43 protein-coding genes, 1 pseudogene and 1 other annotated feature (1 of these 45 only partly in view) are annotated in these 53491 nt (G+C 25.6%); of the genes and pseudogenes, 13 read left to right on the top strand and 31 right to left on the bottom strand.

The annotated features are described in order from the left end of the window. Positions 1 to 285: 285 nt before the first annotated feature. The 17 genes from AC07E4_RS09285 to AC07E4_RS09205 all read right to left on the bottom strand — a co-directional run bounded on the left by AC07E4_RS09285 (position 286) and on the right by AC07E4_RS09205 (position 21616). Positions 286 to 438, bottom strand: a complete 153-nt coding sequence (locus AC07E4_RS09285) for a zinc-ribbon domain-containing protein (protein WP_478216211.1) — start codon at positions 436 to 438, stop codon at positions 286 to 288. 151 nt (positions 439 to 589) lie between these two features. Continuing rightward, the gene (locus AC07E4_RS09280; protein ID WP_040327329.1) at positions 590 to 991 is read right to left on the bottom strand and encodes a DUF2871 domain-containing protein; all 402 of its coding nucleotides are present in this window, start codon (positions 989 to 991) and stop codon (positions 590 to 592) included. Between the two features lie 77 nt (positions 992 to 1068). After that, entirely contained in the window at positions 1069 to 1362 is a 294-nt protein-coding gene (locus AC07E4_RS09275) for a nitrous oxide-stimulated promoter family protein (RefSeq protein ID WP_187372129.1), read from the bottom strand. Beyond that, a complete protein-coding gene (locus tag AC07E4_RS09270) occupies positions 1355 to 1771 on the bottom strand; it encodes a YbaN family protein (RefSeq protein WP_040327327.1) in 417 nt (138 codons plus the stop codon). The genes AC07E4_RS09275 and AC07E4_RS09270 overlap by 8 nt, the downstream gene beginning before the upstream one ends. Before the next feature lie 37 nt (positions 1772 to 1808). Further along, positions 1809 to 3524 carry an ABC transporter ATP-binding protein gene (locus tag AC07E4_RS09265; RefSeq protein WP_478216210.1) on the bottom strand — a complete coding sequence of 572 codons (1716 nt, stop codon included), beginning with the start codon at positions 3522 to 3524 and terminating at the stop codon, positions 1809 to 1811. Then, positions 3524 to 5254 (bottom strand): ABC transporter ATP-binding protein/permease, encoded by a 1731-nt coding sequence (locus AC07E4_RS09260; protein WP_478216209.1) that lies wholly within the window; start codon positions 5252 to 5254, stop codon positions 3524 to 3526. The genes AC07E4_RS09265 and AC07E4_RS09260 overlap by 1 nt, the downstream gene beginning before the upstream one ends. 149 nt (positions 5255 to 5403) lie before the next feature. After that, positions 5404 to 6762, bottom strand: coding sequence for an MATE family efflux transporter (locus AC07E4_RS09255; RefSeq protein ID WP_040327324.1), 1359 nt, complete (start codon positions 6760 to 6762; stop codon positions 5404 to 5406). A gap of 377 nt (positions 6763 to 7139) precedes the next feature. Beyond that, a complete protein-coding gene (locus AC07E4_RS09250; RefSeq protein ID WP_478216208.1) occupies positions 7140 to 9113 on the bottom strand; it encodes a tetratricopeptide repeat-containing diguanylate cyclase in 1974 nt (657 codons plus the stop codon). Between the two features lie 46 nt (positions 9114 to 9159). Continuing rightward, positions 9160 to 11262, bottom strand: a complete 2103-nt coding sequence (locus AC07E4_RS09245; protein ID WP_040327321.1) for a GGDEF domain-containing protein — start codon at positions 11260 to 11262, stop codon at positions 9160 to 9162. A 156-nt stretch (positions 11263 to 11418) separates the two neighbouring features. Next, positions 11419 to 13086, bottom strand: a complete 1668-nt coding sequence (locus AC07E4_RS09240; protein WP_040327320.1) for an EAL domain-containing protein — start codon at positions 13084 to 13086, stop codon at positions 11419 to 11421. 323 nt (positions 13087 to 13409) lie between these two features. Further along, the gene (locus AC07E4_RS09235) at positions 13410 to 14054 is read right to left on the bottom strand and encodes a tetratricopeptide repeat protein (RefSeq protein ID WP_478216207.1); all 645 of its coding nucleotides are present in this window, start codon (positions 14052 to 14054) and stop codon (positions 13410 to 13412) included. Positions 14055 to 14390: 336 nt separating this feature from the next. Then, positions 14391 to 16400: a ferrous iron transport protein B gene (gene feoB, locus AC07E4_RS09230; protein WP_040327318.1), complete on the bottom strand. Its 2010-nt coding sequence runs from the start codon at positions 16398 to 16400 to the stop codon at positions 14391 to 14393. A gap of 59 nt (positions 16401 to 16459) precedes the next feature. Next, positions 16460 to 16681 (bottom strand): FeoA family protein, encoded by a 222-nt coding sequence (locus AC07E4_RS09225; protein ID WP_040327317.1) that lies wholly within the window; start codon positions 16679 to 16681, stop codon positions 16460 to 16462. 11 nt (positions 16682 to 16692) lie between these two features. After that, positions 16693 to 16914 (bottom strand): FeoA family protein, encoded by a 222-nt coding sequence (locus AC07E4_RS09220; protein ID WP_478216206.1) that lies wholly within the window; start codon positions 16912 to 16914, stop codon positions 16693 to 16695. A gap of 27 nt (positions 16915 to 16941) precedes the next feature. Next, entirely contained in the window at positions 16942 to 17202 is a 261-nt protein-coding gene (locus AC07E4_RS09215) for a FeoC-like transcriptional regulator (RefSeq protein WP_040327315.1), read from the bottom strand. Between the two features lie 428 nt (positions 17203 to 17630). After that, positions 17631 to 19550 (bottom strand): threonine--tRNA ligase, encoded by a 1920-nt coding sequence (thrS, locus tag AC07E4_RS09210; protein ID WP_040327314.1) that lies wholly within the window; start codon positions 19548 to 19550, stop codon positions 17631 to 17633. A 410-nt stretch (positions 19551 to 19960) separates the two neighbouring features. Next, positions 19961 to 20184: a binding site (T-box leader), on the bottom strand. 658 nt (positions 20185 to 20842) lie between these two features. Beyond that, the gene (locus AC07E4_RS09205; RefSeq protein ID WP_478216205.1) at positions 20843 to 21616 is read right to left on the bottom strand and encodes a YaaA family protein; all 774 of its coding nucleotides are present in this window, start codon (positions 21614 to 21616) and stop codon (positions 20843 to 20845) included. A gap of 196 nt (positions 21617 to 21812) precedes the next feature. On the opposite strand from AC07E4_RS09205, the gene AC07E4_RS09200 reads away from it, so the two are divergent. Further along, positions 21813 to 22277, top strand: coding sequence for a peroxiredoxin (locus AC07E4_RS09200; protein WP_430828778.1), 465 nt, complete (start codon positions 21813 to 21815; stop codon positions 22275 to 22277). A 75-nt stretch (positions 22278 to 22352) separates the two neighbouring features. On the opposite strand, the gene AC07E4_RS09195 is transcribed toward AC07E4_RS09200, so the two are convergent. The 3 genes from AC07E4_RS09195 to purB all read right to left on the bottom strand — a co-directional run bounded on the left by AC07E4_RS09195 (position 22353) and on the right by purB (position 27721). Next, the gene (locus AC07E4_RS09195; RefSeq protein ID WP_478216204.1) at positions 22353 to 23858 is read right to left on the bottom strand and encodes a S41 family peptidase; all 1506 of its coding nucleotides are present in this window, start codon (positions 23856 to 23858) and stop codon (positions 22353 to 22355) included. Positions 23859 to 23931: 73 nt separating this feature from the next. Beyond that, complete coding sequence (locus AC07E4_RS09190) at positions 23932 to 25305, bottom strand: S41 family peptidase (protein ID WP_478216203.1); 1374 nt, start codon at positions 25303 to 25305, stop codon at positions 23932 to 23934. Positions 25306 to 26290: 985 nt separating this feature from the next. After that, positions 26291 to 27721 (bottom strand): adenylosuccinate lyase, encoded by a 1431-nt coding sequence (gene purB / locus AC07E4_RS09185; RefSeq protein WP_478216202.1) that lies wholly within the window; start codon positions 27719 to 27721, stop codon positions 26291 to 26293. Positions 27722 to 28556: 835 nt separating this feature from the next. On the opposite strand from purB, the gene AC07E4_RS09180 reads away from it, so the two are divergent. Then, a complete protein-coding gene (locus AC07E4_RS09180) occupies positions 28557 to 28802 on the top strand; it encodes a DUF378 domain-containing protein (protein WP_040327310.1) in 246 nt (81 codons plus the stop codon). A gap of 41 nt (positions 28803 to 28843) precedes the next feature. On the opposite strand, the gene AC07E4_RS09175 is transcribed toward AC07E4_RS09180, so the two are convergent. The 3 genes from AC07E4_RS09175 to AC07E4_RS09165 form a co-directional block, all read right to left on the bottom strand. Continuing rightward, entirely contained in the window at positions 28844 to 30208 is a 1365-nt protein-coding gene (locus AC07E4_RS09175) for an MATE family efflux transporter (protein WP_040327309.1), read from the bottom strand. 270 nt (positions 30209 to 30478) lie between these two features. Continuing rightward, a complete protein-coding gene (locus tag AC07E4_RS09170; protein WP_040327308.1) occupies positions 30479 to 31396 on the bottom strand; it encodes a pseudouridine-5'-phosphate glycosidase in 918 nt (305 codons plus the stop codon). 4 nt (positions 31397 to 31400) lie between these two features. Continuing rightward, positions 31401 to 32489: a PfkB family carbohydrate kinase gene (locus AC07E4_RS09165; RefSeq protein ID WP_040327307.1), complete on the bottom strand. Its 1089-nt coding sequence runs from the start codon at positions 32487 to 32489 to the stop codon at positions 31401 to 31403. A 1418-nt stretch (positions 32490 to 33907) separates the two neighbouring features. On the opposite strand from AC07E4_RS09165, the gene rsxC reads away from it, so the two are divergent. The 10 genes and pseudogenes from rsxC (at position 33908) to pdaA (ending at position 43736) form a co-directional block, all read left to right on the top strand. Then, complete coding sequence (gene rsxC / locus AC07E4_RS09160; RefSeq protein WP_040327306.1) at positions 33908 to 35224, top strand: electron transport complex subunit RsxC; 1317 nt, start codon at positions 33908 to 33910, stop codon at positions 35222 to 35224. A gap of 15 nt (positions 35225 to 35239) precedes the next feature. After that, on the top strand, positions 35240 to 36181 hold the full coding sequence (locus tag AC07E4_RS09155) for an RnfABCDGE type electron transport complex subunit D (RefSeq protein WP_430828775.1): 942 nt from the start codon (positions 35240 to 35242) through the stop codon (positions 36179 to 36181). After that, positions 36182 to 36742, top strand: coding sequence for an RnfABCDGE type electron transport complex subunit G (locus tag AC07E4_RS09150; RefSeq protein ID WP_051540118.1), 561 nt, complete (start codon positions 36182 to 36184; stop codon positions 36740 to 36742). A 2-nt stretch (positions 36743 to 36744) separates the two neighbouring features. Continuing rightward, complete coding sequence (gene rsxE / locus AC07E4_RS09145; RefSeq protein ID WP_040327304.1) at positions 36745 to 37362, top strand: electron transport complex subunit RsxE; 618 nt, start codon at positions 36745 to 36747, stop codon at positions 37360 to 37362. A gap of 20 nt (positions 37363 to 37382) precedes the next feature. Beyond that, entirely contained in the window at positions 37383 to 37958 is a 576-nt protein-coding gene (gene rsxA / locus AC07E4_RS09140; protein WP_040327303.1) for an electron transport complex subunit RsxA, read from the top strand. An 18-nt stretch (positions 37959 to 37976) separates the two neighbouring features. Then, positions 37977 to 38756, top strand: a pseudogene (locus AC07E4_RS09135) (RnfABCDGE type electron transport complex subunit B); the annotation flags it as partial. An 885-nt stretch (positions 38757 to 39641) separates the two neighbouring features. After that, on the top strand, positions 39642 to 40061 hold the full coding sequence (locus tag AC07E4_RS09130) for a SoxR reducing system RseC family protein (protein WP_430828774.1): 420 nt from the start codon (positions 39642 to 39644) through the stop codon (positions 40059 to 40061). Positions 40062 to 40266: 205 nt separating this feature from the next. Further along, positions 40267 to 40932 carry a deoxyribose-phosphate aldolase gene (gene deoC, locus AC07E4_RS09125; RefSeq protein WP_478216201.1) on the top strand — a complete coding sequence of 222 codons (666 nt, stop codon included), beginning with the start codon at positions 40267 to 40269 and terminating at the stop codon, positions 40930 to 40932. A 259-nt stretch (positions 40933 to 41191) separates the two neighbouring features. Then, complete coding sequence (locus tag AC07E4_RS09120; protein ID WP_242838401.1) at positions 41192 to 42706, top strand: Na+/H+ antiporter NhaC family protein; 1515 nt, start codon at positions 41192 to 41194, stop codon at positions 42704 to 42706. Between the two features lie 181 nt (positions 42707 to 42887). Next, positions 42888 to 43736 (top strand): delta-lactam-biosynthetic de-N-acetylase, encoded by an 849-nt coding sequence (pdaA, locus tag AC07E4_RS09115; RefSeq protein WP_478216200.1) that lies wholly within the window; start codon positions 42888 to 42890, stop codon positions 43734 to 43736. Positions 43737 to 43776: 40 nt separating this feature from the next. On the opposite strand, the gene AC07E4_RS09110 is transcribed toward pdaA, so the two are convergent. The 8 genes from AC07E4_RS09110 to AC07E4_RS09075 all read right to left on the bottom strand — a co-directional run bounded on the left by AC07E4_RS09110 (position 43777) and on the right by AC07E4_RS09075 (position 52435). Next, a complete protein-coding gene (locus tag AC07E4_RS09110; protein WP_040327299.1) occupies positions 43777 to 44037 on the bottom strand; it encodes a DUF1292 domain-containing protein in 261 nt (86 codons plus the stop codon). Positions 44038 to 44119: 82 nt separating this feature from the next. Next, entirely contained in the window at positions 44120 to 45457 is a 1338-nt protein-coding gene (locus tag AC07E4_RS09105; protein WP_478216199.1) for a CCA tRNA nucleotidyltransferase, read from the bottom strand. A gap of 121 nt (positions 45458 to 45578) precedes the next feature. Continuing rightward, complete coding sequence (locus tag AC07E4_RS09100) at positions 45579 to 46475, bottom strand: polysaccharide deacetylase family protein (RefSeq protein ID WP_051540114.1); 897 nt, start codon at positions 46473 to 46475, stop codon at positions 45579 to 45581. A gap of 166 nt (positions 46476 to 46641) precedes the next feature. Beyond that, positions 46642 to 47307, bottom strand: a complete 666-nt coding sequence (locus tag AC07E4_RS09095; RefSeq protein ID WP_040327297.1) for a deoxynucleoside kinase — start codon at positions 47305 to 47307, stop codon at positions 46642 to 46644. A 425-nt stretch (positions 47308 to 47732) separates the two neighbouring features. Next, positions 47733 to 48350, bottom strand: coding sequence for a class I SAM-dependent methyltransferase (locus tag AC07E4_RS09090; protein ID WP_478216198.1), 618 nt, complete (start codon positions 48348 to 48350; stop codon positions 47733 to 47735). 502 nt (positions 48351 to 48852) lie between these two features. Further along, the gene (gene cplR, locus AC07E4_RS09085; RefSeq protein WP_478216197.1) at positions 48853 to 50496 is read right to left on the bottom strand and encodes an ABC-F type ribosomal protection protein CplR; all 1644 of its coding nucleotides are present in this window, start codon (positions 50494 to 50496) and stop codon (positions 48853 to 48855) included. A 291-nt stretch (positions 50497 to 50787) separates the two neighbouring features. After that, a complete protein-coding gene (locus AC07E4_RS09080) occupies positions 50788 to 51669 on the bottom strand; it encodes a glycerophosphodiester phosphodiesterase family protein (RefSeq protein ID WP_478216196.1) in 882 nt (293 codons plus the stop codon). Positions 51670 to 51814: 145 nt separating this feature from the next. After that, the gene (locus AC07E4_RS09075; protein WP_478216195.1) at positions 51815 to 52435 is read right to left on the bottom strand and encodes an HD domain-containing protein; all 621 of its coding nucleotides are present in this window, start codon (positions 52433 to 52435) and stop codon (positions 51815 to 51817) included. 217 nt (positions 52436 to 52652) lie between these two features. On the opposite strand from AC07E4_RS09075, the gene AC07E4_RS09070 reads away from it, so the two are divergent. Next, positions 52653 to 53491, top strand: the beginning of a protein-coding gene (locus AC07E4_RS09070) for a flagellar assembly protein A (protein WP_478216194.1). Its footprint extends 1159 nt past the window's final position; only the first 839 of its 1998 coding nucleotides appear in the window; it begins with the start codon at positions 52653 to 52655; the stop codon falls past the right edge of the window.

The raw sequence follows: 53491 nt of genomic DNA, 5'->3' as shown, positions 1-53491 counted from the left end.
TTGCATACTAATGTTCTATCTGCCATTGTATATTCCTCCTTAAAATTAAAGATTTTACGTTGATTAATATATATTCTCTAATTTTTATTAGGAGAAATCTATCTTTCTTTGTAAACCTTTTTTAAACTATGTATTCATTATATCACATTTAAAATTTAATTCAAGTATTTATATTCAGTTCTAAAAAAATATTTTTAATAATTATTTATTTTAACATTTAAAACTTATTATAATAAAAACAAAAGCTATAAGATTACTCTTATAGCTTTTTATGAAAATATTTAATTATCTTCTGTTTTGTTGTTTTCTTGATCTTCTGCAATCTGCACATCTTACAGGATCGTTATCGAATCCTTTTTCTTTGTAGAATTCTTGTTCTCCTTCTGTGAATACGAATTCTTGTCCGCAATCTTTGCATACTAATGTTCTATCTGCCATTGTATATTCCTCCTTAAAATTAAAGATTTCTGTTGATTAATATATACTCTCTAATTTATATTAGGAGAAATGTATTTATCTTTGTAAATCTTTTTTCATTATGAATTAATTATAACACATATATTACTAAATGCAATACTATTTTTAAATTTTAATTATTAAAATCTAAATTTTTAATAATTACTCCAAACCAAATCATACATATACCTAGCATTGCATGAGTTGTACCAGCCATATGACTTAAGCCTACAAAATCTTTATTCATAACTTGAAGTATTCCTCTTAAAATTAACATAATCACAACTAGAATTAATGATATATTATATGACATAAACCAAATATTAAATTTCTTATACTTACTTATACTAAAATTTTTTTCAAGAATAAGTACTATTATAAAAAATATAAAACCTAAAACCAACAAATGTGGATGTATTGACTTCAATACAGTTTGTCCATTAAAGTCATTAAACTTTGTGAACTCTCTATAAAATACGCCACCTATAAGACCTAATATTAAATATAAAAATGATAAGTTAGCAAATTTCTTCATATTTTCTCCTTACTTTATAATAATTATTATTTAATAATTATTATAAAGTACTATTGTTTTTAATTCAACTACAAATTTTATTTAAATATATGTCTTATAAACTCATAAGGATGATAAAACAATAAACGCGGTCCTGAAAACTTCATAACTTCCTTTATTTTAAGTTTCATTTCAGGTTTATAACAATGTATAGTACACTTACTACAAGACGTTTTCTCATTTCCGAACTTGCAATATTTTAACCTTGTATGTGCGTATTTTAGAAGTTCACTACATTCTTTACATAATTCATTTTTAATTCCATGATTTTTTCTACAATAAAGTTTAATCATAACTTCCACAATATTTTTTTCTTTTTCAATTCTATTCAATATAATCATTACCTTTCACAATACTTTTTTGATTGTTTTTCTTAACTGTTTTAATTTTAAATATAAAATAATAAAGTTTTATTATTATTAATGATATTAAAAATATTCTAACATGAATCGAATCTACTATTATAATAGGAATTAAAATCATTGTATCTGCAAAAAGTAATATGCATATTTTTTCTTTTAACGTCATAGACTTTTCATTTACAAAGCTTTCTAAATGTTTTTTATAAAGTTTTGTATTTTTAAACCAATCATCAAATCTTTTCGATCCTCTAACAAAACAAAATGATGCTAAAAGATAAAAAGGAGTTGTAGGAAGAATAGGCAGTATAACCCCTATTGTTCCTAATGTAAAAGCAATAATTCCCACTACTATATAAATATATTTTTTTATTTTATTCATTTCTCCCCCATAATGTCTATTTAATTTAAAATTCTTGTTACAGTTCACTTAATTTTTTATTTTCTAGTTTAAATATTTTATTGGTTATAGCTTCTGTAGATTTTCTATGTGTAATTAGAACTATAGTTTTATCTTTTATATTGTGATTTATTGCATTTAATACTTCACCTTCATTTAAAGTATCTAAATTGCTAGTTGGTTCATCTAATATGATTATTTCAGCCTTACTTAAAAATGTTCTAGCAAGTCCAATTCTTTGTTTTTCTCCTGACGAAAGATTGCCACCTAACTCTCCTACAATAGTTTCATATCCTTTAGGTAAAGATATTATAAAATCATGTATAGACGCTTTTTTTGCAGCATCCACTACTTCTTCATGATTTGCATTTATTGATGCAATCTTTATATTTTCTTCTATACTTTCATTAAAAAGAAAAGTTTCTTGACTCATTAATACTTGATTTTTTCTTAAAGTATTTGTAGGTAATTCTTTTAGGTTTACATTACCTAAAGTTACATTCCCCTTATTTACATCAAAAAATCTCATAAGTAATTTTGCAAATGTACTTTTTCCTATTCCACTCTCACCAACTATAGATATCTTATCTCTTTTTTTTATATTTATATTTACATCTTTTAATATCTCTTTTCTATTATCATATTTAAATGATACATCTTCATACATAATATTTAATGAATTCAGATCACAATCACCAAAAACTTCTTCAACTTCTGGATTTTCATCTAAAATATTAAATAGTCTTTCAGCAGAAGCCAATGTAAATATTAAATTATTTGATAAATTGCTTAGTGCAACTACCGGCCCAAAAGATGAAGCTATAATAACTATTGCTATTATTAGTATAGATAATGTAATTTCTCCCTTATAAAGCAAATGACTTCCCACAAATAAAAAGACTAATATAGAACTCATAATTGTAAAATCAGTAATTGCTCTAACTATTCCTTCGTGATTCTTTATTGTTTTTTGCTTTTCATTTAAGTTTATAGATTTATTATGTATTTTGTTTAATCTTTCATTTCCATTTTTATAAATTAATATTTCTTTTAATCCTCTCAATGAATCTAACATATATGAATTTGCATCTCCAAAGGCGCTTCTATATTCAACTCCTGATTGTTTAGAAAATTTAGATGTTGTATAAGGTATTATAAAACCTACAATTATAAAAAATATCAAAGCAATCATTCCATAATACATATGTATATTCCATAATATTATTGTTATTATCAAATTTGTTATTATAGCAATTGCTATAGGTGCTATTGTATGTGCATAAAAAACTTCTAGTAATTCTATATCTGATGTTATAATAGACACTAAATTCCCTTTTTCCTTATTTTCTAATTTTGCAGGAGCAAGTTTTCTTAATGCTTTAAACACCTTATCCCTAAGTATAGCTAATATTTTAAAAGCAATATAATGACCTGATAACTGTTCTATATATCTTAAAGGTCCCCTTAAAATTGCACATATTATCATAATTATAATTGAACTTGTAAAAGTTATATTAATCATTTTATAATTTAATACTGGTGTTGCTAGAGATATAGCATCTATTCCATTAGAATCAATGATTGTACCAATGGCAACTGCTCCAAAAGTTGTTATACTTATTGCAGCTAAAAATCCTAAAACCCCCATGGATATTGTTAAAACCATAAAAGGTATTAATGGTTTTAATTCTTTAATTAATCTTTTCATTATTTTGAATCCAGATTGTCTTTCCATTATATTGCCTCCTTTCTCTCTAATTTTTTTTGATTTTCAATCATTTTATAATACTCATTTTTTAAGCTTAATAAAGTATGATGATCTCCTTCTTCAACAACTTTTCCATTTTTCATAACATAAATTTTATCTGCATTTTTAACATTTTGTAATCTATGAGAAATCATAATTATAGTTTTTTCTTTAGACAATTTATTTATTGAATCTAAAATTAGTTCTTCAGACTCAACATCTATATTAGAAGTTGCTTCATCAAAAATCATAACTTCCCTATTAGATAAAATAGCCCTAGCTAAAGCTAATCTTTGTTTTTGACCTCCAGATAATAAATTTCCGTTCTCTCCAGTTTTAGTGTGTAATCCATCTTTTAATGTGTTTATAAATTCTTTCAAATTAGATAACTCTAGTGCTCTATTAATTTCCTCTTTAGTTGCATCATCCTTTGCCATAAGTAAATTATCTAATATTGTTCCATTAAATATGTATGAATTAGTGCTTATAAGTGTGATTTTTTCATATATGTTATCAAAACTTAAATCATCTATATCAATAGAATTAAATAGAATTTTTCCATTATCTACTTTATACGTGTTTAAAATCAATGATGCAATAGTGCTTTTCCCCGAACCACTTTTACCTACTATTGCAGTAAAAGTACCTTTAGCAAACTTCATCGAAACATTATCTATAACTTTTCTCTCCTTATCATAACTAAAACTTATATTCTTAATATTTATATTTAAGTCACATAATTCATTTTGCATATTTAAACTTTCTTTTTCAAGCTCTTTTGCATCTAATAACTTAAATATTTTTTCTGACGCAGCTATACCATTCATTGCCACATGAAAGAAAGAACCTAAAAGTCTTAGTGGTATAAAAAATTCTGAAGATAATAATATTATCACAACTACTTCTCCAATAGTCAGCCTACCATTCAAAAATTCATTTATTGCTACAATAGAACCTATACTAGCTCCTAAGAACGCTATTAAGTCCATAATAGTTATTGAATTAAGTTGCATTTTTAAAACTTTCATTGTTATTTTTCTAAAATTCTCTGCTTCATCATTCATTTTTTTATGTTTAATATCATCAACATTAAAAACTTTTAGAGTAGTTAATCCTTGAAGATTCTCAAGAAAAGTATCACCTAAACTTGAGTATATACCCCAATATTTCTTTAATATTTTTTTTGCAATCTTCATAATTGCTATTATTGAAATTGGAATAAGTGGAACTGATATTATAAAAACTACTGCTGACTTAATTGATATAAATGATATAACAATAAATAAAGTAAGCGGTGCTATAAGTGAGTAAAATAGTTGTGGCAAGTATTTACCAAAATATATTTCTAATTGCTCAACCCCTTCTATAGATGCTTGTACAATTGAAGAAGTTGACATAACCTCATTATAATTTAATCCTAGGTTTAGAAGCTTTCTGTACATCATATCTCTTAGCGTAACTTTTACATTTGAAGATGCCTTGTGTGAAAAATATCCACTACTTAAACTACTTATAAATCTAATAATGAGAAAAAGTGCTATAATAATAAATTTTCTTGTATCTATTACATTTAAATTAGCCAAATCATTTATTATATTACCTATAATAGTGATAATACCTATATTGCATATTATAGATATCCAATTCACTAGAACTGTAAAGTTAATATATTTTTTCGAATCTTTGCATAAGTTTATCAATCGTTTATCTATCATCATTATTTATCACCTCTAATTTAATTAATCATAATTTCAAATTTGGATCCTATAATAAAATAACACAATTGATAATGATTTTCAATATTATTTATGTTGTATTTTTATGATTTAATTAAAAAAAATAAGAAGGAATACAACAAAATGTTGCATTACTTCTTATGTACAAAAGATTTTCCAATCCACTTTTTCTTATTCCATCTATTATATACTAATATAGCTCTAAACCACTCATCTACAGTAAATCCAATCCACATTCCAACAAGTCCAAGACCTAATTTTATACCTAACAAGTATGAAAGACCTACACCAAAAGTCCACATTGAAAATATCCCTATATATACAGGAAATTTAACATCTCCTGCTGCTCTTAAGGAATTTATACCAACTATATTCACTGTCCTACCTGGCTCTAATATTAAATCTATGGCTAATACTATAGCACCTAAACTTATTATTTCAGAGTTTGAAGTAAACATATGTAAAATATTCTTTCCAAATATAAAAAATACAAAACTAATACTAACCGTTACGATAATTGCCTTCTTTAAACATACTAAACAAAGTTTATGTGCTACGTCATTTTCTTCTTCACCAACTAATTGTCCTATTACTATACTTGCACCTTGTCCTAGTGCTGCTGAGAATAGATATGCAAAACTTGCTATATTTGAAATATAGCTTTTTGTTGCCATGGAGTTTATACTTATCAAATTAATAAAGCTTATAACTACTAATTGAGATAAATTATATGATATTTCTTCACCTGCTGCTGGTATACCAATTTTTAATATGTTTTTCAAATCTTCTTTTGGAAATGGTTTAAATAAATCAAGTTTTATTCTTTTTAATACATTTCTATATAAAACTATCCCCAATACAATTAACCCTATAAACTTACTTAATGTTGTTGATATTGCAGCTCCTCTAACACCTAAACTTTCAAATCCAAAATGTCCAAATATAAGTATATAATTTAAAACTACATTAATTATATTCATTAGCAATGTTACAAACATACAAACTTTTGTAAGTCCATGAGGTCTTAAAATTGCTGTAAAAGTCATTGAAATAGCTTGTATAAATATGAAACCACCTACAAATTCTATATATTGTTTTCCATATATAAGTAACTCATCTGATGTATTTAAAAGTTTTAGAAGAGTTGTTCCTAAAAATATCATTATTATACTTAAAATTATTCCTATTAAAAAGTTAAAACCTATAGAAACTCCACTTAATCTAATAATATTATCATTATTTTTACCATTTTCCTTATTGTATCCTATGTACTGTGCTACAAGTATAGATGTTCCTGCAGTAATTAATGAAAACATAAGATTAACCATAAACATTAATTGATTTGCAACTCCTACTGCTGCAACTGCATTATCTGAGTATCGTCCTAACATAAAAATATCTACTCCACCAAGAAGTGATATAAGTATACTTTCTATAAATATAGGCCATGTAATTTGTATTAACTTATTTTTAATTTTCTTATCTATCATATTATCTCCTTTATCTTTTGTTTTTTAGTTCTAACTAAAACTTAAATAATTCCACTTTTAAGCTTTCAACCTTACTTTATCAAAAATTTGACTTTTTAATTATATATTAAAATTAATTTTGCTTCTATATAAAATTAATATGTAGTAATTTTCATAAAAAAGACATTCGTAATTAATTTTTATATTAGATTGGGAATAGTAATGTGTAACAACAAGGTTAAAATCTAGCTTACAGATTTATTTACATATTTAATTGATAGAATTAAGTCCACTATACATATAATCATATCCCTACTTATAAAATACTTTGCCCTTAAAAAAATTCAATTTTATGTAAAATAAAAAAACGTGACTTAACACGCTTTTTAGTTTTCAAATTATTTAATTACACATTCATCAAAATGTACTACTTTATCTCGGCCACTTTCTTTTGCTACATAAAGAGCTTTATCTGCTTTATTAACTACATTTTTTAAACTTTCTTTTTTATATTTTCCCTTAGTATATACTCCAATACTTACAGTTATTATGTTAGTCACTTTAGAATGTCTATGCGCTATCCTTTTTCTTTTTATAGAATTTCTAAGTCTTTTTACTCTTTCTAATGCAACTTCTTTTGGTGTTTCTTTAAGAATAATACAGAACTCTTCTCCACCATATCTTACACATATATCATCTTTTCTAAAAACTTCTCTTATTGCATTAGATACTTCTTTTATAACTTTATCCCCTTTAACATGACCATAGTTGTCATTGTATAACTTAAAGTAATCTATATCTAACATTATAATTGAAAACTCGTAATCATCAATATAGTTATAGACTTTATTTTCATATTCATCTAAATATCTTCTATTATATAACATTGTTAAAAAATCTTTATCTTTTTCTTCTTCTAATCTTCTTATTCTTCTTCTATCATTATTATAAAGTTCTTCTAATATTAATAACAATATTAATGTTATTATCCAGTTCTTTTGCTCTACAGATTCATGCTTGTAATTTTTAGCCATAGCTTCTTGATACTTTTGCTTTTCTACAGCATATATACTGTAATCTTTATGTATAACTTCTTGTTCTTCATAACTTAAATTTATTAGCTCATCCTTGTAAAAATTAGATGTATCTTTATCACCAATTTTACTATATAACTCTGCAAGTTTTTCAGTTATTATTTTTTTCAGTTCCCTATTATTTCTTTCTTTAGCTAGTTTTAAAGCATATTCATATTTTGATATAGAATCCTTATAATCTTTTTTATTGTAAAGTAAATCCCCATAAGCTTTAATCAATGTTATATCTTGATCTAAATACAGCTTTTTACTTTCACACTTCATTAAAAGTTCTGCTTCTTTTAATGAGTTTTCAGCCTTTTCTAGTTCTCCTTTATAAATATATACCTGAGATTCAATAATATTTTTTAAAGCCTCAACATTATTTGCTTCATCCTCACTTAAGTATTTTGTGTAATCACTAATTCTTAATGCGGTTTCTAAAGCTGCATCATAGTGTTTTGTAATAATATGTAATTCCGATAAATTTATAAGTCCATATGTTTTAGCTAATGCATTTTCATAATCATCATCTATGTCTATTTCTAAACTTTCTTTTAATGGCAATTTAGCTTGATCATATCCTCCTAATTTTCTAAATACTAAAGATAAATCTACAATAGCCTTTGCTTTAAAATATTGTTTGTCCAATTTTTCTGACAGTGTTACTATCTCTAAACCATACTCTATAGCTTTGCCATAATTAGAGTTTGCAACATAGAGCATCTCTAATTTTCTAATTATATAAAACCTATATTCATCACTTATATTTTCATGAGATATTCCACGTTCTAAAATTTTTATAACTTTTTCTCTTCCTTCTGGTATATATAGTATAGTTTTTAAAACTTCCCATATATCTTCTTCATTATAGTGAGGATTACTCTCATTTATATATCCAAACCCTTCTTCTATGTAATAAACAGCTTCATTATACTTCTCGTTTCGTATAAAACAATCTGCCAAAAACTTATTACTATAAATTTTAACAAAATAACTTGTAGTATTATTTATATTTGTACATGCCAATTTAAAATTTTTTAGGGCACTATTAAAATCATAACTTATGTAATCAAAATATCCATTTAAAAAATGTTTAGTAGAACTATTGGGATAATTTTTTATTATATTTCTTTTCTCTTCTATAGTTTTTTTATCAATAATCGTCTTATTAAAATAGGACTCAGAAACTTCTTTAATTAAACTATTCATATTTTTATCATCATCAATTTCTAGTGGTATTATAAATAGAAATAGCATAATAATTAAAGTTGTAAAATAAATTAAATTTTTTTTCATACGTTTCTCCAAATTTATTAAGTAGCCTTTTTAAAACATTAATATTCTAATTAAAATATTTAACCTTATTTCTTCCTGAATTTTTAGCGTCATATAATGCTTTATCTGCAAATTTTACTCCTTCAAAGAAACTATTTTCATCTTTATTAAAAAAGTATAAACCTATACTTACAGTAACTTTCAAACTATTCATATCTTTAGCTTCAAAAGTATGTAATTCTATAGTTTCTTGAATTGATTTTGCAATATCTTTAACTTTACAAATATCTTGTTCTAATACTATAATGATAAATTCTTCTCCACCATATCGACCTAATACACAATTATCTTCTAAATGTTTGCTTATTACGTTTGCAGTTTCAGTTAACACATAATCTCCATAACAATGTCCTAATGTATCATTTATTTTTTTAAAATGATCTACATCTATCATCATAACTGAAAAATTTATGTTATCTTTTTTTGTTGCTTTAAAGAACTCCTCACCTATTCTTAAAATTTCTCTTCTATTTAAAACTCCAGTTAGGCTATCATAACTAGCCAAATATTTACTTTCACTAAATAATAATGAATTCTTTATAGCAATTGCCGCATAAGATGAAAATATTTTAAGTATATTTAAATCTGCGATTGTATATTTATTTTCTTTCTTACTTTGAATAGTTAAAACACCAATAACTTCATTTTCTATAATCAACGGACAATATATTGCAGACTTTACTTTATCCCCCACAATATAATATTTAGGAAGCTTTTTAACATATTTTCTATATTCATTTTCAAAATTATTAATAAGTATTTCTTTTTTTGTTTTATAACAATAAACTCCTAGATTATCATCATCATCTAATAATATTTTATTAACTTTTAGTTTACACCCACTTTCAACAAATATTTCAGAAGTTAAAAATTTATCATTGTTTTGACTTAAAGCAATAGCAAAAATATCTAATTCTATTATTTTGCTTAGTTCCTTTGCTATAACTCCAAATATTTTATCTTTATTTAAAATAGATGTAATTTTTCTTCCCATATGTGAAATATTATTCATGTTACTATACAATTTTTTATATGTATTAGCTTCTTTCTTAAATGTTTTATTATAAAATCTATCAAAAATAACAATATTTGTATCGTTCATTATTTCTTTTTCATATTTACATTTATTTTCTAATGATTCAAATGCATTTTTAAAATCGCCCATATTTTTGTATAAATCACTTAAATTTGAATAAATATCTTTTAATAAAACTGTAGATTTTATTTCTTTTGCATATTTTAAAGCATTAAGCAATAGTTTTTCCGACTTACTATAATCGCACAGATTACTTTTGCATTTTCCCCACTCTATTAGTGTTTTAACAATAATAAATTTATTATTGTGATTTAAAGCTATATTATATGTATCTTCAAAACTTTTTTCAGATTCACTATACAATTCAAATTTATGCTGTATTTTACCATTTAAATATAGAAATTCAGCTTGATAAAAAAAACACTTCATTTTTTTTGATAAATTATATCCTTTTTTAAAATATTTATAAGCATCATAAATCTCATCATTCTTTAATTTAATCTCTATCATAACTGTATATAATAACAATTGTTCTTCATTTTGCAATTCATAATTATTATCTTTGTTTAAATTAAACAATCGTTCTATTAATTCTAACGACTCACAAAATTTGCCATAATCTAAATATGCTACTGCAGTATTTATAATTATTGAACTCAATATAGTGTAATCCCTCAATTTTTCTGCTATAGCAATTGCTTTCAATCCAAATTCTATAGCAAAAACAAACATTCCAAGTTTTGTATAATTAGCTATAAGTCCATTAAAAACTTTCACTATACTTTTTTCATTATTAAGTTTCAAAAATATTTCATAGGATTCTCTTTGATATTTTATTGATTTATTATATTCACCGTTATCATGGTAATACCAACTTAAATAAAGTAAGCATTCTCCAATAGAATTCTTATAATCATTTTTTCTAGCTATTAAAAATACTTTTTCCATTACATATTTCATATATTTAGGATTATATCTTAGATTATCTAATGCAAATTTAATGAAGTAATCTATATATTTTTCATCATGTTGAAATTTAATTAAATAGTCATTTACTTCATTTTCTTTTTCCAAATTATTACCACCTATTTTCTAATATAATTTTTTCTTAATATATACTTTGTATTATTTTGCATTTTATTTCAATATTCGACTTTCATAAGAAAATATACTTAATTTACACAAATGTAAATTAAGTATATTAATTCACAATAAAATTTATTATACTATCTATTTTTTTGAAATACTTCCTTCTACTTCATTCAACATATTAATTGAAACTGGTTTAGAATAAAAATAACCTTGAATATAAAACTTATCATGGTTGTACTTTTTTATAATTTCTTTTTGAGTTTTATTTTCAACCCCTTCTGCTATAATTACTTTATTATTATCCATTGCAAAATTGGAAATAAAATCAACAGCATTTTTTCTAAACTTAGATGTTTCAATTTTATCTATGAAATATTTATCTAGTTTTATTATATCAAAATCTAACTTTTCTATTATTTCTAATGTAGAATATTCAACTCCAAAATCATCAATAGCTATCATAAATCCACATTCTTTTAACTTTGACAATACTATTTTAAGTTTTTCTAAGTTTCCTATGCCCACATTTTCAGTTATTTCTAGACATATAGAATTTCGTGGAAGTTTAGAATTGTTAAATATAACTATCATATTATCAACAAATAATTCATTTTCTATTTCATTTAATGATATATTTATAGATATGTAAAATGAGTCATATTTATAATTTATTTCTTCTTTAATTAATTTATACTCAATTATAACTTTCTTTAGTATCCAATAAGATACTTCAGAAAGCATTTTACTTTCTTCTATCTCTTTTAAGAATTCATTGGGATAAATTAAGCCTTTTTTTGTATTTAGCCTTAATAATGCTTCAAATCCAACTAAAGTTTCTAATTTAGGATTTATTATAGGCTGATAATGTAACATATATTGATTTTTTTTCATTCTAATATTTATTTTATTCTTTATTCTAAAAATTTTTATTTTAGGATATATATTTTTTACATATATGAATAGTAAAAGTAATAATGTGAAACTAAACATAAATTTTATTATTTCTGGATATGAATTTGGATTAACATAAATTTTCATAAAATGTTTTCCATAAATTTTTTCTATATGATTTTCCTTTGAATTAATACTTTTCAATAAAATCTCATTAATATTAGCTATAATATCTTCATTTTTATTATTAGCTGCTATATATATAGGTCCATCATTATATTCATATATTTTATTAAATTTTTTGTATTTTTCATCATGACTGCTAGTTAAAATTAAATTTGCTTCATTATTGTTAATTAACTTTTTAGCTTCATAATCATTGCTAACTAATTCTAATTTGAAATTTATATTTAAATTTTCCAAAGATTTAATTAACCATTCAACTTCAAATACGTCTTCTACTACTACAATGTTAACCTCCTCTAAATTTTTTAGATCACTATATTTAACATCATTTTTTGAATATAATCTTTGGCTATTAAAACCTATATAATATTGAGAGTACAAAACATTATTTTTTTCTTTTTCAATATAAGGAATACCCATTAATAAATCTAATTCACCATCTTTTAATTTTTTTAGATTATTAGAAAAATTATCTACTTCAGTATCAAACTCAATATTTAATTCATTTCCTATAAATTGAGTAATTTCATTATAATAACCACTTACTTTTCCTTCTTTATTTTCTGATAAATATGGATTTAAAGCATTTGACCCAATTTTATAAACTTTCTTATCTTCAATTTCTGCATCTTTTCTTTCATATGCTAATAATTCAGTAGAAAGAATGTAAAATGTCAAAAATAATACAATAATAAATTTATCTGTTTTTTTCTTCTTTATATTTTCCATCTTTTTACCTTTCTTGATTTAAATAAACCCATATTCTAAAATAAATATAATATTTAAACTTTATTTATATTATTTTTAAGCATCTATTTAATAACTATATAATTAATTTTATAAACAAATTTAGAATACTTATACTTCTTTCATACAATATAAGTATCGAATATTTTTTATATATTCTTAAATATTTTTTTGTATTTTTTAATTAAATATTATTTTATTTAATATGCATTCATTTATAAAGGAATAGATGTTAATATATTGAAATTAAAAAAGGCTCTTGCTTTTACTATTTTAGTTCTTTTGCAATGCCCTTTTCTATAGAATTAATTTATTAAATTTATAAATCTATTATCACTTCTTACTGGATCAAAATCAACTTCTTCTCTTGCATGATTTTTTATAGATTCATCTAACTTTATAGCTTCACTAAGATATTTTATTGTATTATCTACATCTCCTCTTCTTCCATAACAAGACGCTATTCCGTAATATGACCATACATATTTCTCTACTTCTAAAGCTTTATTATAAAAAACTATTGCTTCATCTAATTTTTCATAAAGTTCATATGTAAGGGCTTTATTAAATAGTGCATAACCATACTCTGGTTGTATTTCTAAAGCTTTATCTATGTCTCTCATACCTTCTTCATAATTACCATTATAAGCCTTTGCTATTCCTCTAATATTATAACCTTTATAACTTTCAGGAAATTCATTTATTAATAAATTTGATTTTTCTATAGCTTCATCATATCTATTTTCAAAAAACAAATCATATCCTACTTTATACAATTCCTCCTCTTTTTCAAATTCAACTTTTGATATATCGTTGTTGTTTTCATCTATACTACTTTCAACTTTTATATTACTTTTATTATTATAATTTTCTTTTGAACGCTCACCACACCCTGTCAACAAAATTACAAAAGACATCATTAAAAATATTTTACTTCTCTTATTTTTCATGTTTTCTACCTTTCATCCACTTTTAAATACAAATAAAATGTGCCAATTCATCTATAGGAGAGGTTTCAACCTTGCACAACTACATTGTGATATATTATTTTCTAATTTTCAATTTATTTCAAATAATAAATTAGAACTTGAAATTTCCAACTTGTTTTCCTATATTAAATTATATCATAATGATATTATAGATAGAATTTAATTTTATTCTTAAACTTTTCTTTAAAAATGTATAACCTCTTTTATTTGTAATTATTTATAATATATATGATTAAACATAAAAAGAGATTAATTTAAAATTTATAAATTAATCTCTTTTTTTATATTTATTTTATCTTAAGCAAAACCAAGTAATGAACCTATTTGGAATACAAATACTGCTCCAAGCCATCCTATAAAGAATGTATATACTGCAGTAAATAGTGTCCATTTCCATGAGTTTGTCTCTCTTCTAATTGCACCTAATGCAACTAAACATGGAGTATATAAAAGTGACATAACCATAAATGACATTGCTGATAATGGAGTAAATATTGATTGAATCGAAGATACTAATGCTGGTCCTTCTTCTACACCTGCATATATTAATCCCATAGTTCCTATGACTGTTTCTTTTGCAAGTATTCCTGTAACTAATGAAACACCTGCTTGCCATGTTCCAAAACCTGCTGGCTTAAATATTGGTGCAACAAATGAACCTATCATTCCAAGTAGTGAGTCTTCGCTATTTGGTTCTACTCCCATTGGTAAATATGATAATGCCCATAACACTACCATTATTGGTAATATAATTTTTCCTGCTTTTTTAATAAATGCACCTGCTTTGTCCCACATTAACATAAATACATTTCTTAAAGATGGAATTTTATAACTTGGAAGTTCCATTACAAAGTAAGATGGTTCTCCCTTAAATAAAGTTTTACTAAATATTTTACCCATAATAAGTGCTACTATTAAACCTAATGCATAAAGCGAAAATAGTATTAATGCTTGATTCTTTTTAAAGAAAGCACTAATGAATAACATATAAATTGGTAATCTTGCTCCACAAGATATAAATGGATTTATAAGAATTGCAATCATTCTATCTTTCTTGTTTTCAAGTGTTCTTGTTGCCATTATTCCTGGAACATTACAACCTATACTTACAAGCATTGATACGAAAGTTTTACCATGTAAACCTAAAGATCTCATTAATTTATCCATAACATATGCCGCTCTTGCCATATATCCACTGTCTTCTAATAAGCCTATTAAGAAATACATAACCATGATTAAGGGTAAGAATGCAATTACTGCTGCAAGCCCACCAAATATAGCTTTTTCAACAAAAGTTTGAATTACCATCGGTGCTCCTACTGTAGCTAAATATCCACTAATAGATTCACCTAATCCATTTATAAATCCATCTACAGCATCCTGTATTCCTGCTCCAACAATAAAAGTTATTTGATATAAAACAAACATAATAGCTGCAAAAATAGGTAATCCTAAAAATTTATTTGTCACAACTTTATCTATTTTATCTGTAAATGTATCTTCATTCTTTTCTTTTCTCTTAACAGTATCTGATACTATTTCTGATATAACAGAGTACCTTTCATTTACTATTGCCATTTCTGGTTCAAATCCAACTTTAGATTCTATTTCTTTATAGCATCCTTCTAATTGTCTTTTTAAATTAATATTTTTATCAACTTCTAATTCTTCTTTCATATGACTATCATTTTCTAAAAGTTTTAAAGCTGCCCATTTTGAAGAAATAGATTTATTCTTAACACTCTTTTCTATAATTCTAGCAAGACTTTCTATTTCTTTATTAATGTCTTCGCCATAATTTATATTTACATTTGCCTTTTCTATATCATCACTTATACTAGCTTCTATAAGTTCTTTTATTCCTTTTTGCTTTAATGCCACTGTTGGAATAACTTTAACGCCTAATTTGCTAGAAAGTTCTTTTATTTTTATCATAATTTCTTTATTTTCAGCTTCATCCATCATATTTAATGCTATAACAACTTTAGCTCCCATTTCTATTAGCTGAAGAGTTAAATATAAATTTCTTTCTATATTAGTAGCATCAATTACGTTTATTACCACGTCTGGTTTATCATTTACAATATAATTCCTAGCTATAACTTCATCTTCTGAATATGCACCTAAACTATAAGTTCCTGGTAAATCTATAATTTTATATTCATTTCCATTATGCTTTAATATTCCTTCTTTTTTTTCTACTGTAACTCCTGGCCAATTTCCTACATGTTGTCTAGCCTTAGTCAAGATATTAAACAAACTTGTTTTTCCGCAGTTTGGATTACCTGCTAATGCAATTGTTCTCATTTTCTTCCCCCTTGAATTTGAAAGTCATTATCATCACTTTCCTATAATTATGTCTTCTTTTAAACAGCTATTAAAACATTTCTAGCTATATTATTATCTAATGCAAATCTGCTTTCCTTAATTGAAATAATTAAACTTCTACCATCATTTTTTACAATTTTAATTTTATTTCCTGATACAATACCAAGTTCTCCTAATCTTTTGTTTAACCCTTCCTTCATAGAAACTGATTTTACCTCAACTATATTTCCTTCATGAGCCAAATTCATTGGTATTAACATAACATCACCTCTTATTCTCCCCTAATTACTTTAGCCTCATTTTTTCTAAGAGTTAACTTATATCCTCTTACTAAAACTTCTAATGGATCGCCCATTGGTGCTTTACCTGTAACTTCAATTTCAACACCTGGAGTAATACCCATATCTAGTAATTTTCTTCTTACTGCACTATCTCTTTCAATATTTTTTACTTTTATCTTATCTCCAATATTTAGTTTATCTAATGTATTCATAATTTTACCTCCCATTTTATACATTGTTTATAATGACTTGTTTAATAACTTTATTCCCTTTTCTGTTATCTCCCAATCAATTTTGTCATTTAGTTTTTTAGTACTACATCCACAAGTACATTTTTCACACATAGTCCTATCACAAGTTATTTTTTTTATGTAACCCATACTTATTAATCTTGATTTTAAATCATCTATAATAGGTTCTGGAATAGATAATCCTTTAGATATTGCTTTAGTCGAAAAATTTCCTTCTTTATGGAGAAATTCTAATACCTTATATAACACATTTGCACCTCTTTTCTCCTCAATAGTTAAATTATATTTTTATTTCCATATTTAAACTACAAAATTATATTATCATATTTATTTTTTAATTGCAAGTGATTATCAATAATATTTATTTATCATTTTCAAAAGACTTCATTTATCAATCCGGAATCATTCTATATATCTTGTTAAACAATAAATTTTCTCCTATCTATAATTTATAGGCTTCCAAGCTCAAATTCAAAGTAATGTCTTTCTCAAATAATACTATTAAGCCTATAGTTTATTCTATTATCATGTTGAGAACCAATTAAAAAGTAAGATTGAATAGTGATAGTGAATAGAATAATTTTTAAAGTTACAAACTTTTATATAATAAAAAAACAGTTTAAATAAAATGTAATTTTAAACATTTATTTAAACTGCTTTATATATTTTTTATAAAATTATAAATTTATAGTTTTATCATCAATTTCAGCTTTTATATCTTTTATAAATTCATCTAGGTTTTTAGAACCTTCATCTCCATTTTTTCTACTTCTAAGAGAAATATTGTTACCTTCTTCCTCTTTTTCACCTATAACAATCATATAAGGTATTCTTTCATTTCTAGCTTCTCTAATCTTATAGCCTATCTTTTCATCTCTATTATCTATAGCTACTCTTATATTATTATCTTTTAAAGCTTTTACTATTTCTTCTGAATACTCATTAAATTTATTTGATATAGGTAATACTTTAACTTGAACTGGAGCTAACCATACTGGGAATTTTCCCGCAAAGTGTTCTATTAAAATTCCTATAAATCTTTCAATACTTCCAAGAACAACTCTGTGAATAACTATAGGTCTATGTTTTTCTCCATCACTACCTATATAGCTAAGTTCAAATCTTTGAGGAAGTTGAAAATCTAATTGAATAGTTCCACATTGCCAAGTTCTTCCTAAACTATCTTCAAGATGAAAATCTATCTTAGGTCCATAAAAAGCACCATCACCTTCATTTATTTTATACTCAATCTTTTCTTCGTTTAATGCTTCACTTAAAGAAGCCTCTGCAAGATTCCATTCTTTATCACTACCCATAGAATTTTCAGGTCTTGTTGAAAGTTCCACATTATATTTAAATCCAAACTGAGAATAAACTTTATCAATAAGTCTTATAACATCTTTAATTTCTGACTTTATTTGTTCAGGCAACATAAATATATGTGCATCATCTTGTGTAAAAGCTCTAACCCTCATAAGTCCATGAAGTGCACCTGAAAGCTCATGTCTATGAACTCTTCCAAGTTCAGCAACTCTCAATGGTAAATCTCTATATGAATGTGATTCAGATTTATAAACAAGCATTCCCCCTGGACAATTCATAGGTTTTAATGCAAATTCTTCATCATCTATTTTAGAAGTATACATATTTTCTTTATAATGATACCAATGTCCTGAAGTTTCCCAAAGTTTTTTATTAAGCATTATAGGTGTTTCTATTTCAACATAATTATTTTCCTTGTGAACTTGTCTCCAAAAATCTATTAAAGTATTTTTTAAAACAACACCATTTGGTAAGAAAAATGGAAATCCTGGGCCTTCATCCATAACTGTAAATATTTTAAGTTCTTTTCCAAGTTTTCTATGATCTCTTTTTTTAGCTTCTTCTAAATTTTTTAAATATTTTTCTAATGATTTTTTATCTTCAAATGCAGTACCATAAATTCTTTGTAGCATTTTATTTTTTTCGCTACCTCTCCAATAGGCTCCTGCCACACTTAAAAGTTTAAATGCTTTTATATATTTTGTTGAAGGTATATGCGGTCCTCTACAAAGATCAATAAAATCTCCTTGTTTATATAAAGATATATTTTGACCTTCTTCTAAATCTTCTATAAGCTCTATTTTATATGGTTCTACTTTGTTTCTCATAAGATTTAATGCTTCTTCCCTTGAAACATCAATTCTTTCAAATTTTAAATCTTCATCTATTATTTTGTTCATTTCTAATTCTATTTTTTCTAAATCTTCTTCTGAAAAAGTTTCATTTGCATCAAAATCATAATAAAATCCATTAGCTATGGAAGGTCCTATGGCTAATTTTGCATCATTATAAAGTCTTTTCACAGCTTGTGCCATAACATGAGTTGTTGAATGTCTTAAAACATCAATTGCTTCTTCATCTTCATAAGTTAAAATTTCAACTTTATCGTCATTTTTTAATAAATAACTTAAATCAACTAATATTTCATTTACTCTTCCCACTATAGCATTCTTTGCAAGCTTATTACTGATTGACTTTGCAAGATCGTATATACTCATATTTTCTTCTATTTCTTTTATTGAATTATCTTTAAGTTTTATATTAATATTTTTCATAAAATTCTCCTCCAATATACTATTTTTTTAAATTACTTTAATTTTAAAATTCACATTTCTTTGTTGATTATGAATTTTCTTTTCACAATATTATTTATTTCATTCCATATATTTTAAAACATTATATTAAAAACTAGGTTTTATTTAACTTTTTAAAATTAAATCATATAGGGTTCAAATTTTAAATAACACATTTATAAGTTGAATTTTTTTCTTTCATCAAGAAACAGGAATTATTTAAATTAGTATTTATTTAAAAATTGATTTAGAAATTTTTATGAATAACGTTTTAAATAATTACTGTTCCTTTATTAACATTATTCTCATTTGATATTTGAATAATTTCATTTTTCAGCTTGGAACCCCATATAAAATTCCAAATTTGAGTATAAAAAAAACATCCATCCCGATCTTGGGACGAATGTTACACTTCGTGGTTCCACCCAAATTGAATTTTAAATTCAATTCTTCTCATCTTAATAACGGCATCTAACCGATGGCATTTCACTAAACAGTTACTAAACCATAGCTCCAGGGTAGTTTTCTTATAGACATATTTAGAAATACTCTCAGCTAATAATATTTCCTCTCTTTAAACTGTACTCTACAATACTCTTCCTATCATAGCATATTTAATCTTAAATTTAATAAATCTTTGTGCACAAAGTTAAGTATAGATAAATCGCAATTACTCATCTATATTTTTAGTTATATTACCATAATAAAATTAATTTGTAAATATGTTACCGCATTTTTTTATAAAAATTTAGCTATTTTCTAAAATTTTTTTACATTTTTATAGTTTTCTAAGCTAAAGTTTTAATTTATACATTTATCATTTAATAATCTTAAATTTGTATTTAATTTCTAGTTTTTTATTTGAAACCAGTTGAAAATTTAAAAGTAATATATTTAAATGTCGCTAGGCAAGAATGAATTCTCGCCTACAAATGTTGGGACTTTTAATATCAAATTCTAATTTCCTTCGTAGCTAAGGTTTTAGTCTTGGCGGTAATGTATCCTTGCTAAATTTTATTAGTTTTATCTTTAAATATACTAATCAACAAGAGGGACAGACATATCATAGGCTAATTATCTTTTTATAATTAATAACCATTTTAAGAGATATATTTATCACGACAAGTAGAGTCAGTCCCTAACAGATTACAAATTGAAAATAATATGTACAAGTAACGTTTTGCAAGAATGAATTCTCGCCTACATAGATTGATACAATTTCGCCTTTTTCCCTCGTAGCTGAGGTTTTAACCTTGGCTATCTTTGATTTGAATTTAAATATTTCTAGTAAAAATTAAATTTTCATCATTACTTAATTCTACGTTTAAAACATATTCATCTTCATTAAATTTTTTTATTTCATTTAGTTTATCTATTTTATTTTGAATAATATATCTAGTCATTTTGCCTCTTGCTTTTTTAGAATACATACTTATAGATTTTAATTTTCCATTTTTATTTTCTTTAAAATCAATATTTATAACTTTAAACTTACTATTTATTTCTTTTAAGTTTAAAGCTTTACTATATTCACTAGATGCTAAATTAATTAAAATTTTATCTCCACTGCTTTTACCTATGTCATCTATTATGTACTCTGTTAGTGATTCTCTCCAATAGCCATATAAATTATCAGCTACATTACTTTTAAGTTTTGTACCCATTTCTAATCTATATTCCTTAATCTTATCTAAAGGTCTAATTATTCCATATAGTCCTGATAATATTCTCAAATTATCTTGTGAAAAATCAATATCTTCCCCTTTTAAATTATCAGCTTCTAATCCCTTATATAGTTCTCCATTAAAAGCTAGTATTCCATACATTTCTTTAACATTCTCATCATAAAACTTTTCATATCTATAATAATTTGTTTTTGCTAAATTTAAAGACATATTCATTAAAGTGGCTAATTCATCTATTGTATAATTTTTAAGTATCTCTATAATTTCCTTTGTTTTCTTATGAAAAATCAACTCAGAATTATCTATTTTTAAATCTATAAAATCCTCCCTAAAAGTTTTAGCTGGAGATATAATTGTTATCATAAAATCACCTTATTTCTAATTAAAATTTCAATTTAATTTTATCACATCTCTTTACAAATAGTAAATATTATTGGATAATAATTATTAAAGATGTGTTTTATTTTTAAGAATAAATATAAATTTTTATCAAATACTTTTATAGGTGAATTTAAAACCCTATATAATATAAATATATAAAGAAATGAGGATTTTTAAAATGGATAATTTAAATTTAACTGAAGGAATTAAAGCTCCTGACTTTTCATTAATAGGATCTGATAAAAAAGAACATAAATTAAGTGATTACTTAGGAAAGAAAGTAATATTATATTTCTATCCAAGAGACAATACACCTGGATGTACTAAAGAAGCTATAGCTTTTAAAGATTCATTTCAAGAGTTTATTGACAAGAACACAATTATTCTTGGTGTAAGTCGTGATTCACTTGCATCTCATGATAAATTTATAACTAAACATGAACTTCCTTTTATTTTACTTTCTGATGAAAATGAAGAAGTGTGTAAATTATATGATGTTCTAAAAGAAAAGAATTTATATGGTAAAAAATCTATAGGTATAGAAAGAAGTACATTTATAATTAACGAAGAAGGAATTATATCTAAAATTTATAGAAAAGTAAAAGTTGCTAATCATATCGAAACTATTAAATGTGATTTATAAAATTTAAGTTTTTAAATTAAAACCGGGGCTTTAACCCCGGTATTCTATTTTAAATTTATATATCGACTTCTTTTCTTATTTTAATTCACTCATTATTTTTGTATACACTGTATCATATTTACTTCTTTCAATTTCATTAAGTCCTGAGTTTAAAAATTCTATATAATCATCAAAATCCTGTTCAATATATAAATCAGGCTCTGTATGGACTTCTTCATTTACAGTACCATCACTATTTATTCCAAATGTATGTGAAATTTGTATGGGTATCTTGCTATTTGGAAGCATTGTTGATATTGGTGTTGTTCCTAGACCATCTCCACCAGTAGTAATTCCTACAATCTTTGCAAACTTAGTGTTTTTAACTATATCTACAAAGTGTTCTGATGCAGAATAAACACTATCATCAACTAATACATAGATATCTCCCTTGAATTTTATTGAATCTTCATGTGGCATAATAATTTCAGGTTGCTTAAATATTCTAAAATCATCTAAGTTATAACTATTTTTTGGAAGCTGAGATTTATCTATTTCTTCCTGTTTTGTCATATCATAATCTATTTTTGAAAAGAAATTTTTCTCCATAAATTCTGTATTTTTATAACAATCATATACGTATTTAGATATAATCTTATCAGTTAAAATTGAAATTAGAAAATTCCCATATCCATTGTTTCCACCACAATTACCTCTAATATCTATAACAATATTATCTATATTTTTACATTTTTGTAGCAGAAAATCTTTTATAATAAGTTCATCAGTCTCCATATATTCAGTAGCAAAACTTCTAATTTTTATATATGCTGTTTTTTCATTGCTTGTAATATTTGTATAAACATTAGCAGCTTTTAAAGAATTAAAATATTCTTCATCATACCACCTTATTACATCTTCATTTGCTAATTCATAGTTAATTTCCCCTTTAAAGCTTTTTCCATTAAATTCAAATTCAATACTGTCTATCTGATTATCTTTCTTTACATTTCTATTGTCAAAAGTATAATATAAATTTCTTTTATAATCTTTTAATAAGTAATATGTTTCTTTATTATTTTGCAAGTAATCACTAACACTTTTACCATTAAATTTTGTAATAATACTTCCTTTGGGTATATCTTTATTTTTTGACTTAATAACAATATATTTTCCCTGAACATATTTCCATTTTATATTTGGAACATATAGTGTTTTTAAATACTCTTCATTCCAATAATTAAGTTTTTCTAATGCATTTTCTTCATTCTTTTCTATTGAATTATTAGAAGCAGAGCCTATATTGCTATGATCATTTTGTAAATATATCATTACATTACTTACATTTTTTATAAATTCAGCATCATTTTTAGATTTTGAAATCTTTTTAATAAATTTTTCTTTTGAATCTAAAAAATTATAATTTAATGTTTTTTCTTTCACTTCAAAATATGGATAATTATCTTCTAAAAAATTTAATAAATATACTGCATCTTCTTTATAAGTTTTATATTGATTACATCTTTTAACTACATAAAATCCACCTACAATTACAAAGATGCAAATAAGTATTGCAAAACTTTTCTTAACTCTCCCCCTCATAAACCTCTCCCCCTCAAGTTTTTGAACAATTAACAATTAAAATTTTATTTACATTTTTAAGTAATCTTATTATTTATTTTAATTCACTCATTAGTTTTCTATATACTGTATCATATTTACTTCTTTCAATTTCATTAAGTTCTGAATTTAAAAATTTTATATAATCATCAAAATCCTGTTCAATATATAAATCAGACTCTGTATGAACTTCTTCATCTATTCTACCATCACTATTTACTCCAAGCGTAGATGCAATTTGAACAGATAATTTACTATTTGGAAGAAATGTTGATATAGGTTCTGGTCCTAAACCATCTCCACCAGTAGTAATTCCTACAATCTTTGCAGACTTAGTTTTTTTAATCATATTAGTAAAATATTCTGATGCAGAATAAACATTATCATCAACTAATACATAGATGTAACCCTTAAATTTTATTGAATCTTCATGTGGCATAATAATACGAGATTGCTTAAATATTCTATACTTTTCCAAATTATAATTATTTTCTGGAAGCTGTGATTTATCTATCTCATTTTCATTAAAAATTGTATAATCTACTTTTGAAAAATAATTTTCACATTCTTTTAGCAGAAAATTCTTTAAACTCAATTTATCATTTTCCATATATTCAGTAGAAAAACTTTTAATTTTTACATATGCTGTTTTCCCATTATTTACAATATCTGTATCAATATTAATTCCACTTGAATTTACTCCAAAATTATTAGAAAATCCTCCAGAATACCATTTTAGTAAATCATCATTTATCAATTCATAATTAATTCTTCTGTTAAACTTTTTCCTATTGTATTCAAATTCAATATTATCTCTAAAATTATCTAATTTAAAACTACCATCTTCTGAAGTATAATATAAATTTCTTTTATAATCCTTTAATAAATAATATTTATCTTTATTATTTTTTAAGTAATCACTAACGCTTTTACCGTTAAATTTTGTAATAATACTACCTTTGGGTATATCTTTATTTTTTGACTTAATAATAACATATTTTCCTTTAATATATTTCCATTTAGCATCAGGAATATATATGTTTTTTAACAGTTTTTCATTCCAATATCTAGTCTTTTCTAATGCATCTTTATCATTACTTTCTTTTAGAATATCTGAATTACAACCTATGCGGCTATGAGCATTTTGTAAAAACATCATTGTACTACTTACATTTTTTATAAATTCAGCATCATTTCTAGATTTTGAAATCTTTTTAATAAATTTTTCTTTTGAATCTAAAAAATTATAATTTAATGTTTTTTCTTTCACTTCAAAATATGGATAATTATCTTCTAAAAAATTTAATAAATATACTGCATCTTCTTTATAAGTTTTATATTGATTGTATCTTTTAACTCCATAGAATCCACCTACAATTACAAAGATGCAAATAAGTATTGCAAAACTTTTCTTAACTTTTACCCTCATTAAATACCTCCTAAGTTGTTTAAGTACTTTGTACTTAAATAACATCTACAATAATTTATTTGTATACTAAATAAAATTACCATAGTACTTTATCATAAAAAATATCATACCCTGTAATACATATAACAATGATTATATTTGATTTGAATTTATACTTAAGCATTTCAACACATTTATATGTTTTCCCTTTCTTTATCCTGACTTAATTTTTAAAATTTATATTAACTTTATAAGAATAAATAATTCTAAAGATCAACTTGGAACCCTATATTTGATTTTACTTATATAAAGTTGAAATGTTACTTTTAAATAATAACGTAGTTTTGCAAGGTTAAAACCTCGCCTACATAGATTAATACAATTTCTCTTTTTTCTTTCGTATATGAGGTTTTAACTTTGAAGGCCTTTAATTCGAATATAAGTTTTAAAAATAATTTATATATATAACGTTTTGCAAGAATGAATTCTCGCCTACAAAGGTTGGGACTTTTAATTTAATTTCTATTTCCTTCGTAGCTGAGATTTTAACCTTGGCGGTCTTTGATACGTATATAAATTTACAGTTAATATATTTAAATGACATTTTGCAAGGTTAAAACCTCGCCTACATAGATTAATACAATTTCTCTTTTTTTCTTTCGTATATGAGGTTTTAACTTTGAAGGCCTTTAATTCGAATATAAGTTTTAAAAATAATATATATAAATGACGTTTTACAAGAATGAATTCTCGTCTACAAAGGTTGGGACTTTTAATTTAATTTCTATTTCCTTCGTAGCTGAGACTTTAGTCTTTGCGGTCTTTGATACGGATATAAATTTACAGTTAATATATTTAAATGACATTTTGCAAGGTTAAAGCCTCGCCTACAGTTATGTGGATTTCTTTTTTTCTTTGTAGTTGAGATTTTAATCTTGGTAGTATTTAATTTGGATGCAAAAAAAGAACTCCTAAGAATTAATTCTTAGGAGTATTTTTTATAATTTTAAACATTAATTTCAGATTTTTCACCTAAAAGTTCTTTGTTGTTTTCTAATATAGGATTAACATATTCATTCATAAAGTCTTCTACTTGTCCTGGTGCTCTTCCTATAAAGTTTTTAGGATCTATTATTGATAATATTTCTTCTTTTGATAGAGGGAATACATTGTCATTTATGATTCTTTCAATTAAATCATTACTTTCCCCTTCTTCTTTAACTCTTCTAGCTGCATCCATAGAGTGTATTCTTATTCTTTCATGTAATTCTTGTCTATCTCCACCTCTTTTTACAGCTTCCATTAATATGTTTTCAGTAGCCATAAATGGTAATTCACTATTTACATGTGATGCTATAACCTTTGGATATACAACCATATTTTCACTTACATTTAAATATAAATTTAACACTCCATCTAATGCTAAAAATGCTTCTGATACAGCAATTCTCTTATTAGCAGAGTCATCTAAAGTTCTTTCAAACCATTGTGTTCCTGCTGTTATTGCAGGATTTAAAGAATTAACTATTATATATCTTGCAAGCGCTCCAATTCTTTCACTTCTCATAGGATTTCTCTTGTAAGCCATAGCTGAAGATCCTATTTGATTTTTTTCAAAAGGTTCTTCCATTTCTTTCATATTTTGAAGTATTCTTAAGTCATTACTAAACTTATATGCACTTTGTGCAATTTCTGATAATGTATTTAATATTATAGAATCTACTTTTCTTGAATATGTTTGACCTGTCACAGGGAAAGATTTTTTAAAGCCCATTTTTTCACAAACCATTTTATCAAGTTCTTTAACTTTTGATTCATCATTGTTAAATAACGCCATAAAACTTGCTTGTGTTCCTGTTGTACCTTTAACACCTCTAAATTTCATACTATCTATTACGAAATCTAAATTTTCAAGATCCATAACAAGCTCATTCATCCAAAGTGTAGCTCTTTTTCCTACTGTTGTAAGTTGAGCTGGTTGTAAATGCGTAAATCCTAATGTAGGCATATCTTTATAGTTTAAAGCAAATCTTCCTAAATTATTTATAACATTTATAACTTTTTTTCTTATTAATAATAAAGCTTCTCTCATTACTATAAGGTCTGTATTATCACCTACATAACAACTTGTTGCACCTAAATGAATTATACCCTTTGCACTTGGTGCAGCAAGTCCATAAGCATATACATGACTCATTACATCATGTCTTATTTCTTTTTCTTTCTTTTCTGCTGCTTCAAAATCTATATTATCTATATTTGCTCTAAGTTCTTCAACTTGCTCTTTTGTTATATTTATTCCTAATTCATTTTCAGCTTCAGCAAGTGCAACCCAAAGTTTTCTCCAAGTTCTAAATTTCATATCATCTGAAAATATGTAAGACATCTCTTTTGATGAATATCTCTTATTAAATGGTGAGTTATATAAATTTCTCATATCTTCCTCCGTAAATTAACTAGTTTTTATTGTTTATATTTCATATTATAACATATGTTTATCAAAAAAGTAATACCAATTTTCGTGTTTTTAGTTTTTTATTGAATTTTTAAATCACTTATTTTATATTGTTCTAAATTCTATATTTTATTTATAATATAGGGTTCCAATCTGGAATTTTAAATAATAGCTTTCTCAAATGATATTATTAAGCTTACAGTTTATTTCTATTTTTATATTTGGAACCAAGCAAAAGTTAAGAGTTAAAAGTGAAAAGTTATGGTAGATATTACTCATTTCATTCCTAATATTTAAAATAAAAATACATAAAAACTATGTTTTTATATTGTTTTCAACTAATTTGCTCTGCAAATTTAATAAAAAATCATTCTTTAAAATTGGAAGTCTAATTTTTACATTCATTTTCAATTTTCAAATTTCCATTTTCAATTAAATTAATTAGAATTCTCAACTGAAACATGAATAACTTAAAGTTTAAACTTAAATTCCTATATAGGGTTCCAATTTCAAATTCAAAACAACAAATTATCAATTGAAAAACTTTTTTTATTTCATCAAGAAACAGAAATTATTTAAATTAGTATTTCTTTAAAAATTGATTTAGAAAATCTTATTAATTTATGTTTTATTTATACTTCAAATAAAATTAATATAATATTTATCCATAAAAGTTAATTTTGAAAAGTAAATTCCCCATTATAATATTCTTACTAATCATAGTTTTAATATTTAATTTTATAAAGTTCTAATAATATCTAATATATCATATATTTTCTATAAGATATATAAAAAAAATATATGGGGGGTAAAACATATGTATCATCTAAATTTATTGGACAAAATCTCTTTGATTCTTGTTATAATAGGTGGAATTAACTGGGGACTACTAGGAATACTTAATTTTAACTTAATAACTACTATTTTTTCAGTTTTCCCTGAAACAACAGGAATGATTTTATCTAGATTTGTTTACATTATAGTTGGACTAGCTGCTGCTAATTTAATAAAGCTTATAGTTACTTGTATAGGTGGAAAAAATTCTTTTTCTAAAGAACTATAAAATAAAAAATAAGTCTAATGATAAATTAGACTTATTTTTTATCACTTCATATTATCTACTAAATTGCTTATCCATAACTTTGATTTAAATCTTTTATAACCAAAAACTACTTTAACAAACTCTTGAATATATACTAACGCCACTACTATATATATAGGAAGCTTTAATACCATAGAACCAATTATTGCTAACGGAACTCCAATTATCCATATACCACTCATTTCAATAATAAATGAACGTTTTATATCTCCACCACTTCTTAAAATTCCAACTATTATAACACTTGTAAGCATTCTAAATGGAGTTATAAATGCAAATATTTTAAGTATAACTTTAGCATCATGTATTATATTTGGTGACACTTTATACATAGAAACTATAATATTTGAACTTATAAAAAGTAATGCTCCAGTTATACATCCTATAATGAATGTTATTTTTATAAATTTCATACCATATATTTGTGCTTTTTCTTCATTTCCGCGACCTATTTCATTTCCAAGCATTACAGAACAAGCATTAGCTAAACCAAAACCAGCTACTATAAATATATTTTGTACAGTGTTGGCTATTTGATACGTTGCAACTGCATCTGTGCTTATGTATGCATATATTACAGCATATATAGTCATTCCAATTGACCATAATATTTCATTTACAACTACTGGTGAAATTGTTTTTATGACAGTTTTGAAAAATTCTTTACTAAAAGATAAAAATTCTGATACTTTTCCAGCTATTGCATTTTTCCTTTTATAAGTGATTATTATTACAAGTGCCATTTCTACAATTCTAGCAATTAATGTAGCTATTGCTGCACCTTCTATTCCTAACTTTGGAAAACCTCCAATTCCAAATATTAAAAAAGCATTCAATACCGTATTACAAGCAAGTGCTATAGCACTTGTTATCATTGGCAGCTTAGCTTCACCAATCCCTCTACAAGAAAATGAAAAAGCATAACTTATTGCAGTAATAATATAACTAAAACCTACTATTCTAAGATAATTTCCACCAAGTTCTATAACTTTTAGATCATTAGTAAAAAATTTCATTACAAAATTCGGAGTAAAGGACGCAAATATATTAAATATAAGACCTGAAGCACAACCTAAAACTAAACATATACCCAAAACTTTTCTTACGTTTTCCTTATCTTTTTTACCCCAAAATTGAGCTGTAAATATAGAACATCCACTATTTACACCAAATATAACTAATGAAAATATAAAATAGAATTGATTAGCAAGTCCTACTGCGGCAATCTCATTTGCGCCCAATCTTCCTATCATAATAGTGTCTACCATATTTAAAGATGATGATATTAAGTTTTGTATCATTACAGGTATTGCAATTGTAATCATTTTTTTATAAAACTTTGTGTCATATTTTAAATTATTCTCCATTTAAGTCCCCCTTTAAATAAACAATTTTCAAATTTTTAATTTTTTTTAGTTTTTTAATTCACTATATTGAATATTATCATATATTTTTTTTCACTACTATATAATAGTTTACACAAAACTGAACATCTTTTTATGTAACTATAAAAACTTAGTATTTTCAATACTTATACATATTTCTTTTAAAAGTAAATTTTCTATTAACATAAAAATAAAGCCAACTCATACTATGATGAAATTGACTTTATTTTTATGTTAATTTAATTATATTTGTTATTGAAGTTTGCTTAATTCAACTGCAAGTCTTGCTCCAACTTTTGCATTGTTATAAACTAATTCTATATTAGCATCTAAGCTCTTTCCTTTAGTTATATCTTTTACTTTTGATAATAAGAATGGAGTTGACTCTTTTCCTCTTATACCTTTTTCATCAGCTTCTTTAACTGCATTTTCTATAGCAGTTGTTATTTCATCATAATCCATTGCAAATTCACTTGGAATTGGATTTGCAACTACTGCTCCACCTTTTAAGTCTAAATCCCATTTAGCTTTTAATGCACTAGCAAGTTCTTCTTCAGACTCAACTTTATAATCAACTTTGAATCCAGATTTTATTGTATAGAATGCTGGTAATTCTGCTGTTTTAAATCCAACTACTGGCACACCATGAGTTTCTAAGTACTCTAATGTTAAACCAATATCTAATATAGATTTACATCCTGCACATACTACTGCTACATTTGTTTTTGCAAGTTCTTCAAGATCTGCTGATATATCAAATGTTTCCTCAGCACCTCTATGTACTCCACCAATTCCACCTGTAGCAAATACTTTTATTCCTGCTAAATTTGCTAATATCATAGTTGATGCAACAGTTGTAGCTCCATCAAGTTTTTTGCTTACTATAAATGGTATGTCTCTTCTGCTTGTTTTTATAACATTTTCAGCCTTACCTAAGTATTCTATTTCTTCATTTGTTAATCCAACTTTTAATTTTCCACCAAGTATTGCTATTGTTGCTGGAATTGCTCCATTATCTCTTATTATTTTTTCCACATTTAAAGCTGTTTCAACATTTCTTGGGTATGGCATTCCGTGTGATATAATTGTAGATTCTAATGCTACTACTGGTTTACCTTCCTCTAATGCTTTTTTTACTTCTTCATTTATTTCTAAATACTTTTCTAACATAAAATTACATCTCCTTTAGTATACTATTTACATTTTCTAAATTAATATTTGGATTTATAGTGTTTTCATGACTTATTGCCATTTTTGAACATCCCATAGCAAAATTTATTGTATCTTCTATGGAATAATCTTTTATATAACTATATACAAGACCTGAAACGAATGCGTCTCCTGCTCCATTAGCATTTACAACTTTAGTTTCAGGTGGTTTAACAAATTTTTCAAAACCATCTGCATCATTATAATATATGCCTTCTTCTCCTAAAGATAAAAATACTCTCTTAACTCCTTTTTCTAAAAAGAAATTACTAACTTTTTTAAAATCATCATTTGAGTTAATTTCTATCCCTGATAACATTTCAGCTTCATATCTATTAGGTTTAATAGTATGAAACTTTCCTATTATATCTTTTACTTTTTTACTTTTTTCAGTAGAAACAGTATCTAAAAAGAACTCTGTTTCCTTAAAATTGTTTACAATATAGTCCATAACATCTTTAGGTATATTAGTATCAATCACTGCTACTCTTGAATTTTCTATTATGTTCCTCTTTTGTTTAATAAAATCAATAGACATATTAGAAAGTATATCCATTTCAGATATAGCAAGATGCATATCGTTAGATGAATCTAGTATAGACATATATACTGAAGAGTTATATCCTTTTAACTTTAAACTGTTTTCAAGGTCTATCCCTATATCTCTACATTCATTTAAAATTTTCATTCCATATATATCATCACCGATAGCTGTAATAAGTTTAGTGTTAACACCTAATCTCACTAAATTTTCTGCTATGTTTCTTCCAACTCCACCTAAGGACATTTTTATATTCCCTATATTAGAGTCTTTATATCTTAATTCATTTTGTGATATTCCAACTATATCTACATTTGCGCCACCAATAACTACTGCAAAATCTTCATCACTTACAATATAACCTTTTCCTTTTATATATCCTTTTTTTATCAAGTTTGTTATATGTACTGCTACAGAAGATCTTGTAATTTTTAGAATATCGCTTAATTCATTTTGTGATATAAGTGGATTACTCTTTATTAAATTTAAAATTTCTTCTTCTCTCTTTGTCATATCTTCACCTATATATTTGCTTATTATCTAAACATTTGTTTACGTTGATTTAATAATAACACCTTTCTTTAATAATTTCAACTACTTATTTTATTTTTTATGTATAATTTTAATATATTTACTTTTACTTACATATACTTAGAATATGAACTGGATAATCTATAGGGTTCCAAGTTTAAATTTAAAGTAATGTATTTCTCAAATGATAGTACTAATCTTACAGTTTATTCTATTATCATGTTTGGAACCAATTAACAGTTAGCAATTAACAATGATGGTTGATATTAATCACTTAGCTTTTAATATCTAAAAATAGAAATATAAAAAACTAGTTTTTATATTATTTTCAACTAATTTGTTATGCAAATTTAATAAAAAATCATTCTTTTAAATTGAGAATCAGTTAACGATGATGGTAAATATCTCTGGGGATTGAAATCCCAGCTACAATGTTTTATTTGCACTTCAAATAATATTTATCCATAAAAGTTCATTTTGGAGAATAAATTTCCCACTATAATATTCTTACTAACCATGGTTTTAATATTATCTATAACTATTACTTTGAATATTTTATAAAATTTATTTTTTATACTGGTATTTAAATAATTTCATTTTTCAACTTAAAATTCTATAGAATAAATTTAATTTTGTTAATATTTTTCTTTACTTTTTATTTAATATTTTTATATTGTTTAATACCTTTAAATATATGTTAATACCTATATTTACTTTAATATAATTTTAATTTTTCCTAAAATTCATGAAATATTTATCGTTTTTATAATCCTACAAATAAATTACTTATATATTTTGTTACTATAGAATTTAAATTCAAATGAATTTTAATAAATAGTCCTTGTTAAATTATTTTTATATTAATATAAAAATTTATCCCTACATATATATATGTAATTATATCTATAATTTTAATTTTTATATTTTACCTAATGACATTAATTTAATTGTATATTGATTATTTTAAATAATTAATATTATTGTATTTTTATAAGTGAACTTGTATTTTTTATAAAAAATAAAATTTTAGCATTTTAAACATATTTTTTTGTTTTTTTAAAAATTTTTATTAGATTTTTTTCTATTTTTTGTTTAAGTTTACTTTAGCTTTTGTTTTCTAGTAAATTTAAATATTATTTATATGTTTTTTACTTTTTTTGTATTTTTAATACCTTGTCATTTTATAATTAATAGCTAAAGAGTTTTCCTTTTACATTTTTCGTCACAAGTTAATATTATTGATAATTAAAAAAATTACCATTATTTTAACTTTTTATACAATATATTAAATTCAAGGTTTTACAAATTAGTTTATTTGCCTTATAATTTTACTTATACATACACTGAAAAATTTTTTAGGTGTTAAATTTGTTATTTTATAATATTAAAGGAGGGTTATTATGGGACTTTTTAGTTTCAAAGGTGGTATTCACCCACCACATGGGAAACATTTAAGCAAAGATACTGCAATTGAAAGCTTACTTCCCAAAAAAGATCTTATTTTTCCTATGAGTCAACATATAGGTGCACCTTGTGAACCTACTGTAAAAAAGGGAGACAGAGTACTTGTAGGTCAAAAAATCGGACAAGCAACAGGATTTGTTTCAGCTCCAATCCACTGTAGTGTATCTGGTACTGTTAAAGACATTAAACCAGTTCTAACTTCTAGTGGAAAAAAAGTAATGTCTGTTATAGTTGAAAACGACAACTTATATGAAAAAGTAGAAGTTACTCCTCATAAGGACTACAAATCACTTTCTAAAGATCAATTATTAGAAATAATAAAAGAAGGTGGTATCGTAGGTCTTGGTGGTGCATGCTTCCCTACTCATGTAAAACTTGCGCCAAAAACTGAAATAGACACAATTATAATAAACGGAGCAGAATGTGAACCTTATTTAACTTGTGACTATCGATTAATGGTTGAGAAACATTCTGAAATAATTGAAGGTTTAGAAATTCTAAAGCATATGTTTCCAAAAGCTAATATTTATATTGGTATTGAGGATAACAAAAGTGATGCAATATCAATTTTCAATTCTGCTTTAGAAGACACTAAAGGTATTGAAGTTAAATCTTTAAAAACTAAATACCCACAAGGTGCTGAAAAACAACTTATATATGCTACAACTAAAAGAATGGTTCCTACTGGAAAACTTCCAGCAGATGTAGGTTGTATAGTTCAAAACCTTGCAACAGTTTATGCTATACGTAATCTTGTTATAGATGGCATGCCATTAACTGAAAGAATTGTAACCGTTACAGGTGAAGCTATTACTACACCAAAAAATTTACTTGTTAAATTTGGTACTTCATTAACAGAATTAATAGATGCTTGTGGTGGTTTCAAACAAGATCCTGTTAAAGTGCTATCTGGTGGTCCAATGATGGGTATGTCTCTTATTTCTTTAGATATTCCTTCTATTAAAGGAACATCTGGAATACTTGCATTGACTAAAGATATGGCTGACTTATCAGAAGAATCTAGTTGTATAAGATGTGGAAGATGTGTAGAGGCTTGCCCTATGTTCCTTACACCTTATAAATTAAACAGCTATGTTTTAAGAGGAGAGTTTGAAGAATTTGAAAAATTAAATGGATTATCTTGTATAGAATGTGGTGCATGTTCTTACATTTGTCCAGCTAAAAGACACTTAACTCAAAGTTGTCGTGAAGGCAAACGTGTAGTAATGAACAATAGAAAGAAAAGTAAATAATTGAGGTGAATAAATATGTCTGAAAAGTTATTTACAGTATCATCATCTCCTCACATTAAGTCTAAAGAATCTGTTAACACTATAATGAGAGATGTTGTTATTGCTTTAATGCCTGCATTAATCGCAGGAGTTATATATTTAGGTATTGGTGCTCTTACAGTTACTGTTACCTGTGTAGTTTCATGTGTACTTTTTGAATATTTATTTCAAAGATTCACAAAAAGACCTATTAAGATTAAAGATTTAAGTGCTGTTGTTACAGGTATACTTTTAGCTTTCAATCTTCCGCCTACAGCTCCACTTTGGATGTGTGTTGTAGGAAGTGCAGTTGCTATAATTGTTGTTAAAGCCTTTTTTGGTGGAATTGGACAAAATATAGTAAACCCTGCATTACTTGCAAGAGCATTTTTACTATCTGCTTATCCTGGTCATATGACTAATTGGACTTTAGATGGTAAATCAACTGCTACACCACTTGCTATAGCAAAATATGGTGGTGCTTCAATGCCATCACTTACTGATGTATTCCTTGGAAACGTTGGTGGATGTATTGGTGAAATATCAGCACTTGCCTTACTTATAGGATTTGCTTATTTATTATATAGAAGAGTTATAACTTATCATATTCCTGTAGCATATATAGGAACTACATTAATCCTTACATTAATATTAGGATTTGTAGGAAGAGATGGTTTCTCTGTACAACAAGCTTTTGTTGAATTATTTTCAGGTGGTTTAATGTTAGGTGCAATCTTCATGGCTACTGATTATACTACTTCTCCTATGACTAAAACAGGACAAGTAATCTTTGGAGTGTGTTGTGGTATCTTAACAGCTGTAATACGTATATTTGGTGGATATGCTGAAGGTGTATCTTATTCAATATTAATTATGAACTTATTTGTACCTATAATAGATAAATATGTTAAGCCACGTGCGTTTGGGGAGGTAAAATAAGTGAAAGAGAATTTAAAATTAGGAATAATACTTCTTATAATAGCAGCTACTGCTGGGCTTATATTATCTGTTGCCCATTCAGTTACTATGAAACCTATTTTAGCTAAAGAAAAAGAAGAAAAGGAATCTGCTATGAAATTAGTTCTTCATGAGGCAGAATCATTTGAAACTGTTAAAATAGATGAATCTGAAGAAGTTCTTGGTGCCGAAGCTGGAATGAAAGATGGTAAAAACATCGGCTACTGCATAAATGTATCAAGTAAAGGATACGGTGGTCCTATCAACATGATGGTTGGTATATCAGAAGACGGAAAAATTGAAGGAGTTAAAATTTTATCATTAAGTGAAACTCCTGGTTTAGGTAGCAAAACTCAAGAACCTGAATTTATTGATCAATTTAAAGATAAACAAGCAGCTGAATTATCTGTAGTTAAAGATAATGCATCTTCTGACAATCAAATACAAGCTGTTTCTGGAGCTACTATAAGTTCAACAGCTGTAACAAATGGCGTTAATAATGCAATTAAATTATTTAACGACACTCTGAAAGGAGGCAAATAATTATGAGTAAATTTAATGAAAGATTAAAAACAGGTTTAATTATAGAAAACCCTGTATTTATACAAGTTTTGGCTATGTGCCCTACTCTTGCAACTACTAATAGTGTTAATAATGCAATCGGTATGGGACTTGCAGCAACAGCAGTTCTTATAGGATCAAATGCTGTTATATCATTACTTAGAAAATGTATACCTGATAAAATCAGAATACCAGCATTCATAGTTATTATTGCTAGTTTCGTTACTTTAATTCAATTTTTAGTACAAGGTTATTTACCAGAGTTATACAAATCTCTAGGATTATTTATTCCACTTATAGTTGTTAACTGTATAATTCTTGGAAGAGCTGAAGCTTATGCTTCTAAAAATAAAGTATCAGATTCTATATTCGATGCTATCGGTATGGGTCTTGGATTTACTTTAGCCTTAGTTATATTAGCCTCTGTAAGAGAAATATTAGGAGCTGGAACATTTGCAGGATTTAGAGTTCTACCTAGTTCTTATGAACCAGCAGGAATCATGCTTTTAGCTCCAGGAGCTTTCATGACTTTAGGAATACTATTAGCTGGATTAAATCAATTTAAAATTTCTAAAGCTAAAAAAGCTAAAAATTCTAAATAGAAGTAGAGAGGTGAACGGATTTGGAACTTTTTGCAATTTTTATAAGTGCATTACTAGTTAATAACGTAATATTATCTAAGTTCTTAGGAATATGTTCATTCCTTGGTGTTTCTAAAAAAACTGAAACTGCTAAAGGTATGGGACTTGCTGTTGTATTCGTTATGATACTAGCTTCAATAATTACTTACATTGTTAATAAATGTATATTAATTCCTTTAGACATTGGCTATTTATCTACACTTGCTTTTGTATTAGTTATAGCTGCGTTAGTTCAATTTGTTGAAATCGTTGTTAAAAAGACTAACCCTAGTCTTTATAAAGCTTTAGGTATATTTTTACCTCTTATAACAACAAACTGTGCTGTTCTTGGAATAGCCGTTTTAAACATGGACAATAACTATAATTTAATTGAAGCAGTTGTTAACTCTGCTGGTGCGGCCCTAGGTTATATGCTTGCTATAGTTTTACTTGCAGGACTTAGAGAAAGAATGGAAGAAAATACTGATATACCAGAAGCATTCAAAGGATTGCCTCTTGCATTAATAACTGCAGGAATTATGGCTATCGCATTCTTTGGATTCAATGGTCTTATATAAGGAGGTATTTTAATGGAAATTAAAGAAATACTATTTCCTGTATTAAGCCTTGGAGGTCTTGGTCTTTTATTTGGTTTATTACTTGGATTTGCTAACGATAAATTTAAAGTTGAGGTAGACGAAAGAATTCCTAAAGTTCGTGAATGTCTACCTGGTGCAAACTGTGGTTCTTGTGGATTTGCTGGTTGTGATGCTTATGCAGAAGCTGTTGTTAATGGTGAAGCTAAGCCTAACCTTTGTAATCCTGGTGGATCTTCTGCTGCTTCAAACATTTCAGAGATTTTAGGAATATCTGTTGAAATGGGAGATCCAGTTGTTGCTTATGTACATTGTAATGGAACATGTAATAATGCAAAAACAAAATCTATATATTATGGTGTAAAAGATTGTAATATGGCTATGAATACACCAGGAGCTGGTAACAAAAGTTGTGACTTTGGTTGCTTAGGTTTTGGTAGTTGCGTTAAAGCTTGTAAATTTGATGCTTTAGAAATAGTTGATGGAGTAGCAAAGGTTAATAAAGATAACTGTGTTGCTTGTGGTGCTTGCGTAAATGCATGCCCTAAGGGAATAATAAGTATTGTTCCTAAAGAAACTAAAGTACTAATTAACTGTAACTCTCATTCAAAAGGCAAAGAAGTTATGGATGCTTGTAGTGTAGGTTGTATTGGTTGTGGACTATGTGCTAAAAATTGTCCTAAAGAAGCTATCACAATGGTTAATAATCTTCCTGTTATAGATTATTCTAAATGTGTAAACTGTGGAATATGTGCTAATAAATGTCCTAAACATTGTATTGAAAACTTACGTAAACCAGTAAACAAAACTACTCCTACTGCGAAAGCTCCAGTAGCTAAAGTTGAAGCTACACCTAATGTTAAGAGTGAAAATAATGTTGAAGCTACAAAATCTACTGAAATTAAATCAGAACCTAAAGATGAAGTGAAAGTAGATATAAATGCTAAAACTAGTGAAGCTGTTGAAGTTAAGGAAATTGAAACTTCTAATGATAAAGAAAATAATTCAACTGAAGTTTCTCATCCTAATGAAGATAAACTAGAAAAATAATTAAACTCTATATTAGAAAAGAAAAACCTTTAGAATATTAAATATTCAAAGGTTTTTCTTTTAAATAAATTAGTATCTTATATATAGGGTTCCAAGCTAAAAAATGAAATTATTAAAATATTAAATGAGAATAGTGGTAGTAAAGGAAACAGTAATTCTTTAAAACGTTATTCATAAAAATTTTAAAGAATGATTTTTTATTAAATTTGCATAGCAAATTAGATTGAAAACAATATAAAAACATAGTTTTATAAAATATCCAAAGTAATAGTGATAGTTACTATTGAAACTATGATTAGTAAGAATATTATGATGGGGAATTTATTCTCCAAAATGAACTTTTTATGGATAAATATTATACTGATTTTATTTGAAGTACAAATAAAACATTATAGTGGGGATTTCAATCCCCGGGATATTCACCATAACTTTTCACTCTTCACTCTCACTTCTTACTTGGTTCCAAATACAAAATCAGGAACAAACTGTAAATTTAATAGTATCATTTGATAAAAAGATTACTTTAAATTTAAGCTTGAAGCCCTATAATTTTGCTTGCTTTTATAATTTTAAATATTAAAATGTACATAAAGAGTATTAAAGGAGGTTTTATTCTTGGAACAAGATGGTGTTGTAAAAAAAATTAATGGAGATACAGCAGATATAGCATTTATTAAAAAATCAGGTTGTGGTGGAAATTGTGGAAGTTGTAAATCCCCTTGCCCTTCTGATATTATTATAATTCCTGTAAAAAATACTTTAGATGCTAAAGTCGGTGATAAAATAAAAATTTCTGTAGGTAAGGAAGCTTTTTCTAATATGACTTTTTGGGCTTATGTGTTCCCTACTATTATGACTTTAATAGGACTAATTGGAAGTATGTTTTTATTTAAATCCTTAAACTTTAAAAACTATGAAGTTTTATCTGTTGTAGTTGGAATAATATTTTTAGTTATTTCCTTTTTAATTTCTTCTAAATTAAATAAAAAAGCTAAAGATGGAAGTTATAATTTTAAAATGATAAAAAAATTATAATATATTTTTGTATTTTAATAGTATAATTTTATTAAATAATATAAACTTTATTATATTTATTGTGTTAGATTTGACAGTTTTTTCTTTTAAGTATATACTTTATTTATCTTTATATAGTTAATTAAAGTATACTTTTAATTATATTAGAAACACTATATGAAGTAATACTATTTTACAAAAGTTTTAAATTTCGGAGGTTTACAATATGAATATTGCTTCAATGATTGATCATACTATTTTAAAGACAGATACTACTTTATCACAAGTTAAGAAAATATGTGATGAAGCTAAAGAATATAAATTCAAATCTGTTTGCGTTAATTCTTGTCACACTAAATTTGTATCTGATGAGTTAAAAGACTCTGGTGTTTTAGTTTGCACAGTTGTAGGGTTTCCTTTAGGCGCTATGGATGCAAAGGCTAAAGCTTTTGAAACAGCAAGAGCTATAGAGTTAGGTGCTAATGAAATAGACACTGTTATAAATATTGGTGCTTTAAAAGATAAAAACTATGATTTAGTTTTAAATGATATTAAAGAAGTTGTAGATACAGCTAAAGGAAAAGCTTTAGTTAAAGTTATAATTGAAACTTGTCTTTTAACTGATGAAGAAAAAGTTAAGGCTTGTGAACTTGCTGTTGAAGCTGGCGCTGACTTTGTTAAAACATCAACTGGATTTAGCACAGGTGGTTCAACTCCAGAAGACGTTAAGTTAATGAGAGAAACAGTAGGTCCTAACATAGGTGTTAAAGCATCTGGTGGTGTTAGATGTAAAGAAGATGCTATAAAAGTTATCGAAGCTGGTGCTTCTAGAATTGGAGCTAGTGCTTCTATTGCTATAGTAACTGATACTACTTCAAATTCTGATTATTAATATTTCAATATAAACAAAAACTTTCCTATATTAGGGAAGTTTTTTTTCATTTTATTATTTACATTTTAAAATATCTTTATAATTTTAAAATTTTCTAAACATTTTGATTATTCATAGATTGTTCAGTTTTCTTATAGTATAATAAAAAAAACTTAAAGTATTTCTTTTCCTTTATTAATTAGATATTTAATATCAAAATATGATATTAAATATCTAATTAATAAAATCTTTTACACGGGGATAAAAAGGGGGATTTATCTTGTCTAATTCGGAAAATACTTTTTTTAAAGTACTGATTGCTATTTTAAAGTTACTACCAGTAGTAGTTCTAGCGGTATTAATGCGGCTTGAATTTAATGTGTTAATAGCTGCACCACTTGCTACTATATGTGCTGCCTTAATAGCCTTTTTAACTGAAAAGTTAAAATTTAATGAGCTTATAGATTGTGCTGTAGATAATGTAAAAAATCTTCAATTAGTATTTTTTATATTAATGCTTGCATATGCTATGGCTGCAGTATTTATGTCTACAGGAGTTGGAGCTTCTATAGTTAACTTAGCATTAAAATTAGGACTTAATGCTAGAACTGTAGCTGTAACTGGATTTTTAGTAACTGCTATTTTATCAGTAGCAACTGGAACCTCTTGGGGAACATTTGCCGCTTGTGCTCCAATATTTTTATGGTTATCACATATAGTTGATGGAAATATTATATTAACTGTTTGTGCTATAGCTGGTGGTTCATGTTTTGGAGATAATATAGGTCTTATATCTGATACTACTATTGTTAGTTCTGGTATACAAAATGTTGAGGTCATTCATAGAATTAAACATCAAGGTGTTTGGTCTATAAGTTGTTTAATTATTACTGCAATCCTTTTCTATGTTGCAGGTATTGTTATGAAACTTCCAACAGATGTTTCAAATGCTAGTTTAGCTATTGATGCAATACCTAAAGAAGTTTGGGCAAATTTGGAGTTAAAAAAACCTGCTGCTATTGATCTTTTAAATCAAGTTAAATCTGGTGTTCCTTACTACATGGTAATACCACTAATCTTAGTTATTATTGCAGCTATAAAAGGAATTCCTACTTTAGCTTGTCTAGCCATAGGAATAATTTCTGCATTAATATTTGGACTATTTGCTGGAACAGTAACTAACTTAACAGAGTTTCTTGATTTAGTTCAAGGTGGTTTTGCTGAAGCAGGTGGTTGGGTTATTGTTATGATGATGTGGATTGCTGCATTTGGTGGAATAATGGCTAAAATGAAAGCCTTTGATCCGCTTTCTAAATTAGTAGTATTTCTTTCAAGAAATGTTCGTCAACTTATGTTTTGGAATGGAGTTCTTTCTATTGCTGGAAATGCACTTTTGGCCGATGAAATGGCTCAAATAGTTACAATAGGACCTATAATAAAGGAACTTGTTGATGATAATGTTGAAGGTGATGAAGAATCTATGTATACTCTTCATTTAAGAAATGCAACATTTTCAGATGCCTTAGGAGTATTTGGATCTCAATTAATTCCTTGGCATGTATACTTAACTTATTATGTAGGAATTGCAACAGCAGTGTATCCTTTGCATACCTTTACTGGAATGCAATTTTTAAAATATAACTTTATGGCCTTTGTAGCTGTAATTTCAATACTATTGCTTACTTTAACTGGATTAGACAGATTTATTCCTAAGTTTGCAATACCAAGAGAGCCAAAAGTTAGATTAAAAAAAAATAAATCACTTGCACATAATGAGCCTTCTAATTTTAATTAAATAAATTTATAAAAGAAGTAGAGATCTATCTGAGTATCTACTTCTTTTTCTCTTTATATAAAAAATGTCCTTAAAAAGAGAATATAATATAGGCTATTGCTTAAAATATATTTGTAACTCATTTTAGTCATTCAAAAGTAACATTTAAAATCAATTAAATTTTATAGAAAGGAGATACTTTATGAAAAACAAAAGATTAATCGCAATGATATCTTTATCTGTTATTTTAATTTCAAATTTTGCTAACAATACAGCCTTTGCTAAAACTACAACTGAAATGCCTGTTTTTGAAGATACTGTTCATGATAGCAATAGCGAAAATAAAAAGTGCGATACTAATGTAAATAATAATTGCATAGACTGGTGGATTGTGCCTAATAAAGACCATCAAACACCTAGAGTCAATACAGATATAAATTTTAAACTTGAAGATTATGATGCACACTATGTTGGTGATACCTCAAAAAAAGTATTATATCTTACATTTGATGAAGGCTATGAAAATGGCTATACTTCTAAAATACTAAATATATTGAAAGAAAATGATGTGAAAGCTATCTTTTTTGTAACTTTACCTTATGTAAAAGATAATCCAGATCTTATAAAGCGTATGGTTAATGAAGGACATATTGTAGGTAATCACTCACATCATCATCCTGCTATGCCTGATTATGCTGTAAATGAAGCAAAATTCAACAAAGAATTTTCAGATGTTGAAGATTTGTTTAAAGAAATTACAGGCACAGACATGCCTAAAGTTTTTAGACCACCAATGGGTAAATATTCTGAGAGAAGTTTAGCTATGACTAAAAATTTAGGCTATAAAACATTATTTTGGAGCTTTGCATATCACGATTGGGATATAAATAAGCAACCAAATCCTGATAATGCTAAAGAAAAAATTGTAAGCAATTTTCATGACGGCTCTGTAATGCTTATACATGCTGTTTCTAAAACTAATACAGAGATACTAGATTATGTATTAAAAGAAGCTAAAAATCAAGGTTATAGTTTTGAATTATTTCAATAAAATTTTATGAAAATAAAAAAGCACCTAAGGTGCTTTTTTATTAGTTATTCATTTCTTCTTCAAAAGACTTATCGTACGCTTCTACTACAGCTTGGAATTCTGCATCGTCTTCCACTTCTGTAAGCTCATATTTTTCGCCTTCTACATTTACGATTTTATATATAAACGCATCATCAGCATTATCAAGTGGTGCTAATAATAAATAAGTAGTACCATTTAATTCTATTCTATCAACTTCCTCTAATTCTATAACTTCATTAGTTTCTGGATCTATAAATTTCATTCTTTTCTTTAATTCCATTTTGTTTCTCCTTTTCTACTATAGGTTTCAATGTTATCCATTATATACTATTAAATAACTTTTAACAATAAAATTTATCATATTAGAATTTTATTAACTTTAATGACTTTTCCATTAAATATTCTCTTTCATTCAAATTTGGATTTTCCAAAACATCCTGTAATAGTAAATTAAGTATCTCTCCTACTTTTTTCCCCTTTTCTACACCTATTTCAATTAAATCATTTCCATTTATCTTTAAGTCTTTTATTCTCATAGGTTCATTATGTTCTAATATACTATTACAAGCTCTATTTAATTCATCTATATCTTCATATTTCGCATATGTTGGATGTGATGATATTCTATCTGCTCTCATTAAATTAAAAAGTGCATTTAAATTATCTTCACCTATATCTACTATATATTTTTTTAATTTAGCTTTACTTGTTATTCCAGGAACTCTCATATGATTTCTTATAAGTAAAGACACTTTTTCTATAGAACTATTGTCAAATCTTAATTTTTTTAATATGTCTTTAGCCATTTTTTCACCTTCAACTTCATGAAAATAGAAATGGCCTCCCTTTTTATCCATAGTAAAAGTTTTAGGTTTTGCTATGTCATGAAGTAATGCAGCTAATCTAATTTCTAAATTGTTTTCCACATTGTCAAGTACCATCATTGTGTGATTAAATACATCTTTATCATGATACCTACTTCTTTGGTCAAAATTTACTGTTTCTAAAAGCTCTGGAATTATATACTGTAAAAGGTTTAAATCAAGTAGTCGCCTGATTCCTTTGGATGGTGATGAACTTATTAATATTTTTATAAATTCATCACGTATTCTTTCAGCACTAATGTTTTTTAAAAGAATACTATTAACTTTTATTGCTTTTAAAGTTTCTTTTTCAATTTCAAGTCCTAATTGAGCTTCAAACCTTACAGCCCTAAGCATTCTAAGCCCATCTTCTTCAAATCTTTTTTCTTTTTCTCCTATTGCTCTTATTATTTTATTTTGTAAATCTTCTTTACCACTAAAATAATCTATAGTTCCAAATTTATTATTATAAGCTAGTGCATTTATTGTAAAGTCTCTTCTTTTTAAATCTTCTTTTAATTCATTGGTAAAAAAGACTTCGCTAGGTCTCCTATTATCTAAATACTCCCCTTCTATTCTATATGTTGTAACTTCAAAATTTTCTTTTTCTATAACAATAGTCACAGTTCCATGCTGTAATCCAGTGTCAATAACTTTATACCCTACTTCTTCAAAAATTTCTTTAACTTTAAGAGGTTTTGCATTTGTAGTTACATCAAAATCATTAGGATTTTTTCCTAAAATGCTATCTCTTACACATCCACCCACAACAAAGGCCTCATACCCATTACTATATAATGTATCAATTATATTATTAACATTTTTGGGTAAAATCAAAGTATCTCCCCCTCTAACTAAAATATATAATGTCGCACCATAGCAAAATAAAGTTAATCATTCTATTATATTTTTAACTTAACCAGTATATTATATCTTAGTTTTGAACATTTAATTATATTTAATACTTAGCTCTTAAGAATTGTATTACATATTCATCTGGACTTAATGCTCTAAATTCATAACCATCTTTTTTAAGTGTTTCTATAACACATGGTAATGCATAAACCGTAGTAGTTTTTGGTGGTGCATCATGCATAAGTATTATTGGAGAATTAAATTGTTTTGCTCCTTTTATAGCTTCTCTTATTATATTATCCACACTCATTGTTGTTGCATTTGCATCAGTAGAATCTACATTCCAATCAAAATAAGTTACATTGCTTTCTATTAAATATTTGCTTAAGTCCACCATAATATCTTTATGATATCTATCACTTACAGTATTATTGCTTCCACCTGGAAACCTTGCTATTTCTATATCATAATTACATTTTTCTTTTAAAAGCCTTTGAAGCTTTAAAAAGTCTTCTGAGTAGTTTTCAAGTGATGTATATATGTATTTATAATCGTGACTATAACTATGATTACCTATAGTATGCCCATTGTTTATTATTTCTTTATAAAGCTCTATAGATTCGTCATCTTCCTTACCAACAACAAAAAAAGTAGCTTTTATATCATACTTTTTTAAAATATCTAATATTTTTCTAGTATTAACACTTGGTCCATCATCAAAAGTTAAATACACTACTTTGTCATCAATTTCATTGGTTATGTAATATGATACCGCTTTCTCTCCATTGAAACTTTTTATAGTTTCTATTATTTTTTCACTGTTTTTCTCCATATCATCTATTAAGTTATTACTTTTATAATTAGCATTTACGGCTAAAGTGCTATTCACCTCGATTTTTTCACTAATATTTGTTATGATACCACTACTATAGCATATCATAACAACTAAACATACTAATATAAAAACCATATAAGATAAAAAATTTTTTTCATTATTCATATTTAATTCCTTCTTTAATCCAAAGTTTTGTATAATATATCATACCTTTTTATTTTACCTAATAAGCAGTAATTTATTCTTTAAAACCATTTTATAAAAAAAATAATTCTAAAATGAAATATAAATCTCATTTTAGAATTATTTTTAGATAATAAATTCCTATAAATTACATACCTTGCTGAATTTCTTTAAGTTTATCTTCAATAAGGTTCATAACTTTTTTTCTATCTTCAATATTATTCTCAAAGTCTAAATTATCTACATTTATTTTTAATATAGGTGATATGCTATATTCATCAAAATATTGTCTATAATTATCATTTAATTTTTCCCAATAATCTCTTTCAACTATTTTTTCGTATTCTCTTCCTCTTTTATTTATTCTTCTCATTGCTTCATCAACAGTAACTTCTAGATAAACTAAAAGCTTAGGAGCTTTACAATGTTCTATCATGTTTTCAAATAATTCTATGTAAAGATCAAACTCTTCCTTAGACATCTCCCCTGCATCTTGTAACATCTTTGCAAATATTATATCTCCATAAATACTTCTATCCATAACAGCATTTTCTATTTTAGATGCATCTTTTATATTTTTAAATCTCTTATTTAGGAAAAATATTTGTAATGGAAAACTATATCTTTCTCTATCATAATAGAACTTTTCTAATATAGGGTTGTCTACTACTGGCTCTTCAAACGCTACATACCCATTTTCCTCTAATATATTCATAAGGGTACTTTTACCTACACCCACTACTCCATCAATTACTAACATGTTCCAGTATCCTCCTCTGTTGATCTTTTCTAATGTCTTCTTATAGAAACTCATTCCAATTACTCCTTATATATGGTTCTAAGCTAGTATTTCAGTTTATACCTTTATCCTTTGATAAATTTATATTTAAATCCTAGTTTGCTATCTGAAAACAGTTGAAAATTAGAAAGTAATAATCCCAATGTTGCCATTTAATATTAAAATATTGCGTATAATTCAATTGGCACATTTCATTTTTCCTTTGTTGCTAAAATCTAGCCTACCTTCGTAGCTGAAATTTTAACCTTAGCGGTCTTTGATTTGGATATAAATTTTCCTACTTTCAATTATACTAATTTAATTATCAGTTGAAACAATAATAATTTAAATTTTCAACTATATCATACCAAATATTGTGTTTCACTTTTTTAAAACTACAAGTATTAGTATATTAATAATTTAATCTTATTTCAATAGATTTATTTAAATTTCATTTTTCATTAATCTTCACAATCTTCTTTCTTAATTCCACAGATACTAAATAAGCTATATTTATGTTTTTTATCTTCTATATCTTTAAAATCTGAATAAAAAACTCTGCCATCATTTAAAACATCAAAACCACTTTTTCTCAATATAGATTTAATTTCACCTATGTCAAATCCATTATGACCTTTAAAATCTTTATCATGAAAACTTCCATCATCTTTTGTTAAATCAACTATTATTATTTTTCCGCTTATATTTAAAAAACTATTTAACTTACTTAAAGTTTCTTCTAAATTCTCTATGTGATGTAATGCCATAGACGTATATATTACATCGTATTTTTCATCACTTTCTAAATTCAATATATCTCCACACCAAGTTTTCATATTATCTATACTATTTTCTTTTATCTTTTCATTTACAACATTTATCATACCTTCTGATAAATCTATTAACATAAACTCTTTAAAACTATCTATAAGTCCAAAAGATATAAGCCCCGTACCACATCCAAACTCTAAACCTTTACTCTCATTATTTAAATAACTTCCAATTTCCTCACTTATTTTCTTTGCTCTATTTACTCTATACTCACTATCCCATGTTTTTGACTTCTCATTAAAATCCATAATAAAAATTCTCCCTTATTTTTATAGGGAAACAAGCTCGAATTCAAAATAACAAATTTATCAATTGAAAAGCTTTTTTCTTTCATCAAGGAACAGGAATTATTTAAATTAGTATTTCTTTGAAATTTTTATGAATAACGTTTTAAATAATTACTGTTTCTTGTAACACTACCACTCTCATTTAATATTTGAATAATTTCATTTTTCAGCTTGGAACCCTATATATACTCATATATAAATTCTACAATTCTGACATATCCATTGTCAATTTAAATAAGAAAACTTTAAAATATTATACAAAAATTAACTATTGACAATTAACAATTAAAATAGAACTAAACTAGAACTCTACAATTGTCATTTAATAAATTTTTTCTCTTTATTTATAAAATGAATAGTACTGATATTCAAGTTTATTTTAAAATTTACATTTATAAGTAGTTTAAAATCCTACATAAAAATGGTAGCCAAGTTATACCTAGACTACCATGAAACAACCAATCTATACTTTTATCTTCTTTATTTTGCTAATTAAATTTATATATTCATTATTTAAAGTTGACTTTTTCTCTTCATCAGTTTCTATTGATAATAATGAAATAGTTTCTGATAATCTATTTTCTAAAACTAATAACTCATCATCATGTTCTTTATCTACTTTATTTATTAATTTATTTTCATATTCTAAATATTCATTATAACTTCCATCAAATTGTTCAATTCTTTTATCTTTAAATTCCATTATATAATCACATACATTAGAAATAAAGGCTTTATCATGCGATACTACAATTACTGTTTTATCTGTACTTATAAGTGCATTTTCTAATGACTCTATAGATTTTACATCTAAATAATTTGTTGGCTCATCTAATATTATCATATTATTATCGCATAATATAACTTTACAAATAGCAACTTTAACTTTTTCACCACCACTAAGCTCTGAAACAAGTTTATTTACATCATCACAATTAAAACCAAAGTGATTTAAGTTCATCATTATAAAGCTATTATCATAGGATGAGTTCATTTTTACATTTTCTAATATACTTTTATTATCATTTAAAATGTTTTGACTTTGATCAAAATATCCTATATAAGCAGTATTACAAACATGTATATTATCATTAGTTCTATTTAATATTTCTCTTATCAAAGTAGTTTTTCCACAGCCATTTTCACCTATTATAGCTACTTTTTTTCCTCTCTCAATACTAAAATTAGCATCATTTAATAGAACTTTATCTTCAATATATAATGTTAAGTTTTTAGCAGTGATTGGATGTTTTGAATTCATTTCTTTACCCTTTTGTATATTAATTTTTATTTCAATTTCTTTTTTAGGTTTTTCTTTAATATCCATATGTTTTATTCTATTTTTTATTGACTTTATGTTATTATCAAGAGTTTTCTTTCCACTTTGATCACCCATTTTTATTGTCTTAGCTTCAGATTGCCCCATACCTTTTGGCGCTTTATTTATTCTTTCTCTTAATTCTTCTTTTTTCTCTATAGCTTTTTCTAACCTTATTTTTTCTTTCTTATATTCACAGTATTCCTTTTCTTCCCTTTTTCTTTTTTCACTTTTCAACTTACTATATGTATTATAATCACCACTATACTGAGTTAACTTTCCATTTTCTATTTCTACAATACTTGTACAAAGTTCATTTAAAAAGCTTCTATCATGAGAAACTATAAGTAATGTACCTTTAAAATCTTTTACCATCTCTTTAAGTTCATCTATACTTTTAGAATCTAAATTCGATGTAGGTTCATCTAATATTATAAGACTAGTATTTTCAGTAAGTGCTTCTGATATCTTAAGCTTTACTTTTTCTCCACCAGATAAGTAGTCTTCATATTTAGTTGGTGCATTAAACACACTTTTTGCTTTAGAATCTAAACACTCGCCTAAAAAATTTTTTTGTTGGCTTACATAGGAATAACTATCTGTAATAAAAACCTTACCTTCATCTACTGATTCTTCTCCAATTAAAATTTTAAGTAATGTAGTTTTTCCTACACCATTACATCCAACAATTCCTATTCTATCTCCTTCTATAATCTCAAACTTTTTAATATCTAATATAACTCTGTCTTTGTAAGATTTTTTTACTTTATCTAACATAGCTAGTTGCATAAAAAGTTCCTCCTTAAAGAAATAAAAGCTTTAAACTGTAATTCTTATCATAAGTTTAATAAAAAACAAAATCATTTAATTAATCACATCAAAGATACGCTTTCATAAGGTAACTTTACACATCAATTAATCATATATATTATTTCATAAATGAAGTCATTGTATCCTATTATATTAAAAGATTTATTTGAATTATTAGTAAATATGTATTTTAAAATTCAAGTTATAGGAAAACAAGCCAATTTAAAAATAAATTGACTTGTTTTTTAATAATCATATTAATTTATAAGTTTATTTTGTTTTGCTATTTGAATATTCCATAATTCCTATTTCAAAAACATCTTTCGCATCTATGTTTTCAAATATTGCGTTTGAATATTCTTTAAGTGCTATCTTTAAATCTTCTTTTGTTCTTATTGTCCAACAAATAGATGGTACACCATTTACATTTTGTTTATCTATAAATTTTTTATTTCCCTCTTTAAATTCACAAGCTATAAAATTAGGTCTACTTTTGAAATTTAAAAGCATATTTTTAAGAACAAATTTTTTTAATCCATTCATATCTTCATTTTTAAAACTTCCAACTAATTGACCTCTTAATACTTCAGGATCATTCTTTTTAAACCATTCTAAAACAAAAGGATTAAAGGATTGAACTGCATATTCTCCTTTATAATTTTGCAATTCTTTTTTTACCTCTTCTTCTAAAGTACCAACTTTACCTTCATTTTTTATTTCTATTAATAGTGAAGTTTTTTCATTCACAAACTTTAAAACTTCTTCAAATGTAGGAATTTTTTCTTTGCTATCTTTTAATGTAAGTCCTTTTATTTCTTCATAACTACATTCATCAATATTCTTATCTAAGCCTGTCATTCTCTTTAAATTTCTATCATGAAAAACTACAACCTTATTATCTTTAGTCATATGCACATCTAATTCTATTGTCATTTTATTATTTATAGCATTTTCAAAAGATTTTATTGAGTTCTCTGGAATAGCATCATTATGTAACCCTCTATGTGCTATAGGTTTATTTAGTAGCCATGGTGTTGCATAATTTTTACTATTATCTCCATTCCTCATAAATGAACTTAATGCTTTTATAACTATTATTAAAACTAATATTATTATTGCAAAAGTAACTATTTTATTTTTTCTTAGTTTCACAAAACAACACTCCCATCTTTTTTATTATGTATATATAAGTGAATTTTATCTTCTACATAATAAACTATACATTTTGTATAAGCTTAAAAATATATTAGTTTCAACACTTTCAATGTATTTCTTTATAAGATACATGTAGTAAAAGTTAAAAATTTTTTTCTACTATGCTTTCCAAATACTTTTTAGCATCTAATATCCATTTATGCGGACATAAAATAACATTATTATCTATTATATAATTAATATATGTTAATGATGCCTTTTCTAGAGATATACTTAGTGCTTTTTCTACCTCATTATAAAATGGTGGAACATTCTCTTGATCCCATGCAAGTTTATCTGCTATAAAAAGTGACATATCATACTTGGATGGATTGCTTTTTAAAGTTGTATGACATTCTATTGCATCTAACACTCTTATATCTTCTATTTTAAAAACTTCTTTTGAAATTATCTTTGATATTCTTTGATGTAATATAAACGGATATTTCTCTTCTGCATTATCTATATAGCTAAAGTTTTCTTTTGCATATTTAGACATTTCATTTAAACTTACAATTGCACTTATATCATGAAGATATCCTGCATTTTTGCAAGCTTCTATATCTAAATTAAACATCTTGGCTATTTTCACATTCATTTCAGCTACATTCTTACAATGATTATATGTTTCTTCTTTCTTACATTCATAAAGTAACTTTCTTACGCCCTCTTCTAATGTATTATCTAAAATATTGGTTGTATTATAATTTAACTTTATTGTCATATTACCCTCCTACATATACCTTAATTAAATACTAGATAAATTTGATTTTAACTCAATATGTACTTTCGATATTTCATTTAATAAACCCTCTATTTCAGTACATTTTATTTGAGATTGAAATTATTTTATAGTTAATTATGTAAATTCGTGTTATAATATGTCTAAATATAAATTATTTTTAAAATTTTCTAATAAATATCGAAAGGTGTGTGATATTATGCATTTATTATATCGTGGTATATCTTTAAATGACTGTTTAGAAAAAGCTTCTCTTGAGTTAAATTTACCTAAAGAAAAAATAGACTATAATATCATAAAAAAATCTAATTTTTTTAATAAGGAATTTATGGTAGAGGTCATATTTGACTATCTAACTCTAGATAATGATAAAGTAGAAAATCATTATTTAGATAATACTTCTACTACAGAAGAGAAATTAGACAACACATGTTCACTGCCAATATCCCCTAGTTTTGAAACATCTCTTAAGGAATATGGTGCTAGTGTTAAAAATGGTGAAATATTAGTTTATGAAGATATCTTTAATAAAAATAAAATACAAATTACACCTTGTCATGGAATTACAGTTTATATTAACAATGAAAAATGTGATGAGAACTCTCAATATACAATTACTGAAGAAGATATTATTACTTATGAAAGTATTGAGAATGATTCATTTAGAAAGTTTAATATATCTATATCTGACGATTGTATGGAAGCTTACTTAACTGTTGAATACATACCTAAATCTACTTATAAATTGAAAGACAGTGCTATTAAAGAAATTTTAAATTTAGAAGTTGAAGAAGAAATTATAGAGTTTCCTAATAAATACACACTAATAGATATTGTTAAAGAATTAAATAAAATCAATGTAAAAAGTGGAGTTATTATAAAAAATATTAAGGATTGTTGCTTAAATGGTGGTGAAAACATTCTTATAGCAAAAGGTACACCTGTTATAGATGATACTAAAACTAAAATAGAACTTTTATTTGATTGCAATGATGACAAAAGTTTATATGATATAGATGAATTTAAAAACCTTTATTC

The organism is Clostridium amazonense (genome assembly GCF_056431285.1).
Note: the sequence above shows the minus strand (reverse complement) of the source record. Positions and strands in the feature narration are given on the sequence as shown.

Coding starts and splice junctions, on each gene's coding strand:
- AC07E4_RS09285 (WP_478216211.1), bottom strand. CDS start 438: ATGGCAGATAGAACATTAGTATGCAAAGATTGCGGACAAGAATTCGTA.
- AC07E4_RS09280 (WP_040327329.1), bottom strand. CDS start 991: ATGAAGAAATTTGCTAACTTATCATTTTTATATTTAATATTAGGTCTT.
- AC07E4_RS09270 (WP_040327327.1), bottom strand. CDS start 1,771: ATGAATAAAATAAAAAAATATATTTATATAGTAGTGGGAATTATTGCT.
- AC07E4_RS09265 (WP_478216210.1), bottom strand. CDS start 3,524: ATGGAAAGACAATCTGGATTCAAAATAATGAAAAGATTAATTAAAGAA.
- AC07E4_RS09260 (WP_478216209.1), bottom strand. CDS start 5,254: ATGATGATAGATAAACGATTGATAAACTTATGCAAAGATTCGAAAAAA.
- AC07E4_RS09255 (WP_040327324.1), bottom strand. CDS start 6,762: ATGATAGATAAGAAAATTAAAAATAAGTTAATACAAATTACATGGCCT.
- AC07E4_RS09250 (WP_478216208.1), bottom strand. CDS start 9,113: ATGAAAAAAAATTTAATTTATTTTACAACTTTAATTATTATGCTATTT.
- AC07E4_RS09240 (WP_040327320.1), bottom strand. CDS start 13,086: ATGGAAAATATAAAGAAGAAAAAAACAGATAAATTTATTATTGTATTA.
- AC07E4_RS09235 (WP_478216207.1), bottom strand. CDS start 14,054: ATGAAAAATAAGAGAAGTAAAATATTTTTAATGATGTCTTTTGTAATT.
- feoB (WP_040327318.1), bottom strand. CDS start 16,400: ATGAGAACAATTGCATTAGCAGGTAATCCAAACTGCGGAAAAACAAGT.
- AC07E4_RS09225 (WP_040327317.1), bottom strand. CDS start 16,681: ATGTTAATACCAATGAATTTGGCTCATGAAGGAAATATAGTTGAGGTA.
- AC07E4_RS09220 (WP_478216206.1), bottom strand. CDS start 16,914: ATGAATACATTAGATAAACTAAATATTGGAGATAAGATAAAAGTAAAA.
- thrS (WP_040327314.1), bottom strand. CDS start 19,550: ATGAAAAATATTAATATAAAACTTAAAGATAATTCAATAAAAGAAATA.
- AC07E4_RS09205 (WP_478216205.1), bottom strand. CDS start 21,616: ATGATAACAATTATATCTCCAGCTAAAACTTTTAGGGAGGATTTTATA.
- AC07E4_RS09200 (WP_430828778.1), top strand. CDS start 21,813: ATGGATAATTTAAATTTAACTGAAGGAATTAAAGCTCCTGACTTTTCA.
- AC07E4_RS09195 (WP_478216204.1), bottom strand. CDS start 23,858: ATGAGGGGGAGAGTTAAGAAAAGTTTTGCAATACTTATTTGCATCTTT.
- AC07E4_RS09190 (WP_478216203.1), bottom strand. CDS start 25,305: ATGAGGGTAAAAGTTAAGAAAAGTTTTGCAATACTTATTTGCATCTTT.
- purB (WP_478216202.1), bottom strand. CDS start 27,721: ATGAGAAATTTATATAACTCACCATTTAATAAGAGATATTCATCAAAA.
- AC07E4_RS09180 (WP_040327310.1), top strand. CDS start 28,557: ATGTATCATCTAAATTTATTGGACAAAATCTCTTTGATTCTTGTTATA.
- AC07E4_RS09175 (WP_040327309.1), bottom strand. CDS start 30,208: ATGGAGAATAATTTAAAATATGACACAAAGTTTTATAAAAAAATGATT.
- AC07E4_RS09170 (WP_040327308.1), bottom strand. CDS start 31,396: ATGTTAGAAAAGTATTTAGAAATAAATGAAGAAGTAAAAAAAGCATTA.
- AC07E4_RS09165 (WP_040327307.1), bottom strand. CDS start 32,489: ATGACAAAGAGAGAAGAAGAAATTTTAAATTTAATAAAGAGTAATCCA.
- rsxC (WP_040327306.1), top strand. CDS start 33,908: ATGGGACTTTTTAGTTTCAAAGGTGGTATTCACCCACCACATGGGAAA.
- AC07E4_RS09155 (WP_430828775.1), top strand. CDS start 35,240: ATGTCTGAAAAGTTATTTACAGTATCATCATCTCCTCACATTAAGTCT.
- rsxE (WP_040327304.1), top strand. CDS start 36,745: ATGAGTAAATTTAATGAAAGATTAAAAACAGGTTTAATTATAGAAAAC.
- deoC (WP_478216201.1), top strand. CDS start 40,267: ATGAATATTGCTTCAATGATTGATCATACTATTTTAAAGACAGATACT.
- pdaA (WP_478216200.1), top strand. CDS start 42,888: ATGAAAAACAAAAGATTAATCGCAATGATATCTTTATCTGTTATTTTA.
- AC07E4_RS09110 (WP_040327299.1), bottom strand. CDS start 44,037: ATGGAATTAAAGAAAAGAATGAAATTTATAGATCCAGAAACTAATGAA.
- AC07E4_RS09100 (WP_051540114.1), bottom strand. CDS start 46,475: ATGAATAATGAAAAAAATTTTTTATCTTATATGGTTTTTATATTAGTA.
- AC07E4_RS09095 (WP_040327297.1), bottom strand. CDS start 47,307: ATGAGTTTCTATAAGAAGACATTAGAAAAGATCAACAGAGGAGGATAC.
- AC07E4_RS09090 (WP_478216198.1), bottom strand. CDS start 48,350: ATGGATTTTAATGAGAAGTCAAAAACATGGGATAGTGAGTATAGAGTA.
- cplR (WP_478216197.1), bottom strand. CDS start 50,496: ATGCAACTAGCTATGTTAGATAAAGTAAAAAAATCTTACAAAGACAGA.
- AC07E4_RS09075 (WP_478216195.1), bottom strand. CDS start 52,435: ATGACAATAAAGTTAAATTATAATACAACCAATATTTTAGATAATACA.